Here is a 55,820-nt window from a genome sequence, read left to right as displayed (position 1 = left end):
ACGCAGTTCCATTACTGATGTCGGGAGAGATTGACGTCGCTTTCGCAAGGCTGGAAGGCGAAGTTGGCAATGGAATTAAGACCATGCCTCTAGCCGAGGACCGATTGGCAGTGGCTTTACCCGTGACCCATCCATTGGCAAAGTCAGCGCGCGTTCGTTTGGCATCACTTGCGGAAGAAGATTTCGTGATGTTTTCGCGGGAGGTGAGCCCGGTATATTTTGATTGCCTAACGGCTGCCTGCCGCGCAAGTGGCTTTGCCCCAAGAATATTACATGAAGTTCGGACCGTATCATCACAAACTGCATTTGTGGGGTGTGGCCAGGGAATTGCGCTGATTCCCCATGCTATGAAGAAAATTGCTCCGCAAAACGTGGTTGTTCGCCCCCTGAAGGAGGTAGTCAACGTTATTACGATGGCTGTTGCCTGGGATGGAACGCGAGAGAATCTTATGGTGAAGAAGGTTATTGAAGCCTTGTCTCCAGTGAAGAAAGGGCGAAATTAAAAGTGCTGACAACTCAAATCCGTAAAGAAAATCTATACGCAATTGCTATATGAAGTTTAAGAAAATACGAATTTACATATGAAATCATACGGCGGAAAGTACGAGAAGACAGATTTAACCACTCATAAATTTCTCGCCCGCCATGAGCCTCACATCTTTCACTATTCATCCTGCTGCACAGGTCGCGAGTCCTGCAACTATCTCCGCTCTGGAAAAGACTGTTGTTTCGCACCTTAGCGATAACTTGCAGCGTATGTCCGGAATTTACGCCTTGAGGCGCATCCATCGTGGGAAGAAATTGGTCGGTACGGCTTTTACCGTCAAAGTCCGCCCAGGAGACAACCTCCTCATTTACAAGGCTTTGACATTGCTCCAGCCAGGCCACGTATTGGTCGTAGATGGTAGCGGACATGAAACCAACGCGTTGGTGGGCGAGTTAATCATGCTGTACGCACAGCAGCGAGGCTGCGCAGGTTTCGTTCTGGACGCGGCGGTTCGGGATACCAATGCGTTCTACGAAGCTGATTTTCCTTGTTACGCACGGGCGGTAAGCCACCGAGGTCCCTATAAAAATGGTCCCGGAGCAATCAATGTTCCAGTTTCGATTGACGGACAATTGGTCAATCCTGGTGACTTGATTGTTGGCGATGAAGACGGCATTGTCACATTCCCTGCTGAGGCCGCAGATGCGCTCATTTCAGCAGCTCAAAAAACTCTCGAGCACGAAGAAAAAATCAAAGCTGAGATATCGAATGGAAAGGTTGAGCAGGATTGGCTCCACAAAGTTCTTTCTCCATTTGGGCTGTAAATTGAAGCGGTCCATGACGCATAAAGACGTGTTGGCGTTGAGTGGGCCGATTCTGAGCATGCTCTGAATCTTCTGAGATGGCTGTTAACCGAAAAATTGGTATTGCATCGGTTGTTCTGTTGGCGGCCGCCCAGATTCTCATTTGGGGAGGAACATTCTTTCTCCTGGCAGTCTTGGCAACGCCAATCTTATTGGACACGGGTTGGTCGAGAGCTGCTGTCTTTGGCGCGCTCTCCTTAAGTATTTTTGTCTCTGGACTATTAGCCCCAGCAGTGGGGAGAAGAGTAGCAAGTCACGGCGGACGAGGGATGTTGATTGCCTCTGGGTTCATCTCAGGCGCTGGGCTATTGATGGTGGCATCGGCTCACAATCTCGTTGTGTTCTATCTTGGTTGGCTCGACTTGGGTGTCGCTATGGCCTTGGGCCTATATGACGCGTTGTATGCGACTCTCGGACGGAGTTTTCAGCAAAACGCCAAAGGTGCTATTACCAGTATCACTCTGTTTTCAGGCCTTTGTACCAGCATCGTATGGCCAGGTATTGCCTGGCTCATCGAATGGCTTGGCTGGCGAGGCGCTTGCCAGGTATATGCCCTCATTTTGCTCGTGACGGTTGGTCCTATCTATTTTTTTGCGCTTCCAAGAGAAGGCTTTGAAAATGTCAGCGCAAAGGCCAATGACGAAAAGAGTGTGTCGATTGGGAAGGGATTGTTTGTACAGATTGCCGCAATCTTCACTATTGCAGCAATCATCATGGCGGCGATGTCCATACTGCTCGTGTCGATATTGCATGAGCAGGGATATTCTCTCCCTGTAGCTATCGCGTTAGCCGGGTTACTTGGTCCCAGCCAAGTTGCGGTTCGAATCTTGGATTTGGCCATTAAGGCCGTGCATCCGAAGTGGATGACTCTGGCCTCCGTAGGAAGTGTTCTCGCAGGAATTCTCCTCATTCTCGCCATTCCCGATATTGCCTTTCTAGGTGTTGTTATTTACGGCGCTGGAAATGGGTTGCGGTCAATTGTCCGAGGAACACTTCCCTTAGCGATAACTTCGTCCGCCGATTATCCGGTGTTGCTCGGACGGCTCGCGCGTCCGGCATTGATTGGTCAAGCGGCTAGTCCGCTCGTTTCGGGATGGTTATATGAACATTACGGTGCGCACCAAAGCCTTTTGGTCTTAGCCGCACTTTCGGCAATCAATACCATTCTCTGCTTTGTTCTAATTCGTGGGCTTTCGCGTCCCCGTACTGCTGAGCCTTCTGCCCATTGATGGGATTGAAACATTTGCAAATTCGAAAATATCGAATTTGATGCTTGCAAAAACATTTATAAAAATTGTATGCTTGTCTGCATGCGTTGTGTATACACGGAAGTATGCACAAATTTTGTGGAACATCATAGGAGACGGTCGTGAATCTCAGTTTTTCTCTTCCCGGAGGGGAAGTTATTGGCGTCAAGGTCACCCAGGTTCTGAATGGCGGCTTTTCAGGCCGCACAAGGGAGAAAGTCCAAGCGCACATCGATGAGTTGGCGCATTTGGGCGTCGCCCCTCCAAAAGTCATTCCCATCATGGTCCCTATCTCTCCATATTTGGCTCAGCAGACTGGCCAGGTATGGGTGCCGCATGACCGCACTTCTGGAGAAGTGGAGTGGGGCTTGGTGGTCGCTGACGACGGGCAGGTACTCTTGACTCTGGCTTGCGACCATACCGACCGTGCCCTGGAAGTCCACGGCATTGCTTGGTCGAAAAACGCCTCTCCAGACGTTCTGTCGGATTCTGCGTGGAAGTTAAGCGAGGTCGAAGACCACGTTGACCAGCTCCAGCTTCGAGCATGGGTGACGAATGACGGCATCGAGTCCGAAATCCAATCCGCGTCGCTGGAGGAGCTTCTGCCACCTTCACATTGGGTAGAGCTATTGCGCCAGCGCGGGCTCTTGAACCCTGGAACCGTGCTGATATCTGGTACCGTGAATATGCATGAGGGTGTTAATCAGTTCGCGAGCCGCTGGCGCGCGGAATTGTATGACCCGGTCCTGAACCGCACCCTGACGCTTTGCTATGACGTGAAGCGTCTGCCCGAGCCAATCATCTAACGAATGATGTGAGCCCCCAGGGCGAGATGCTCTGGGTTGCGCATTACCCTGTCCATGAGTGTCAATGCAATGAACGCCTCAATTAAATCGGCCACGCAAGTTGCTGCAGCCGGCTTTGCCAAAGTATTGGTTCATCCGGCTGGAAGCTTTGGCTTGCTGTTGGACGCGGCGCAAAGGGAATTTAGCCAGATTACGCAAGAAAAAATCTGGGTACTGGCAAAACTTCTGAAAGAAGATGGGGTGCTGCCTGGCGTGCGTGAGACCGTACCCGGCATCAACAATCTTCTTGTGGTCTTTGAGCCGACCAACTTCTTCCCGATAGATGCGACCGAACATCTACTTTCTCTCTGGGCGAACTTGGAGGTCGAGCAGAGAACAGGGCTAGATATTGAAATCCCGGTGACATACGGAGGGGAGTATGGAGAGGACCTTGCTGAGCTAGCTGGAGAAGCAGGCCTACAGATTGCAGATTACGTGAAATTGCATAGTTCTGCGACATATTCTGTTGCGTGTATTGGCGCGTATCCGGGCTTTGCATTCATGACAGGCCTACCACCACAGTTGGCGAAACCACGTCGGAAGACACCACGCCTGAAAGTGTCCGAAGGTGCGGTCATTATCGGTGGGCAGCAAGCAGGCGTGTTGCCATGTACGGCTCCATCAGGCTGGCACTTACTCGGCACGACGGACGTGAAAGTATTTGATGCGACCAACCCGACACCATGCTTATTCGCCGCTGGCGACCGAGTCCATTTCCGTATCAGGAGCATTGAAAAATGATTGAAATTCTAACGTCAGGTGCTCCGAATGTTGTTCAAGATTCTGGCCGCGCAGGCTTCCTGGACATAGGTGTAGGAAGAAGTGGCGCAATGGATGCGAAGGCATTCGTCATTGCCAATGCCTTGGTCGGTAATCCACTTGGTGCCGCTGTCATTGAAATAAATCTGTTCCCATTTAAGGTGCGCTTTCAGAAGGGGACAGTATTCGCCTGTACGGGAACGGATAGTCGAGTTCTGCTTGACGGGAAAGCCCAGTCTCCCTGGTGGGCGCGGCGTGCAGAGGCTGGCCAGGTGCTAACAATCGAACAGCCCAAAAATACCGCTCGAGCATATCTGGCAGTCGGTGGTGGCATTGATGTGCCTGAAATTATGGGGTCGCGTGCGACAGACCTGAAAAGTGGATTCGGTGGCAGCGCGGGAAAAGGCTTGCGGCGAGGCGAAATACTTGCGTGCGGCCAGGTTCAATACAACAAGCTAGGAACGGCTGGTGTAGGTGTCCTTCCCGACGGACTTTCCGATTTTTGGCAAGAGCTTGCAACACGAAGAATTCGCTTGCGGGCTATTCCCGCCGCTGAGTATGGCCTGTTTGATACGGCAGCTCGTGAGGCCTTCGTCTCAACCGACTACAAAATCACCCCTGACGCCAACAGACAAGGCTATCGACTTAGCGGTGAGGCACTGCACTTGAGAGAACCTGTCGAGCTTTTCTCGCACGGTATTGTTCCCGGCACAGTGCAGGTGCCTCCCTCTGGGCAGCCAATTATTCAACTTGCTGAAGCAAATACATGTGGTGGATACCCAAAGATTGCGACAGTGATTGATGCGGACTTATGGCGCCTAGCCCAAGCACCTATTGGTATTGCGGTGCATTTTGAGCTCATTAGCCAAAGTGATGCAATTGACCTTACGACCGCTCAAATAAAAGAAGTCGCCTCATTGCAATCGTCCTTAGAGTTGCTATCCGGACGCAGCTGACATTCAACCAATTTTAAAGATACGAGGTTCAAAATGGCTACATCGACTGACACACTTTGCATTGACTTGAATTCGGATATGGGTGAGGGATTCGGCGCATATCGAATGGGCGACGATGAGGCGATTCTTAAAATCGTTAGCTCCGCGAACATTGCCTGTGGTATGCATGCCGGCGACCCTGAAATCATGGCCAAGACGTTCAAATTGGCAAAGGAGCGTGGTGTCGCTGTCGGGGCTCATCCAGGATTCCCAGACCTGTGGGGTTTCGGTCGACGCATCATTCCTCTTACACCTGGCGAAATCGAGCGCGTTGTTGCTTATCAGATTGGCGCAGCTCAGGCGCTTTCTACTTATGCAGGGCACCCCATCACCTACGTGAAGCCACATGGTGCGCTGGGCAACCTTACTCAGACAGATGTGGAAGTGTCGTCGGCCATCGCGAGAGCAATTAAAGCTGTCGCCCCTTCGTTGAAAATCTTGACGTTCGTTAATGGCGCTTTGGAGCGCATCGCAGGTGAAATGGGGATGCAAACTTGCGCAGAGGTATTTGCTGACCGCGCGTACACAGATGAAGGGCATCTAGTTCATCGTAAGGTGCCTGGCGCCGTTCTGCATGATGTAAATGAGGCCGCGGCACGGATGCTGCGGATGGTTCAGGCCGGAGGTATCGAAACTATCTCGGGCAAGCTTATTCCCGCCAAAATCGAATCAATTTGCGTGCATAGCGATACGCCAGGCGCTATCGAAATGGCCGCAGAGGTTCGCCGTCGACTCGAAACTGCAGGCGTAACCATTAAAGCATTCGCCGGGGTGTGAGATGGCCATGGACATCAAGTACGTATCTGGCTTGGTCGATATTCTTGAGCGCTCATCTTTGGCGGAGTTGGAGTACCTGGACCAGGGCATGCATATTCGGCTCAGTAAGAGCTTGAATCCAGGTGCTGGCCACGCTGAAGTTCGAGCACAAGAAGTGCCGGTGGCACCATTCTCATCGGACGCGACGCCAAATGATTCACCGCAACCGACTCCTCAGGAAGAATCTTTACCAAGGAATATGGAGGAAATTCTATCTCCCTTGGCTGGTGTCTTTTATCGCGCACCGTCTCCTAAAGACGCTCCGTTCGTCAGCGTTGGCGACCATGTGAAGGAGGGGCAACAACTGGGAATTATTGAGGCAATGAAGATGCTCAATCCAGTTGAAGCCGAATTTTCAGGCCGTATCGTGAAAATTCTGGTCGAGGACGCCGCAAATGTTGAGGGGCAAGCTGTACTTTTCGAAATTGAGAAAAGTGGGGGCGAGTCTTGAAGAAAGTTCTAATTGCCAATCGCGGTGAAATTGCTCTACGCATCTTGAGAGCCTGTAAGAAGCTAGGCCTGGCCACAGTGGCGGTTCATTCAGATGTGGATGCAGGTCTTCGCCACGTATCACTTGCTGATGAATCAGTCTGCATCGGACCAGGCCCCGCAGCACAAAGCTATTTGAACCAAGCAGAAATTCTGTTGGCTGCCAAGCTAACTGGTGCCGATACTATCCATCCTGGATATGGATTCTTGTCCGAGAACGCCAATTTCGCGCAGGCGGTAGAGGAAGCTGGACTAATTTTCATTGGCCCTCCTTCGTCTGCTATCCGAAGAATGGGTGACAAGGTAAGCGCTAAAAAGGCGATGCTTCATGCAAATGTGCCTTGTGTCCCAGGTTCAGGGGACGCGCTCAGTGGAAATGGAAAAGAAGCTGAAGACTTGGCCGAAGCCATTGGATATCCCGTCATCATCAAAGCGTCTGGAGGAGGGGGCGGTCGAGGAATGCGCGTGGTTCGTTCGAAAGCGGAGCTTGCTAGCGGCATAGCCATGACCCAAGAGGAGGCTGGAAGAGCTTTTGGCAATCCGGAAGTCTATCTCGAGAAGTTCTTGGAGCATCCGCGCCATATCGAAATTCAAGTGTTGGCCGACTCCCATGGAAATGCTGTTTGGCTCGGTGAGCGAGACTGCTCTATGCAAAGGCGCCACCAAAAGGTGATTGAAGAATCGCCGGCGCCAGGAGTGCCACGAGTCGCCATTGAGAAAGTCGGCGAGCTTTGCGCCAAGGCCTGTGTGGAGATTGGCTATCGAGGTGCTGGAACGTTCGAGTTCCTCTATGAAAACGGTGAATTTTTCTTCATCGAAATGAACACTCGTGTACAAGTCGAGCACCCTGTCACTGAGTTGGTGACGGGTGTAGATATCGTCGCAGAGCAGTTAAAAATTGCACGTGGAGAGACGCTTTCTTTTACTCAGAAAGATATCCAGTTCACTGGGCATGCGATTGAGTGCCGAATCAACGCTGAGAATCCAGAAAATTTCAGGCCATCCCCAGGCATGGTTTCCAAGTGGATTGCTCCAGGTGGCCCGGGCATCCGTGTTGAATCCCATCTTTACTCTGGATATACCGTTCCATCTTCGTACGATTCGTTAGTGGCGAAGCTCCTTGCGCACGGTGACACCAGAGATGAGGCCATCGCACGTATGCAGGTGGCATTGGACGAAGTGCACCTCGAAGGCATCGAGTCAAATGTTCCCTTGCATCAGAGATTGATGAAGGATGGTGGATTTGTCGATGGCGGATTTGACATTCACTATCTTGAACGGCGTTTGCAAACTTTGGAGCAGAGCAAATGATTTCCCTGGTCGAAGTTGAATATCTAATCAAGAAAATTGAGCGCAGCTCAATTCGAACCTGCGAAGTTTCAAGTGGAAGCTCTAAGCTCATTTTGAAAGCTCAGGTCGGTGGTACATCCAATGAGCCATTGGGGAAAAAAACCTCAAAAGAGCATAAGGCAACGAGCCCTGCTGTCATCAAGGCGCCTCACGCTGGCGTTTTCTATGCTCGTCATCCATTGCATCCGGCAGACTCAGATGATGCCGACACCGTGGCAACGGAGGTCGCTGGATATTTGCGGATTGGCTCTGCACTGAGTGCGGTAACAAAGAGCTCGGCGGTGACACTGGGGAATCAGCTGGTGCCAGACGGAACCCGTGTGGGATTCGGTACGCCGCTTTATGAAATCGACGAATAGAGCGGACCATGGCGCGAATTTTGAATGATTTGCTACAGAAGAATCGAGAATGGGCCTCCGGCGTTCAGTCCCGAGACCCTCAGTTCTTTAGCTCTCTTTCGCAACAGCAAGCTCCAAAATACTTATGGATTGGGTGCGCGGATAGCCGCGTGCCGGCCAATGAGCTGGTTGGTTTACGGCCGGGAGAGCTTTTTGTGCAGAGAAACGTCGCGAACATGGTCGCACATTCTGACCTCAACTGCCTCTCTGTTCTCCAGTATGCGATAGACCACCTGGCGGTGGAGCATGTCATTGTCGTTGGGCATATTGGTTGCGGCGGTGTATTCGCCGCATTAAAGGACTTGAAGATTGGCTTAGCCGGTAACTGGGTTCGACATGTTCGTGACGTCATCGACCGCCATGGAGAATGGATCGACACATTGCCCGTTAATCGCCAATGGCCGGCAGCCTGCGAGCTAAATGTGCTTGACCAGGCACTGAATGTCACCAATACCAGCGTTGTTGTCGAGGCGTGGGAGCGAAAGCAGTCCGTCACCGTGCATGCCTGGATTTACGACCTCGGTAACGGAATATTGCAGGATTTGCAGTTTAGCGCGGACAGCAGCGCTGTTGTGCGCAATACCTACCAAAAGGCATTGCAAGGATTGAAGAATCGATATCTCCAAGAAGCATCACTGCCGTAATTATTCGCCTTCAGATTTTCTTTAGACCTTCAGCGGTTTTCAAAATATGACCACTCAGGGCCGCTATGGCTGCACTCAAATCATGAGCTTTAAGTGCATCCAGAATGGCCTGATGTTCGGCCATAACCTCTTGCTGCCGGTCTTGGGTCGACAACAGAAGCCTAACGCCCATTCGAATCTGACGAGTGCGCAGGTCCGAATAAATCTTCGTCATCAGAGAGTTGCCAGCGCCCCGCACAAGCGCCAAGTGAAATTCAGTATCCCAACGATTGAACTCTCGCTCGGCGCCATGACCGGTTACCCGAGCTTGGTGCTCAAGCGCTATTTGCATAGCTTCAATTGGGACGCGATTGTTTGCAATTACGTCATGAGCGGCTTTGGTTTCAATCATCTCCCTGAATTCCAGAACCTCTTCAATTTCTTGATATTTGACAGGAGGAATGTAAGCGCCATGACGAGGTACCAATTCGATTAGGCCTTCTGCACTGAGTAACAGAAAGGCTTCGCGAACTGGGGTGCGAGAAATATTACCAATCCGATTCGCGACATCTTCTTCAGTAATGAATGTGCCTTGTGTGCTCGGGTCTGGGAGCAACTCTTCACGCATGAAGTTATAGGCGCGGACCCGGCTGGATTGTGTGGTTTCTTTTTGCATACAGTGAGTATACATCATTCGGCGCTCCCCAGAATGGGATTTCCAGTGACCGGTTTCCTGGTCGCACAGATTAAGTGCAAAGGAGGTAAAAACCGAAAAAATATCGCCCCGTTTTAAGGCTTGTGACACGATTTTTGCACCGTCGCGAGTCATACAATATCTATGTAAGTGTTTGATTAAAAAAGAGATTGACGATGTGGAAATTGCGCGTATAAAGTGTGTATGCGTATTACATACGTCTGTGTATACAAATAGGAGATTCGAATGCAACAGGGGACGGCGGTACAAAAAAAGGCTGCAGGAGCAAGAGCCTTTATTGGCTCAGCGACTGGTACTAGCCTTGAGTGGTATGACTTTGCAATTTATTCAACAGCTTCCGCGCTTATCTTTGGAAAGGTGTTCTTCCCGTCGTCAGACCCGATGTCCAGCACATTGCTCGCATTTGCAACCTACGGGGTCGGTTATGCCGCACGCCCTATTGGGGGATTAGTATTTGGACGCCTTGGCGACATCATTGGCCGTAAGAACGTTCTGGTATGGACTCTTCTTCTGATTGGTATCGCAACGCTCGGTGTGGGCTTGATTCCAGGGTATGCGTCCATCGGATTGTGGGCACCGGCGATTCTGGTATTTCTGCGTCTTTGCCAAGGAGTAGGTGTTGGCGGGGAATGGGCCGGCGCGGTCTTGATTTCCAGCGAGCATGGTGACGCGAAAAATAGTGGCTTGCGTGGCTCTGCCGCACAAATAGGCCCTCCGGTCGGTAATCTCTTGGCAAACGGGGTTTTGGCCCTTCTGGCCGGATTCTTGACGACAGAAGAATTCCAGGATTGGGGGTGGCGAATCGCCTTCCTGCTTTCTGCCGCCCTGATTGCGTTTGGTCTGTGGATTCGCCTTAAAGTAGAAGAGACACCAGTGTTTGAAGAGCTTAGGGATAAAGGCGAGGTGACCAAGGCGCCGCTCACCGAGGTCTTCAAGTACGAGTTGCGCTCATTGGTTGCTGCGACATTGGTTCGAATCTGCCCAGACGTGATGTACGGTATGTCGACGGTTTTCATCTTGACCTACGCAACGAAACAGCAGGGGCTGACACCAGGTCAAGCAATGACAAGCGTGGTGATTGGTTCCGCAGTGCAGACACTCATGGTCCCGGGAGCAGCGTATCTTTCGGACCGGCTCAATCGTCGCAAGGTGTATGCATTCGGCGCGGTCTGCTCAATGCTTTGGCCGTTCATCTTCTTCCCTTTGATGGGGAATGTCGGTTACGGCGGCGTGATTGCAGCTGTAATCGCAGGTCTCTTCTGTAACTCAATGATGTATGGACCGCAGGCGGCATTGGTGTCTGAGCAGTTCAGCCCCAAGCGTCGATATGCCGGTAGTTCCCTGGCTTATACCTTCGGCGGACTCTTGGGTGGTGCAATTGCTCCCTTCACATTCACTTACCTCTTAGGGAAATACGGCACCTGGCAGCCAATCGCCTACTACATCGTTGGTGTCGCAGTCGTTACTCTCCTGGGAGTTCGTCTGGCTAAGAATCCTGACCATTGGAGCGGCGAAGGGGCTACCGCGGGGAAGACGAAGCCTGAGCAAGGCCCGGTACGTGATGGAATTGCGCGAGTATGACGAGGCTCTAATCTAAGCGTAGTTCGAACTTGGATGATGACGGCCGAAGATGCAGGGTCGGCCGTCAATCCAATGGAGGAATAATGGAACATCAAATCTGGCAAGCCTCAATGTCTGTCGACGAGCCGATGTCTAATAGCTACCACAAAGATTTTGCAATGGCCTACCGGAATATGATGGCGCTCAATGTGATTTTTCTGGCAGTGGTGTTGGCAATTCTTTTTTGAATTCGCTCATTTAAAAATCTATAGGTTCTATTCTGAGTTTCGCCTTGCTATCTTAAGGCGCTTCCACGTAGCTCTGATATGGTCGTCCATCAGAGCTCGCGCAAGATTTGCATTTTTTCTCTCAATGGCACGAGTGATGCTAATGTGGTCGTTTACGCTCGTCGATAGCTCCTCGTCTGTGTAGTACAGGAATGAGCCAGTCACTCGGCGCACGTCAATGAGAGTCGCGACGAAGTGAGAGAGGCGTGGAGAGCGAGCCGCGCTGACAATAATTTGATGAAAGCGTCGATTAACGTCTTGGATGTCGGTAAGAAAATTCTCATGTTTACTTTGGATCAATAAGGACATTTTCGAATTGAGCGCCTCAAGCTCTTTTACGTGTTCATCGTCACGTCGCTCTGCCGCCAGTGCCGCGGCATGTGATTCCAAATGCGCTCTTAAATCAAAGACTTCGTCATTGTCTGAGTCCGTCCACGGTGCGACTAGAACTCCTCTGTTCGGGGCGGATAAAAGCATTCCATCATCTTCGAGTCGCTGAAATGCAGCGCGAATGGGCGACCGGCTAATCCCAAGCTCTTCGGAAAGTGTGAGTTCTTTCAGGCGAGTGCCGGGAGGGTACTCGCCGAGAGAAATCCGTCTTCTGAGAAGAGCGTAGACTTCCTCGGCAGACCCGCGTCGATTCAAGGCATTAGCAGTAGTCATGTGCGGACTTTTCTTTTGGTGTATCTGCCCGGTTGCTCCAGTCACTCCAGCTGCCAGCATAGAGGAGTGGAGAGCCGAAGCCTGCCAACTCCATGGCCAATATGTTGGGAGTGGCGCTAACGCCGCTGCCACAGTAGTGGATTACAACTTTGGTATCTGTATTCATTAGTTGTGAAAACTCGGCCTGGAGGACGTTTGGTGACTTAAACGTGCCATTATCGAGGAAATTCGACACAAACGGTCTGTTGACGGCGCCCGGTATGTGGCCTCCAACGCTGTCTATCGGTTCAAAAGCGCCTGCATAGCGAGCGGGCGCACGAGCGTCAATCAATAGAGTGTCGGGCGCATTTAACTTGGAAAGTACCTGGTCGGCATCGACTAATGACAGAAGTCCTTTGCGGACCGAGAAATTCCCCGTCGCCGGCCTGGGAATGGCCGACGTTGTCGTACCACCATTTTCTTGCCAGGCTTTCAGTCCTCCATCGAGGACCGCGACGTTTGAATGCCCCAGCCACTTGAGCATCCACCAAAGTCGAACGCAAAAATTCTGCATGTTCCGGTCATAAACCACGACTAGCGAATCGTTTGAAACTCCTTTGGTACGGAGCCATTGAGCAAAGTCTTCTGGCTTTGGCAGCGGATGGCGACCGCCTGATACTCCCTCTTTGTCATGTGCGCTCAAATCAAGATGCATATCCGCGAAGAGGGCCCCAGGAATATGTTCCTCTTCATATTGCAGCCGACCTTTCCCATGGTCGGAAAGGTCGAACGTACAGTCAAAGATTGACAGTGGGGCGCCCGTACCTTGAAGGTGGAGCAGTTCAGTCGAGTTGATAAGTGGAGATGTTGGCATGGAAATCATTTGAAGTTACGGGATTGTATATTTTTTGTTTTTATGATTTTGATGTCAACGGCGAAAATATACTAAATATATGCAAAATGGGTAGTTCAATAAAATACAATAAAAAACAATAATGCCGTCTTCCATCAGTCATTAAAGGAAGAAATCATGGCAGCTAATCGTCTCGGCGCTCGTATCTCGCCCGATTTTGAGCGTGTCTCAAAACAAATCATTGAGGTCGCTCGTGGCATTCCTGCAGCGGTCATCGGCGATGTGTCACATCGTCTGTTCAGCTTTCGCGCTGGTTTCCAAAACTACTCCAAGAAGGCTTTGACCCTGGCAGGCCCGGCGTTCACCGTGAAGGTGCGCCCTGGGGACAACCTCTTCCTGCATAAAGCGCTGGACATAGCACAGCCCGGAGACATCATCGTTTGCGACGCTGGCGGGGCCTTGGAGAACGCAATTATTGGCGAAATGATGGGGCGCTATGCAGAGTCCCGCGGCATCGCCGGCATCATCATCGATGGTGCCACCCGAGATGCGGCTGGCTTGGCAACGCTGCCAATCCCTGTGTACGCCCGTGGATTGACGCCGAATGGCCCTTGGAAGTCAGGTCCTGGCCAAATCGGCTATCCAGTGGCTGCAGGTGGCGTGGTGGTGAACGCCGGTGACCTAGTCGTTGCAGATGAAGATGGAGTCATTGTGTTGCCCAAGGCCGATGCTGAGGCAATCATCGAAATCGCCAAGAAGCATGTGCATACCGAAGAAAAATGGGCCGAGCAGATTCGCAATAAAGAATGGCCGCGTGGCTGGGTGGACGACGCTATCGCGCAAATCGGCTGATTATCGACCACCTTTGACCTGAATGAAACGACGGAGCCGTGGCTGACGCGGCGGAGCTGTCGCGAGAGTAGGAGCGAACATGAACAAGAAAATCACCCTTGCAGTGAAGCGAGCCTTGCTGGGTAGCGTTTTTCTGGGGGCCACATCATTGACCCATGCTGAAGCGCCCGCAACATATCCGACAAAGGCGATTCGTCTGGTCGTACCTCAGTCGCCAGGCTCCGTCGCTGATGTCATGGCGCGGGTATTGAGTAAGCCGCTTGGTGCTCTGCTGAGACAGACCATTGTGGTCGAGAATCGCCCCGGTGGAAGTGGTGCTATCGCCGCTCAAGCTGTGGCTAGGGCCGAACCTGATGGCTATACCATCCTGGTAGGCTCTATCAGCACGAACGGCGGCTTGCTTTCGTCGATTGATTCATCACTGCCATATGACGACCTGAAGGATTTTGAGCCCATTACTCAAATCAATGATGCACCGTTGGTCATAATCACCAGCACTCAATCGGGTCTCAACTCGTTGGCCGATGTAGCGGCGCGCGCCAGGAAAGAGTCAGGAGTCCTGACTTATGGTTCCGGAGGAAACTCTAGTGGCTCTCGCTTTGTGGTCGAGTTGCTCCGCCTAGACGGTAAGTTGAACATGCGCCATATCCCATATCGTGCGCCAGCTGAAGCGGTGAGGGCGGTGGTCTCTAACGAAGCCACCATAGGTGCTCCGGCGTTGCCTGGAGCGCAGGCTCTTATCGAGGCTGGACGTCTGAAGGCACTTGCCGTGACCGCGGACCGACGTTCCCCGTTACTCCCGAACGTACCAACTACTGTCGAATTGGGCTATCCATCAGCCGTGCTTTACAACTGGACCGGTCTGTTCGCCCCGGCCCACACCCCAAAGCCCATCATCGAGAAATTGAATGCGGCTGCGCGGAAAGCACTGACTGACCCCGACGTTGTGAAGGTAATCCATGATTCCGGCGCCAGTGTCGTATCCCAAAGCCCAGACGAATTCCACAAGTTCGTGGAGTCCGAGGTGCGCAAATGGCACAAGGCTGTCAAAGACACAGGTATTCAGCAGTAATCAGAATCGACGCTCGCAGGAAATCGTTATGACCACCAATAAGAAAATGCTGAGGCTGAATGCCTTCCTTTTAAACACTGGCCACCATATCGCCGCTTGGAGGCATCCGAATGTACCGGCCAATAGGGCCTTGGACTTCAGCTATTACCGCGAAATCGCCGGCATCGCTGAAGCAGCGAAATTCGATGCGCTATTCCTCGCAGACCACATCGGTATCAACCAAGCCAGTGGCGAAGACATCGAGGTGCAACAACGGTCTGCGCGAGCTGTGTTCTTTGAGCCTCTTACCCTGCTCTCTGCATTGGCGGTCGTAACCAAGCATATCGGGCTGATTGCCACCGCCTCGACCAGCTATCACGAGCCATACAACCTTGCTCGAAAGTTCGCATCACTTGACCATCTGAGTAAGGGTAGGGCAGGTTGGAATGTCGTGACTTCAGCCTCAAACACAGAAGCCTATAACTTCGGACTGGCGCGCCAAACGCCTCATGCCCTTCGTTACGAGCAGGCAGAAGAATACGTTCACGTGGTTAAGGGCCTTTGGGAAAGCTGGGAGGATGATGCATTTCTCATCGATAAGCAGAGTGGGCGTTACTTTGATCCATCAAAGCTCCATGCGCTCAATCACAAGGGAAAACACTTCCAAGTAGCTGGACCTTTGAATATCGCTAGAACGCCGCAAGGGCATCCTATCGTCGTTCAAGCGGGCTCCTCCGAGCCTGGACAAGAATTGGCCGCAAAGACCGCGGAGGTAGTGTTCACTGCGCAGCAAAACTACGATACAGCCCATGCGTTCTATAAAAGCTTGAAGTCTCGCATGCCGAAGTACGGTCGGAATCCAGACGAATTGAAGATTATGCCGGGGATGTTCGTCGTCGTTGGCGAAAGCCAGGCGCACGCTCAGGAGAAGTTGGAGGAGCTGCAGGCATTGCTCCCACCTGAAGTGGGTGTGGGTCTACTCTCATCCCAGATGGGCAGTATCGACCTAAAGCCCTATCCGATTGATGGCCTGTTCCCGAAAAACCTCAAGGAACCAGAAGGACACAAGGCACGCTTCCAGTTGCTGTCTCAAACAGCATACCGTGATGGGCTGACTATTCGCCAGCTCTATGAACGTACGGCACCAGCACGAGGCCATTGGACGGTGGTCGGTACTGCGGAGCAGGTTGCTGACCAGATGCAGGAATGGCTTGAAGGAGAGGCAGCAGATGGCTTCAACGTCATGGCGCCATCATTCCCTGGTGGTCTGCAAGACTTCGCGAAGCACGTCATCCCCGAATTGCAGCGTCGCGGCATCTTCCGTCAGGAGTACGAGGGAGCAACTTTGCGCGACCGCTTAGGTCTTAAGAGACCCGAGTCAATTCATGTCGGTGCCCGTCAAGAGCAGAACAGCTAAAGGGACAGCGATGAAAGAGGGTCAACAAAGATTCTTTACCGGAATTCTCTTTGCAGGTGTCGGGCTACTGTTCGGCATCGGAGCATGGCGCCATTACCCCCTTGGTACTTCTGCAAGCATGGGGCCGGCCTACTTCCCGGTGCTATTGAGTTCGGTTCTGGTAGCCATTGGATTACTGGTGTTGTTGCAGGCGGACTGGCCTCAACGCCCTTTTTTCAATTTTGACGTTGAAAAGGCGAGAAATCTGCGCCCGTTGATTTACGTGTTGGCATCGAACTTTCTCTTTGCGATTCTACTGAAGGGGGTGTCAAGCATCGGTATCACAGAGCAAGGACTGGTTCCGGCGGTCTTCGCCGCCACATTCGTCGCAAGCATGGCTAGCAATGAGCATCGCACCAAGCCAGCACTCATTCTGGCTGGCGTTCTTTCGGCGTTCTTCTACATAGTCTTCGTACTGGCGATGGGCATGCCGATTGCAGCATGGCCCAACTATTTTTCGAGCTGACATAGGTGCACAAATGGAATTTCTGGATAACTTATCCCTCGGGTTCAGCGTTGCGCTGACCGTGCACAACGTGTTGTATGCCTTTGTAGGTTGCCTGCTGGGTACACTGATTGGTGTGCTGCCTGGTGTAGGACCTGTGGCCACGATTGCGATGCTGCTGCCGATGACTTACAGCCTTTCGCCGGTCTCGGCGCTGATTATGTTGGCTGGAATTTATTACGGTGCCCAATATGGCGGTTCGACTACCGCAATTTTAGTGAATCTTCCTGGCGAGTCATCTTCAGTTGTTACGACGCTAGACGGTCACCAAATGGCGAAAAAGGGGCGTGCAGGGCCAGCCCTGGCTGCTGCTGGTATTGGGTCGTTTGTTGCCGGTACGGTTGGCACTCTGGTGATTGCGGTCTTCGCTCGACCGCTGACAGAGCTTGCATTTAAATTTGGGACTGCTGAATACTTTTCGTTGATGGTACTTGGCCTAGTTGGTGCCGTTGTCTTGGCCTCGGGAGAGCTACTCCGAGCAATTGGAATGATTATGGTCGGAATGTTAATAGGCACCGTTGGCATGGATGTTACATCCGGTGTTACCCGATTCTCTCTGGGAGTTCCGGAGCTGGCTGACGGGATTGACTTTGTCGTGGTCGCGATGGGAGTTTTCGGTTTCGGAGAGATTGTTTCCAATCTCTGCACTGACAGCGGCTATCGTGGCCTACAAAGTGCGAAGGTGGAGGGCGTAATGCCCACTCGACAGGATTTGCGTGAGATGGCACCGGCGGTGCTTCGGGGCACAACAATTGGTTCGATTTTAGGGGTCCTTCCCGGAGGAGGTGCGCTTCTAGCAGCATTCGCCGCCTACACATGGGAAAAGAAGGTCAAGCTCAAGGCCGGAGAACTGCCTCTGGGACATGGCAATATCCGCGGCGTCGCCGGGCCGGAGTCAGCAAATAATGCTAGTGCTCAGACCTCCTTTATTCCATTGTTGACGCTTGGCATTCCACCAAATGCCGTGATGGCCCTAATGGTGGGCGCGCTGACCATTCATAGTATTCAACCGGGGCCGGAGGTAATGCGTACCAATCCCGACTTATTTTGGGGTCTGATAGCCTCGATGTGGGTAGGAAATGTGATGCTCATTATCCTCAATCTACCTCTTGTCGGCATTTGGGTCCGATTAGTAGCAGTGCCATATCGTTGGCTCTTCCCAGCAATCGTCATGTTCTGCGCTTTCGGTGTTTACACGACCAACAATAGTGTGTTTGACGTTTGGCTTCTTGGATTATTTGGATTGTTTGGCTTCGTAATGAACCGCTTAGCATTGGAGGCAACACCACTTCTTCTTGGAGTGATATTGGGGCCACTAATGGAGGAATACCTTCTGCGAACCCTTATGTTGTCGAACGGGAGCTGGAGTGTGCTGGTAACTCGACCAATTTCGGCAAGCTTGCTCGCGGCTGCCGCGATACTTGTATTCGCTACAGTTTTGCCAAATGTTCGCAAAAGTAGAGATGTCGTCTTCACGGAGGCTTCCTAGAAATCACATGCACAAATTTGATGCCAATGATCTGCCTGCTTGAACGTGTCAGTGACGCGGCGGTAGCTGATCCTGCTTCATCAGCTTCAATACAGATAGCTTGAACTTCACATCGTACTTCGCCATGAACTGCACCCCAAAGGTTGGATTTATGTCCAACTTTTGGGGTGCAGTTCACTACAGCGGTATTTTTTCGCTTGAGCGCTACTGACATCCGCATGAATGTCAGTCTGCTACAGGATTCCCAGTTCCGGGTATGGCTGGTTTTTCTCGACTCGTTCGTAGCCAAGAGCGGTCAGGTCAATGGATTGGAATTTTCCATGAATAACTAGCTCAGCAATGGCCCGGCCGGCAGCTGGGGCATGCATCATGCCATGGCCCGAAAAGCCCGCTACCGTATGCAGGTTAGGCAACCTAGAGTTCCATGAACCGATGACCGGATTTCCGTCCAGCTCGTTGACTTCGTAGAGGCCAGACCAGGTGCGATGGCATTTAGCTGCTTCGAACGCTGGGAAGCGATGTGCGACAGCCGGCCAGACAACATTTTCGAAATAGTCGTGGTCGATGTCAAAATTGAATCCGCGAGTCACAGAGCCATCAACTAGGCCGCCGGAGAAACCCTTGCCTTCGGAGCGGAATGCCAAACGGGCGGTGTCCTTCACGTATGGCAGCTGCTCCACTGGGCTGCCGGCCGTGAAGTAGTGTTCGAAGCGACGCACCGGCGAGATTGGTAGATTCATGCCAAACATCTGAGCGACCTGGCCGGACCAGGCGCCGGTGGCATTGACAAAGTGTGTGGCGTTGATGACTGAGCCGCTTTCCAGAGTTATCGATTTGGCCTGGTTTTGAGTGACTTCAGCGCTAACCACCTTGCCATCGATATAGGTTGCGCCAAGTTCAACAGCCTTCCGACGGAAGCCCCACAGCAGGCCATTGGGGTCACACCAGCCGTCTTCGGGGGTATGAGCTCCGGCGCCCAGGTCATCGACGTACATCGAAGGGAATTTGTCCTTCAGTTCGCTGGGAGTCAGTAGGTCGACGACGCAGCCCTGCGACTTTTGGAAAGCAACGTTACGCTCCAAGGCCTTGGTTGCATCTGGGGGAACGATAAACAGGTAGCCACCCTGGACCCAATCTACTGGGGCGGGCCGTCCCTTGGCTGTCATTAGGTTCTCGAAATTCTTGATGAAATCGATGCTGAATAGCGACATCGCGATATTCTCAGCTGCCGTGAATTGGACACGGCAACCTCCCGATGAGCGTAGCGCTGAGGCAAACTCGTATGTCGAATCGGGTTCGATAACGCAAATCGATAGGGATGCGTGTTCCTTGAGTAGAAAATAAGCAGTGCTGGAGCCGACGACGCCGCCTCCGATGACGGCGACGTCAAAATTTCGAGCAGTGGTCATGATTGTCTTTGATTTGGTTAAGTCCATTCTTTTTTAAAACGTACGCGCGGGATTGCCTGAGTCGATGATTCCATAGAGCTCAACGGGGAGTGTTTTCCACTGATGATGACGCCCTCTGGGGCTTTTCGGTGGCAGCCAGGGCGGTCAGCAGAATTCCGTCCATGGCGAAGGCAGTCGCACGATCCGTTTCCACCACCAAGAACGCTTCCGCATGGTCGCGTGTCGACAAAACGGTCATGCCAAAGCTTCGCTCGGTATTGATGGCGGTGCTTTGCTTGAGGTTGACGGTGCCAGCTGTGGAGATGACGACTTTTCCTCTCAAGTCGTTGATTTTCTTAATGTTAGACGACTTCTTCGAAAGAATAATGGATACGGCGGAATTTGTCATTGCAGCGCGGGGGATGTTCCGCTACGACCATGGCTTCGTCTGTTAAAGAGGCAAGATCGTAGATAGGCGCTGATTAAAGCTGCTTTCCCACTAATGAAATCAAATTGAAGGACCGAAATTAAGGCATCTTAATAGGAACCTCTATTTCGGGTTGACTGCGGTCAAGAAAGGCTGCTTCTGAGCATTCACTATAGTCTTCCGCTTATAGGAATTAGCTAATCGAGAATTAATAAAAACGGAATTTACATATGGATTAGAAGGCGCGATAGTAAGTGAGACGTTGTTCCTTCCGTGTCCATACCTAAGTACCTATATGAACTCTGAACTATCTCACTCATCCTTAGAAACTGTAATCGAGGGGGTGGAATTAAGGTTATCTATACTCAAACGCCAAGGTAAAAAAGATCCCGTAGTTTTTCTTCATGGATTTGGGTCAACAAAGGAAGATTTTGCTGATTTTGTGCTTCAACGGGAATTTGATGGACATCCATTTTTAGCGATTGATGCGCCCGGTTGTGGAGAGACCTGGTGTTCTGATCTCTCGCGTGTAGATATTGACTTTCAGGTGAAAGCTGCGCTTGCAGCTACTGAATACCTAGGCTTCAATAGATACCATTTAGTTGGGCACTCAATGGGTGGCTTAGGCGGTCTTCTTTTGAGTCACCGTTACCCAGAGCGTGTTTTGAGTTTCGTAAATATCAAAGGAAATCTTGCATCAGAAGACTGCTTCCTTAGTAGGCAGATACTCGATTATCCAGTGGATGACATACGCCGATTCTTTGATGATTTTATTGAAAGGGCGCGGCTATCTTCGCAGTACGGCAGCGCTCTATACTCATCAAGCTTGCGAGCAAAGGTTCAGCCAGAGGCGATTAGAGGCATCTTCAGCAGTATGGTCGAGTTATCTGATCGGGGAGATTTGCTCCGCAAATTCATAGATTTGAAGTGCAAGAAAATGTTCATGTACGGGGAGCAGTACAGAACATTGAGCTACCTCAAGCTCTTACAAAACGAAGAGCTAGAACTGCTAGAAATCCCTCATTGCGGACATTTTCCTATGTATTCCGCTCCGCAAACGATGTGGATGGCGATCTCTAAGTTGCAGAAGATGAATTGATTCATTAGTAGCACTTGTTCATATCGCGTGCGGTGAAGTAGTAGTTGTTGATTTGCATTGAAAACTGACCCACTTATGGAGTGAACCCCTCGGGCTGGACCAAGGTTGGTCGAGAAACTAAGCCGCTTTCCGAACAAGTTGTGCTTCGAACTGGTTAGGTGATTGATAGCCCAGCACCGAGTGCATACGCCGTTCGTTGTAAATCTCTTCGATGAAGTATGGCAGTCTCGCTGCCACGTCGTCGAATTTCTCATATCCGGCCAGATAAACCTCTTCGACCTTAAGCGTCTTCTACTCTGCAACCGTCGACGCAGCAGCATCTTCTGCATCCAGCTCACCGCGATCAAACTGCCATAACCACATCTGCATGAGATTAGCCGACAAGTTATGAGTCTTGAGCGCCTCGCGTCGCCCAATCTTGCCGCTGCGGATATCGCTGCAGATCTGTATCTTGAATTGCGGGCTGTGCCGCCGATATGGACCTCGTGATGCCATGATGTCGCTCCTCCTGAGAAGGCTCGACAAGCGTATCAATTCATCTCCGGGCCTTGGTCCAGCCCGAGGGGTTCACTCCAAAAGTGGGTCAGTTTTCGATGCAACTCAACACTGCCGGATTTTTCTCGTTAAAATGCTAACCTAACTACTGAATTAAACGTTAAGTTCGAAAAGATGGCCGGAAAGTGGGGCCCGTTTCAGTGTTTCTAACGGAACCGGATGGCGTGCGGTGGTGATGAAGAGCCGATCGAGATTCTCACCACCCAAGCACAGCCCGGTCGGGTAGGGAACGGGAAGTGCCACGGAACGGTCGCAGCTGCCATCCTCGCGCAGGTGGATCACGTTCCAACCGTCGCGCAGGGCTGCCCACAGTCCACCCTCATTGTCAAATTCGAGAGCCGTGATCGACCCCGAGGCCTTGGGAACGCTGGCCAACCGCTTTAGCGACGACACGCCGGGGCGCAGGATGAAAATCGCGCCTGATTCGGGTGCGGTGGCATAGAGTTGCTTGTTCCAGGAGTTCCAGCGTATACACGTCACAGGTTCGGGAATCGACCAGGCTACCTTGAAGTTGCCACCCGCATCGAGCTGTCCGATCAGTGCGCCATTGACCGATTCGACGGCCACCCAGATGTCTTCACCTTCGCCTGCTTCCAACGAAACAATTTCCAGGTTGCGCCATTCCCAGTGCGGATGCACACCATGATCGTCGACCCGCAGGGCACCGTTCTGATGCGTCAACAGGAGATGGTCCTGGCGCGGCAACATGCCCGTGACCGGTTGCTCCAAGTGCAGGATTTCCTCCGAGCCGCCGGGGTGATACGTGCGCAGTGTCGGTCCCAGAGCATCGATCCACACCAGTCGGTTACGTCGTGTGCACCAGCGCGGGCTGGCGCCATACAAGGCCATAGTGCTGGCTTCGGCCACGCGGCAGCCATCGGCTGGCAAGGTCTTCAGAGGGCTCAGGCGACTGCCGATGTAGCGGGCAGATTCGGCGATCTGTGGTCCCAGTAGTTCCAGCCGCGTACGACTGAGGCGAAACGCTGGACCGGCCACGCTGATGGCACCGCGTACTACGCCATCCTGGTCGATCACTGCCGCGCCCACGCAGCGCACGCCGGAGACGATTTCCTCATCATCGATGGCGTAGCCGCGCATGCGAATGGCTTGCAGCTCGGTTGACAGGGCGCGCCGGTCTGACAGCGTCATGGGCGTAAACTTGCGCATGCTGACATTTTTCATCACGGCGTCGCGGGAGGTGCCGTCCATGGCGGCCAGCACGGCCTTACCTTGGCTGGTGGCGTAGACACTCTTGCGAAAGCCGACGGCGGTATTGGAGCGTAGACTATGGCCACCGTCGAAACGCTCCAGTGAAACGATATTGCTGCCCTCCAGCGCACCCACATAGGCGGTCTCGTTAGTCAGGTCGCGCAATTCACGCAATTCGTCGCCAGCGGCCATGACCAGTTCGGGCATGGTGTAGACCTGCTTGGCGAAGTCCAGGCAGCGTGATCCTAGGCAATACACTTTCTTGACCGGATCATGGCGCACCAGTCCGCGCAGCACCAGTGTGGCCAGAAGCCGATAGGTGGTGGTGCGGGGCAGGCCAACGGCCGCCGAGATCTCCATGTGGCTCAGTCCACCCGGGCGCAAACCGATGGCATCGAGGACATCGATTGCCTTTTCTAGGGCGCCAGTGCCGTCGCCTGGGTTGTTAGCCATCTTTTACCGCCTGTCTCAGATTTTGGAATATGTACGTCCGGGTGGGGCCGGCGTCGCTTTGTCGATGCTTTCATTTTGCAGACGGCGCCTTAGAATTACCAAACCTCGAAAGAAGGGGATTGCCCGGCTGTTCCAATATGTGGAACGCAGTATAAGCCCGGCGTGCGCTCGCGTTCAGCCCGATCGTTGCGCGGTGCAGCAATCTATGACAAGCCCAGAGACCAGTGCAGGAAATCGACGTGCCACTACATCCCCATTTGGAAACCATGATTGCAGAGCGCCGGCAAGCTGCGGCAGGCGCCGTGGCTCCTGCGCGTTCAGCCCAGGCGGCCCGCGCCGGCATTGCCGCGCGTCGCCAGTCCTGGGGCGCCGGCCCCGCAGTGGGTGAGATCAGCGAGCTGACGTTGCCCAGTCGCGGCGGGCCTATGACGGTGCGTCGCTATCGCCCGGAAGGTGGCGCGCGCGGCCGGCTCTTGTGGCTGCATGGCGGTGGCTGGGTGGCCGGCAGTCTGGTCGACTATGATCCCTTTGTCCGCGCCATCTGCCAGGCCACCCGCTGCGAGGTGCTGGTGCCGGACTACCGGCTGGCACCCGAATATCCCTTCCCGGCGGCGTTGGAAGACGGCGAAGATGTACTGGCCTGGCTCACGAGGCTCACCGATGGTCTGCCGCTGCTGATCGGCGGCGACAGTGCCGGCGGCAACCTCGCCGCCGTGTTGGCCCAGCAGGCCAGGGGACGGGTGGTTTTACTGGGCCAGTTGCTACTCAGTCCGGTGACCGATTGCGATACCGAGACAGAAAGCTACCGCGAGAGCGGAAGCGGCTATCTCCTCGATACCGCCGAGATGCAATGGCTCTGGCAGCAGTATGTCCCGAATGGGACGCTCGAGTCGCCGCGCGTCTCACCGCTGCGTGCGCGCTCGCTAGCCGGCGTGGCGCCGGCCTGGGTTGTCGGCGCGCAATATGATGTGCTGCGTGACGATGCACGTCGCTATGCCCGCAAGCTGGGTTGGCATGGCGTCCGTCATCGTTACAGCGAATACGCGGGCATGACACACAATTTCGGTCCCATGATGAACATACTAGAACCGGCCCGCCAGCTCCTGCAGGAGATGGATGAGGTGGTCGGTAGGATGATTGCCGGGACGTCGCTGTGAGCCGCTCAGTCAGATTTGGTGTTTGAGGAGAAGAAATGAAGATCAATGCAATCGACGTCATCGAATTGGTAATTCCCTTCGATGATGGCGGACGCGGCATGGGCATCACGCCAGGTCGCTGGGACTCGGTGGATTCGGTACTGATCCGCATCGAGACCGATACCGGACTGGTAGGCTGGGGCGACTGCTTCTCCTACGTCTGCCGTACGGCCACTGCGGCAGCCGCGCGCGACATGATCCGGCCCATGCTGCTGGGCCGCGAGCTCGATGCTACCCCGGAGAAGCTCAACCACGAATTGCAAAAGCGGCTGCACATCTTCGGTCGCTATGGCGTGACGCTATTTGCCATCTCTGGCTTTGATATTGCGCTCTGGGATATCGCTGCACAGCATGCTGGCAAGCCCCTGCATGCGCTGCTGGGCCAAGCGTGGCGCGATCAGGTGGAAGCCTACGCCAGCCTGGTGCGCTATGCCGATGTCGAGTTGGTGCAGCATTTCTGCAGGCAGGCCGTGCAGCAGGGCTACCGCAATATCAAGCTGCATGAGATTGACCCGGAGGTCATCCGCGCCGCGCGCCGGGCCAGCGGTCCCGAGGTGGGTATCTCGGTGGACGTGAACTGTGCCTGGGATGCCGAACAGGCGCGCGAACGCCTCGCCGTGATGCGTGAGATCGACGCGGCCTGGCTGGAGGAACCCGTGTTTCCGCCAGAAGACTTCGAGACCTTGGCGGCGCTCAATGCCGAGTTTGCGCTGGGCGCGGGCGAGAACGCCTGCACCCGCCACGAGTTCAGGAAGATGATGCAAGCCGGGGCCGTACGTTATCCCCAGCCGTCGGTGATCAAGGTCGGTGGCGTGAGCGAATTCATGGCCGTGGCACACGAGGCGCAAGAACATGGTCTGTCGGTCATGCCGCACTCGCCGTATTTCGGTCCCGGCTATTTTGCCACCCTGCATCTTGCTGCCGTGCTACATGGCGCACCGCTGTTCGAACACCTGTATGTCACGCTGGAAGGCGACCTGGCGCAGGGCGGCACGCCGCTGCCAGTCGATGGCCGTGTCACTATTCCGCAAACACCTGGCCTGGGCTTCATCCCTGACCCGGCCATCCTGCAACGTTACCGTATCGCCTGAGAGGATTGTTCATGAAAACCATCGCCATTACCGGCGCCGCCGGCAGTGTCGGCACCGGGCTGCGCGCCCCGCTGCTCGCCCTGGGTTATCGCCTGCTGCTGTTGGACATCCGCGAAATCGCCGACTGTCGCGAGCACGAACAGGCCCGGGTGGTCGACTGCACCGACAAGGACAAGCTGATCGAGGCCTTCAAGGGCGTGGATGGCATTGTCCATCTGTCGGCCTGCACCACTGACGCGGCCTGGGACCAGCAGGTCAAGCTCTCCGTGGAAGGCTGCATCGCCGTCTTCGAGGCCGCCCGCGAAGCGGGTGTACCGCGCATTGCCTATGCCAGTTCCAACCACGTGGTGGGCCTGCATCCGCGCGTGCGAGACATCGATAACCAGGTGCAGATGCGTCCCGATGGCCGCTATGGCGTAGGCAAGGCCTTCGGCGAACTGATGTCCTCGCTGTATGCGTACAAGTTCGGCCTGAAGATCCTGGCCATCCGTATCGGCAATGCCAACGACAAGCCCATCGACCGTCGTCGCCTGGGCAATTGGATCTGGTGGAAGGATCTGGCGCAGCTCATTTCCATCGGCATGGAGCGCGAAGACCTGATCTACGAAGTGGTCTATGGCGTCTCCGACACCACGCGCCGCCAGTTCGACAACAGTCGCGCCTATGCACTGGGCTACCGGCCGGAAGGGCGGCCAGATGAGCATGTCGATGAGGTATATGCCATCGATCCGCCACCGGTCCCGGGCTCGGAGGCCGCACTGGCCCTGCGCGAGACCACCTTCGGTGGCGACTTCTCGCAGTGGGAGTTCGTGGGCAGCCCACAGCGCCTGTATTGAGGCGGGAAACCGGGATGTTGTAACCGGTGCTGCCTGCCATCCCCATGATGGCAAGCACCTTTGATGCGAGGGCTTGCCCTCGTTTTTTTCCTGTTGCTGTCGGGATGAAAAAGGGGCTGCCGTCTTGTGACGGCAGCCCCTGCAGCACGAGCAAGATCGATCAGGCCGCGGCGATGGCCTTCACCAGTGCCGGCGGCAGGTCGGTGCCGTGGGCACGCTTGTAGGCGGCGTTGATGAAGCCATTGGCGGTGTTGGTGGCGATCCACTTGTCCACCCAGGCCTTGAGCGCATCGTCGCCGCGTCGCATGCCCATGCCGTGCAGGCTGGTACGCAGCACGACCTTGGTCTCCATCTGGCGCGCCGGCTGACGCTCATTGATCTTGTCGGTCAGGGTGGAGGATTGAGCTACCAGATCGATCTGGCCGCTCAGGATCGAGGTCATGGTGGTCGATTCATCCTCGAAACGCACGATCTCCACACCAGCCGGGGCGGTGGCGGTGAGGTCAGTGTCCGAGATGGTGCCGCGCGCCACGGCCACCTTCTTGCCCACCAGGTCATTGAGACTCTTGACCTGCAAGGCCTTGGGGCCGGCCACGGTGTTGGTGGTGCCGTCATAAGGATGGGAAAAGCCGATGACCTTGGCGCGCTCGGGCGTAATAGTCATGGCTGCCACCACCAGATCAGCCTTGTTGGTGATGAGCAGCGGCACCCGGTTGGCGCCGTTGGTGGGAATGATCTCCATGGCCACGCCCAGGTCCTTGACCAGCTGGCGGGCGATCTCGTACTCGCAGCCGGCCCACTCCAGCTTGTCGTTCTTGTAGGACCAGGGCGGTACGTTGGGGTCGAGCGCGACGCGGATCTTGCCGCGCTTGCGCACGTCGTCCAATGTATCGGCCATGGCCAGAGGCGCCAGCGTGCCGGCGGCGGCCAGTGCGGCCGAGTGGATAAGGAAATCGCGACGTGACAACATGATGTCTCCCTGATGGATGTTGTGGTGGGTGAAGCAGATAGGGGCCGGGCGTAGTTCAGGCCAGCACGAAGTCGCGCAGCTCCGGCGTGGCAGGCGCGTCCAGGATGGCGGCCGGGCCGCTCTCGTGGACCATGCCGTTGCGCATGTAGATCACCTGGCTGGCAACCTTGCGGGCGAAGGCCATCTCGTGCGTTACCAGGACCATGGTCATGCCTTCGGCGGCCAGCTCTTCCATCACGCGCAGTACTTCGCCGGTCAGTTGCGGGTCTAGTGCCGAGGTGACTTCATCGAAGAGCATCAGCTTGGGTTCCATGGCCAGGCTGCGGGCAATGGCCACGCGCTGCTGCTGGCCGCCGGAGAGCTGCTGCGGGTAGGCATCGAGCTTGGCACCCAGGCCGACCTTGGCGAGCACGCCCTGGGCGATCTCGTTGGCTTGCGTCGCCTTCATGCGCTTGACCGACTTGAGCGCCAGGGTCACGTTCTGTTGCACCGTCAGGTGCGGGAACAGGTTGTAGCTCTGGAAGACGATGCCCACATCGCGGCGCAACGCCTTGCGGTCCACGTGGGGCGCATGCAGTGCATGGTCGCACACGGACAACTGGCCGGCGTCGATGCTTTCCAGCCAGCCCATGCAACGCAGGGTGGTGCTCTTGCCGGAACCGCTCTGGCCGATGATGGCGACGACTTCGCCGCGATGGATCTGCATGTCCACGCCGGCCAGCACCTGGTTGGTGCCGAAGGCCTTGCGCACGCCTTGCATCTTAACGACTGCTGACATTGAGTTTCCTTTCCAGTGCACGTGCCTGCATCGACAGGGGATAGCAGACCGCGAAATACAAGAGTCCTGCCAGGCCGAAATAGATGAACGGCTGGAAGGTAGCGTTGTTGATGACCTTGGCGTTGTAGCTGAGCTCGGCAAAGCCCACCACCAGCGAGGCCGTTGAAGTGTTCTTGACGATCTGCACCATGAAGCCCACCGTGGGCGGCATGGCCAGGCGCAGTCCTTGCGGCAGGATCACCTGGCGCATGCGCTGCCAGCGCGACAGACCCAGGCATTCGGCCGCTTCCCACTGGGCACGCGGGACCGATTGCAGACAGCCGCGCCAGATATCGGCCAGATAGGCGCTGGCATAGATGGACATGGCCAGGGTCGCGGCCGACAGGGGCGCCACCGCATCCATGCCCAGCAGGTCGGGACCGAAGAAGCACAGTCCCATGAGTACCAGCAACGGTGTGCCCTGCACCAACTGGATGTAGAGCGAGGCGGCGCCGCGCACGACTGCGTTGGCGGAGATGCGTGCCAGGCAGAGAACGAATCCCAATGCGCCACCGCAGGCGAAGGTCAGTACCGAGAGCAGGACCGTGCCAAGCAGGCCTTGCAATAGCGACGTGAGGAGGATCGAATTCATGATGATGTGCTTCTCCTCAGGCATTGCCCAGCTTGCGCCGGCGCGGGAACAGCAGCATGCCCAGGAGCGCAAAGCCGATCTTGAGCAACAGCGCCAGCGCCAGGTAGATCGCCCCCAGCACCACGAAGACCTCGAAGTTCCGATAGGTCAGGCTTTGTACACGATTGGAGACCCCAAACAGTTCTTCCACCCCCACGGCGGAGAGGATGCTTGACCCCAGCATCAGCAAGACATACTGGCTGACCAGTGCCGGATAGACCTTTTCCATGGCCGGCTGCAGGATCACGTGCAGGTAGATTTGCCAGCGCGACAGGCCCAGGCAATCGGCTGCTTCGATCTGGCCCGGATGGATGGCATCCATGCCGGCGCGCATGATCTCGCTGGTGTATGCACTGATATTGACCACCAAGGCAATGGTGGCACCCATCAGGATCGGTACCCGTACACCGCTGCTGGCCAGGCCGAAGATGAGGAAGTAGGCCTGGATCAGCAGGGGCGTATTGCGGATCACCTCGACATAGGCGCCCAGCAGCTTGCGCAGCCAGGCCGGGCCATTGCCACGCCCGATGGCGCACAGGGTGCCGCCGATGAATCCGAGCAGGATGGCCAGCAGGATCATCTGCACCGTCACCCACGCACCGCGCAGGAAGATAGGCCATTGTTCCATTACTGTCTGGAAATCGAATTGATAGCTCATGGCGCCTCTCCACGTTGCGGCGGCGGGTTCGACCCGTCGCCGGACGTAGCACGCCATGCTGCGGCGGGGGCAGTCATGTGAGTCTCCGGATTGAAATGATTGTTGGATGTCGAGCGATTCTAGGGAGCGCAAGCTTGTCCGGCCAGTGGCCCGGGACAGTGACTGCACCTCACTATTCCAATGGGTGGGACCCGGCGTGCAACAGGGGAGGCGGGACGTGGAGGATGAGCGGCTTCGTTCCAGTGAGTGGGATGAGGACGGTTTTTGCGTCGGCAGGACGGTTCCCGGCTCGCAATTGCTTCACTACTATCGACCTTGCATACCGGTTGCCACGACCTCCATGTCGCTGCACCGGTCAACGATTCCAAGGAAACCCCATGACCCAGCCCACCCACGAGACACAACAGCGCTATGCGGCCCTGATCCGCCGTTACTTCGATGCCTGCAACGCCGCCGACTACCAGGCGCTGGTATCCTGCTTCACCCCGGATGCGGTGCATTACTTTCCCTCCGGCTTGCCCGAGATCCCCTGGCGCAGCGCCGATACCATCGCCCTCAAATGGGTCTGGTGCGTGGAAAACCTGGGATCGCAATGGACCATCGAGAAGATCCTGGTCAGCCACGACAGCCATGAAGCCGTGATCGAGTGGACCCACTGGAAGGGCAAGCTGGGCACGGCCCTGCGCGGCGATGAATGGTATATCTTCGACCAGGACAGCGGGCTGATCAAGGAAATCCGTGCCTTCTACGCCTCGCCGGCCGACAAGGAAGTGGCCATCAACCAGTTGGTCGATTTCGACTACGCCGGTCGCGGTTATCACCTGGGGCCGGCCAAGCAGGGGGCCAAGTGATGATGCGCCATGTGGTGATGTTCCGCCGCCTGGCGGCGGTGGAGAAGGATATGGCCCGCCAGGCGGAACTGGCCGAGCGCATGCGCGTGCTGGTCGGGGAGATCGACTTCATCCGCGACTGGAAGGTCTCAGCCAACGTGCTGGATCGCTCGATCTGCTGGGACTACCTGCTGGAGTCGTCCTTCGATGACGCCGATGCCGTGCAGCGCTACCTGGTACATCCGGCACATGTGGCCCTGATCCAGGACCTGAAACAGTATTTCGAGTGGGCAGCGGTAGACTACGTCCAATCCTGATCGGTGACCTCGCATTCATGGCGACGCACATCACGCATTATTTATCCAGACCGGCCGGCGCGACGCCAGGCTGGCTTTAGTTCAGCCGCACCCCCTGGTGGGCAGGCGGCCATGCCGGCGGCTCGATTCGCCCGGCAACGGAGACAGACATGAAGACAAGCAAATATCGCTGGGCGATCCTGGCCCTGCTGACCCTGGCGATGATGATCAACTACATGGATCGTGCCGCGCTGTCGGTGGCGATTCCCTTCATCACCAAGGACTTCCACCTCACTGCCGCCGAGAAGGGGCTGATATTCAGCTGCTTCTTCATCGGCTATGCGGCCTTCAATTTCATTGGCGGTTATCTATCGGACCGTTTCGGCCCCAAGAGCGTGTTCACCTGGTCCATGGTGATCTGGTCGCTGCTGTGCGGCGCGACCGCCGGGGTGTTCAACTTCTGGTCGCTGCTGGCGGCACGGGTGTTGTTCGGGCTGGGGGAAGGACCGGTCTCGGCCATTTCCAACAAGACCATCAATAACTGGTTCCCGGTGCGCGAGCGCGCTCGCGCCATCGGCATCAACCAGGCCGGCGGTCCCATCGGTGGTGCATTAGCCGGTCCCGTGGTGGGCCTGTTGGCACTGTGGCTGGGCTGGCGCACGGCCTTCGTCATCATTGCCCTACTGGGCCTGCTGTGGGCGCTGGTGTGGCATCGCATGTCGCGTGACCTGCCTGCCCAGAGCGAGCATGTGAGCCCGGCCGAGTTGCAGCTGATCAATGCAGAGCGTCAGAGCGTAGCCGCAACGTCCGATGCAGAGAAGGCCAACCTGTTGACCATCATCACCCAGCGTGAAGTGCTGGTCACCGGTGGCGCGCTGTTCTGCTACAACTACATCCTGTTCTTCTTCATGACCTGGTTCCCCAGCTACCTGATCGACGCACGCGGCGTGAGCCTGAAGGAGATGAGTTTCTTCTCGGCGCTGCCCTGGCTGATGGGCGCGCTCGGCTTCCTGTGCGGCGGCTGGCTTATCGACACGCTCTATCGCATCACCGGCAAGCTGCTGTTCTCGCGCAAGGTGGTGCTGGTGTGCAGCCTGCTGACCTCGTCGTTGTGTATCGGCGTGGTCGGTCTCATCGACGACACCATGCAGATCGTGGCGGTGATGACCCTGGCCATCGGCGCCTTGATGCTCGCCGGTCCCGGCTTCTGGGCCTTGATCCAAGACAGCGTGGCACCTTCGTGCATGGGGACCGCAGGCGGCTTCATGCATATGCTCTCCAACCTGTCGGGCATCATCGCCCCGGCGGCGACGGGCTTCATCATCCAGAGCGCCAAGACCTATACCGGTGGCTTTGTCCTGGCAGCAGTACTGGGACTGGTGGGCGCGCTGGTCATCGTGATCTTTATCCACCAGCGGCCTCCATCGGCCATGCCGGTGGTCAAGCCGGCCTGATTCCTTCCGGGCGGTTCTTTCCTCGCATTACGTCTTGATGCCGGCGCGTGGCGCCGGCAGCTGGCGCACGGCCGTGCGCAGCGGCTGGTGCCTGCCCGTCGCCTGCGCACGACCACCCTCGGGAGTCCGGTATGGGGCCGGCCTCCCCACATTCACAATCACAACAAGGGAGATGGCATGAAACGTTACATCATTGGAGCATCAATGGCAGGCATGGCCGCACTGGGCACGGGCATAGCCCAGGCACAGTCGTCGGTGACGATCTATGGCTTGCTCGACACCGGCTTTACCCACGAGTCGGGCGGTGCCGGTGGTTCCATCAACAAGATCTCCAGCGGCATCTTCAACGGCTCGCGCATCGGCTTCAAGGGGGCGGAAGACCTGGGTGGCGGGCTCTCGGCGGTATTCCTGCTGGAGAGCGGGTTCCAGGTCGATACCGGTGCCATGGGGCAGGGCGGATTGCTGTTCGGCCGCCAGTCCTATGTCGGTCTCAATGGCGACTTCGGCAGCGTGCGCGTGGGTCGTCAGTACACCCCCTTCGATGTACTGGCCGGTACCTCCGATCCCTTCTTTGCAGGATCGGCTGCGCGCATGACCAACCTGTTCGGCGAGAACTATGTGGGTGGCATCAACGGCTACTACAACAACCGCATCAACAATAGCGTGACCTGGAGTTCACCGGTCTTCGGCGGCTACTCGGGAGACGTCGGCTATGGCTTTGGCGAGACCGCCGGCAACATGGCCGCCGCCCGCTACGTGGGTGCCTCCTTCGGTTATGCCTCGGGACCGCTCTACCTGCGTGTAGCGCACCAGAACATCAACACCGTCAACGACGATGGCGCGGCCAAGAACACCGGCTTTGGTGCCTACTACGATTTCGGCGTGCTGCGCCTGCATGGGGCTGCGGCCATCAACAAGAGCACCGCTGCCGGCGTGACCACGGTGGACAGCCGCGACCTGATGGTGGGTGCGGTGATCCCGGCAGGTATCGGACGGGTGATGGTGTCCTACGTCAGGAAGCGCGACCGGCTGGCCGCCGCCCAGCACGCCAGCCAGGTTGGCCTGGGTTACATCTACCCGATGTCCAAGCGCACCGACCTGTTTGCCGCCTATGGCCGTATCAACAACAGCAACGGCGCCAGCTACAAGGTGGGTAATGCCATCGAGGTCGGTTCGGGCAACCAGGCCTGGAACCTGGGCATCCAGCACCGCTTCTGAGATGGACACGCGGATCCTGGAAAACGCCAGCCTGCGCGCCGAATTCCTGCCGGAGTTCGGTGGCCGCATGGCGCGCCTGCTGTTCAAGGGCCCACCGGGGGGCCAGCGCGAGGTGTTGCAGCCCTATGTACAGACCAGCTTCGATGCGCTGGCCTGGCCCAAGTGCGGCATGTATCCGCTGGCGCCCTATTCCAACCGTATCCGCGATGCACGCCTGCCCTTCGCGGGGCAGGTGCATGTGCTGCCGCCGCATCCGGCGGCCTCGCCGCATACCCTGCATGGCTGCGCCCATACACTGGCCTGGCGGGTGAGTGCGCAAGACCCCCGCCTGCTGGAGATGGACGTGCACTACACCGGGCCGCACTGGCCCTGGCCCTTGTATTGCCGGCAGCGTGTGGTCATCGGAGACGGCTGGCTGGAATGCACCCTGGAGGTTCGCAATCTGAATGCTACGCGCAGCATGCCCGTCGGTGGCGGCCTGCATCCTTTCCTCAGCGCAGATGGACTGCGTGAGATGTGCTTTGTCGCCGGACGACGCTGGCAGCATGATGCGCAATGCCTGCCCGATGGGCTGAGCACACCGCTGCTGGGAGGGCAACGCTGGTCGCCGTCCATGGCCGATGAGGCGGAGCAGCTGGGCTATTTCTCGCAATGGGATGGCCAGATGCAATTGCAATACGACCAGGGAATACTGCAGCTGTCGGCCGGCCAGGGGCTGTCGCATCTGGTGATGTTCATCCCGCGTGGCGCGCCCTATGTCTGTGTGGAGCCGGTATCGCATCTGGCCAATGCCTTTGCCATGCCGCAGCTGGATCCTCGTGACAGTGGCGTGGCGCTGGCAGCACCCGGCCAGTCGGTGCGCTACACCATGCGCCTGGCCTGGCAGCCGAACTGAGGCGGAGCCAGGTGCAGGTGCGCGGGCATCGTCAGGCGCTTTCGCGTGGTACCACCGTAAAACCGAGGTCGACGGTACTGGCCGACGGATCACCGGCCAACCGGCGCAGCAGCAATTCGGCCGCCACTTCACCCATACGGCGGCGCGGCACGCTCACCGTGGTCAGGCGGGGCCAGCACGCTCCTGCCACCGGGAGGTCGCCGAAACCCATCACCGCCATCTGTTGTGGCACCTTCAGGCGCAACCGCTGACATTCGAACAACAAGGCTGCGGCCAGCAGATCGTTGTTGCAGAACACGGCCGTCATCGCCGGCGCGTGGCGGCGCAAGTCGGCCAGCTGGGCGGCAGCGGTATCGGCACCGGCCGGCGGCGGCGCCAGCGAGACCACCACCTGTCCTCCCACGGCAGAAAAGGCGCGGCGAAAACCCTTGAGCCGCAGGCGCGAGCGACGCTCGTCGGCACCGATGAATCCCACCACACGGTGCCCCTGGCCGGCCAGGTAGACGCCGGCCTTGTGACCGGCATCGGCGTTGGAGAAACCGACCTGCATGTCGATCGCCGCCGAGGAGAAATCCCAGGTCTGTACCACCGGCAGGACGGCACGACGCAGCTTGTCGGCCACGTCCTCGTTGGTGATCCCCATGAGTGCCATGCCATCCACACGCCGGCCGAGGAAGGTATCGACGATACGTATCTCGTCGGCGGCGCAATAGTTGGTCTGCGCCAACAGGACCTGATAGCCGCGCGCATTCAGGGCCAGGCTCATGGCCTCGATGGTTTCCGAGAACACCAGGTTGGAGAGGGTGGGCACCATGGCTGCGATGGTGCGTGAGCGGTTCGAGGCCAGGCCGCCGGCCAGCTGGTTGGGCACGTAGCCGAGCGTGTCGATGGCGGCGCGCACGGCGGCCAGCGTGGCCGGTGCCACCTTGTCAGGCTGATTCACGGCGCGCGAGACCGTCACCAGCGAGACGCCGGCGATGCGGGCCACGTCGCTCATGCGCATGGGGCCGTCGGGCGGGGTGATGGCGGAAGCTTTCATGGCGGGGCTGTTCTGTGGGTTCATCAAGACAAGGCTTGCCATCATAACGCGGCACTTGTCGGCAACGTTCCAGAGCGTGGGAAATACCCGTCCGTGCGTGGCGCGATGGCGTGGGCAACGCCTTGCGCCAGGGTGAGCGGGGATTGATGATGAAAGCGCTTTCATCGGCGCCACAACAGGTGTGGTGCCGCTCCGGTTTCTTTCTCCCGTCTCATTTTCAAGGAATAGCATGTCCGTCGAATCCAATATCGTCTCCTACGCCAAGGTTGCCGCCGATGCCCGTACCGCCGCCGAGTCTGGCGACCGCATCGAGTGGGTCAAGGTCTCGCTGATCTATCTGCCACTGGCAACGCCGGTCTCCGATGCCAAGGTGCTGACCGGGCGCCAGAAGCCGCTCACCGAGATCGCCTTCATCTTTGCCGAGATCCGCACCCGTGACGGTCATGAGGGGATCGGTTTCGGCTACTCCAAGCGTGCCGGTGGTCCGGGCATGTATGCCCATGCCAAGGAGATCGCTCCCAACCTGCTGGGTGAGGATCCCAGCGACATCTCCCGGATCTTTACCAAGCTGTTGTGGGCCGGCGCCTCCATGGGGCGCAGCGGCCTGACCACGCAGGCCATCGCGCCATTCGACATTGCCCTGTGGGATCTCAAGGCCAAGCGTGCCGGCTTGCCGCTGGCCAAGCTGCTGGGGGCGCATCGTGATTCGGTGCAGTGCTACAACACCTCGGGTGGCTATTTGCATACACCGCTGGAGCAGGTGCTCAAGAACGTGGCGATCTCGCGCGAGAGTGGTATCGGCGGCATCAAGCTCAAGGTCGGCCAGCCGGACCTGGCCATCGATATCGGCCGCGTGGGCGAGGTCCGCAAGCTCCTGGGCGAGGGCTTCCCCCTGATGGTCGATGCCAACCAGCAATGGGACCGACAGCAGGCCACGCGCGCCTGCCGCGCCCTCGAACAGTTCGACCTGACCTGGATCGAGGAACCGCTGGACGCCTACGACTTCGAGGGCCATGCGCAACTGGCCAATCGTTTCGACACCGCCATCGCCACTGGCGAGATGCTCACCAGCGCGGGTGAGCATGCACAGCTGATCCTGGCCGAAGGCAGTGACTTCATCCAGCCCGATGCGCCGCGCGTGGGGGGGATCACGCCTTTCCTGGAGATCATGGCGCTGGGCGCGCTCAAGGGACGCAAGCTGGCGCCTCACTTCGCCATGGAAATCCACCTGCACCTGGCCGCCGCCTATCCGATCGAGCCTTGGCTGGAGCACTTCGAATGGCTGGGCCCGATGTTCAACGAGCAGATGCAGCTCAAGAACGGCCGCATGTACGTGTCGGATCGCCCTGGCCTGGGCTTCTCCCTGTCCGAGCAGGCGTTGCACTGGCGCGCTGACGCCGCCGAGTTCGGCAAGGCGCCCTGAGGCGTTGAACCGCGTTGGCGCGGCCCGCCGGCAGGCAGGGCCGCGCATCCCAGGACCATAACAATCAAGGAGACCCACGATGCCACGTACGCGGCAGCGCTATTTCATCCTGGCTTTGATCACCATCGTGCTGGCCTTCAGTACCGGAGACCGGGCCACGCTTTCCATCGCAGGATCGGGCATGTCCCGGGAACTGGGGCTGGACCCGGTACAGATGGGCTGGCTGTTCTCGGCCTTTGCCTGGGCCTATGTGATGGCCCATATTCCTGCCGGCTGGCTGGTGGACCGTTTCGGTGTCAGGCTCACCGTCATGGCCGGGCTGCTTGCCTGGTCGCTGTGTACCATGTTCATGGGGGCGGCAGCGTGGTTCGTGCAGGTATTCGCGGCATTGCTGGTGCTGCGCTTCCTGCTGGGGACCTTCGAGGCGCCGGTCGGGCCGGCGTCGGCGCGAGTGATCGCTGCGTGGTTTCCGGCCACCGAGCGTGGCCTGGCGGGGGCGATCTTCAATAGCGCCCAGTACGTCTCGCTGGCACTGTTCACGCCGCTAATGGGCTGGCTGGACCATCGCTTTGGCTGGGAGCACGTGTTTTCCGTCATGGGCGCGCTGGGCCTGCTGCTGGCCGTGCTGTGGTGGTTTGCCTATGCGCCGCCGTCGACGCACAAGCGTATCAATGCCGAGGAACTGGACTACATCCGCCAGGGCGGCGGCCTGGTGGAGCTGGGTGCTTCCCACGCCGTACGCGGCATACCGCCGGCGCCACCACCGCCGACGCTGGCCAGCGTGCTCGGGCTCCTGCGCAGCCGCATGCTGGCAGGCATCTTCCTGTCGCAATACTGCATCTCGGCCATCACCTGGTTCTTCGTTTCGTGGTTCCCGACCTATCTGGTCAAGGATCGGGGCATGAGCATTCTCACCGCCGGGGTGGTCGCGTCAATCCCGGCCCTGTGCGGATTCTTCGGCGGCGTGGCCTCCGGCTATGTGAGCGACCATTTGTACCGCCGCACCGGCTCGCTGACCATCGCCCGCAAGATTCCCATCATCTGCGGCATGCTGCTTACCTCAGCCATGATCGGCTGCAACTTCGTCACGGCCGACTGGATGGTGATCGCCCTGATGTCGCTGGCCTTCATGGGCAAGGGCTGTGGCTCGCTGGGCTGGGCGGTGGTGGCCGATACCGCGCCCAGGAGCATGATCGGACTGACCGGCGGTGTCTTCAATGCCATCGGGAATACCGCCGGCATCACCACGCCCCTGATCATCGGCCTGATCCTGGGACGCACCGGTTCGTTCTACTGGGCACTGGTGTTTGTCGGATGCCATGGCCTGGTCGCGGTCCTGAGTTACTTGTTCGTGGTGGGTCGCATCGAGCGCTTCGATCCGGGTCTGCCCGCCGATGCGGCCACGGCAGCGGCACGGCCAGATCTCATGCCGCAGGGCCGTACCGATCATCCATGACGAAACCCGCAATCCCAGTTACTGGAACAGCCGGTCCAAGTCGCCAGCACTGCCTGTTGTGGCTGGCGACCCTGATTCACTAAGATTTTACCCATCCGGTCCTGGCAGGGCGCCACAGTTGCCTGCCTCGCCCAGACCATTTGCCTGCTCATTCAATGGAACGTCCCACTATGAACGCCATCACTCCGCCGCCGCTGGACAGCATCCCCCAACTGGCTCCCGCTCCCCATGTGTCCGATTCGGTGCTGGAGCGCCTGGCCAAGGTCACCAGCGGTTCGCTGACCACCCAGCTCTACATCAAGGGCATCCGCCAGCCGGTACTGCACGGCTTGACGCCGGTGAACAAGAACATCAAGCCCTTCGCCGGCCGTGCCTACACCATGCGTTTCATCCCGGCACGCGAGGATGTCGACAACTACGCCAACCTGACCGTCAAGCCTGATGCCAACAACCTGCAATGGGTGGGCGTGGAGCAGATCGAACCTGGTCATGTGCTGGTCATCGACAGCAATCGCGACGGCCGTGCCGCGTCGATGGGCAACATGCTGATCACCCGCATGATGAAGCGCGGTGCCCGCGCCGTCATTACCGATGGCAGCTTCCGCGACGGCACCGAACTGTCGCAGATGGATTTCCCGATCTGGAGCACCGGCATCACCGCCACCACACGCCTGTCCTATCACCATGTGGCCGATCTGAATGTCCCCATCGGTTGCGCAGGCGTGGCCATCTATCCGGGCGACGTGATCCATGGCGATGGCGACAACATCACTGTCATCCCGGCCCACATGGCAGAAGAAATGGCCGATCTGTGCGAGAAACGAGACGACATCGAAGCCTACCTGGCCCTGCGTGTGCAAGCCGGTGAGCCGCTGTGGGGCCTGTATCCACCCAGCGAGGAAACCCGTGCCCAGTTCCGTGCCTGGGTCGAGGCTGGCCGTCCGGCCGTGAAGTAATCTCCGCTATGCCGGCGTCGTGCCGCCGTCGAGGCAGCATGCGCCGGTTTTTTATTCCTGCAAAGAGAACACCATGGCCATCACTGGCGATATGCTGATCGGTCTGTCTACGGTGCGCGGCACCGAGGGACAGCAACACTCCATCAATCCGGCCACCAACCAGGCCATCCCCATCCCGGCCTTCGGACTGGGTGGCAAGGACGAAGTCGAGCGTGCCGCCACATTGGCGGCACAAGCCTTCGATCCGTATCGCGCGCTGCCGCTGGAAACGCGTGCCCGCTTCCTCGAAGAGATCGCCGAGCAGATCCTGGCGCTGGGTGATGCCCTGATCGACCGGGCACACCAGGAATCGGGCCTGCCGCTGGCACGCCTCCAAGGCGAGCGCGGCCGTACCGTCGGCCAGTTGCGCCTGTTTGCCGCGGTGGTACGCGAAGGCGCCTTCCAGGGCGTGGTGATCGACCAGGCCCAGCCCGAGCGCCAGCCCCTGCCGCGCGCCGACATCCGCCTGCGCAAGATCGGCCTGGGCCCGGTGGCCGTCTTCGGCGCCAGCAATTTCCCGCTGGCGTTCTCGGTGGCCGGCGGTGATACCGCCGCTGCATTGGCGGCGGGTTGCCCGGTCATCGTCAAGGCGCATGGCGCGCATCTGGGCACCTCCGAACTGGTTGGTCGCGCCATCCAGCAGGCGGCACGCAAGCTGGAACTTCCGGACGGCGTGTTTTCATTGCTGGTGGGCGCCGGGCGTCAACTGGGCGAGGCCCTGGTAGCGCATCCCGAGATCAAGGCTGTCGGTTTCACCGGCTCGCGCCAGGGTGGCCTAGCACTGGTGAAGATCGCCAACGCCCGTCCCGAGCCGATTCCGGTCTATGCGGAGATGGCCAGCATCAATCCGGTATATCTGTTCCCGGCAGCACTGGCGGCCCGTGCCGAGGCCATTGGACGCGGTTTTGCTGCGTCGCTGACGATGGGCGCCGGTCAGTTCTGTACCAATCCCGGACTGGTAGTTGCGCAGGACGGCCGCAACCTGGAACGCTTCCTCGCGGCAGCCGCGCAAGCCCTTGGCGAGGCGGCGGCGCAGACCATGCTCACCCCCGGCATCCATGATGCCTATTGCCAGGGCGTGTCACGCCTTGAAGGCCTGGCGGGTGTCGCCCGCGTGGTACAGGGCCGGCCCGCGCTGGGTGAGCATGCTCACAACGCCGCGCAGGCCGCCTTGTACGTGACCGAGGCGCGCCATTTCCTGACCCAGCCGCATCTGCGCGAGGAAATCTTCGGCCCCGCTTCGCTGGTAGTCCGAGTGGCCAATGTGGAAGAGATGATAGCGCTCACGCAGCAACTGGAAGGGCAGCTGACGGCCACTCTGCAGATTGATGAGGATGACCATCTCGCCGCTGGCCGCCTGTTGCCGATCCTGGAGAGAAAGGTCGGACGCATCGTGGCCAATGGCTTCCCCACCGGCGTCGAGGTATGCCATGCAATGGTGCATGGCGGACCGTTCCCGTCGACCTCCAATCCCATGTTCACTTCCGTGGGGTCGACGGCCATCGAGCGCTTCTTGCGACCTGTCGCCTACCAAGACCTGCCAGACGGTTTGCATCCGGCGGCCATCCGCGAGGCCAATCCGCAGCGACTAAGACGCCGTGTAGACGGCGTAGCGGACGCTTGATCTATATAGGGATTCAATTCTATCGATAGCGATCATTGCAAGGCCCCATAGGTTAGAGGGCGTTGCCGGAGTAGGTAGCCCCATGAATCCGTACAACATAGCGTGGAGAGGGAGGTAGTTCGCGGCAATGATCCAATAGCTTATAAGGGATCTTCTCTCGCCCGTCATGCTGGCGCGTCCGCGCCAGCATGACGGGTCCAGAGTGGCAAATACAACCGTTTTGACGGATATATTTCTACCTAAGGTGTTAGATTCCCATCAGCGGTAAAAATAGATCAGGTCAATTCGCGCTCAAAATTTCGCGGCCCGCGGGGTGCAGCTGGTGCAGCGTTTGCGGTGACATAGAGTGCAATGACCAAGCAAACTGTATAGATGCTGGCAGAAAGCCATCCGACCGCTCTGAAGTTGCTGCCGCGCACGAGAAGTGCTGCCATTACTGGTCCTAGCCCCTGACCGATGAAGACGGCGGCATTGGCCAGACTCGTGAGGCGCCCGGTCGGATCCAGTTCTGCAGACAAGGCGAACAGGTATGTCAATCCGAAGAACCACACCGCCATCACCAGCGCCGCTGCCCCTGCGTAGACCAGTTGTGTCTGACCGTAGACGATAGCTAGGGAGGCTATGATGGAGCCAGCGAAACCGATCACCTGCGCTGAGAGATGTCCCAAGCGCTTACCAAGCGCACCGGCAACGGCTGCTCCAGCCGCTCCCGCCAGCGCGCTTAGTCCCAGAATGGCGCCAATCGCTGGGCCAGGCAGGCCAATGGAGACGCCGATACGCTCCTGATACACCCACAGCACGCCATGCCCGGCAAAGAGCAAGCCGAACAAGACCAGCAGCAAGCTGGTGCGCAGCGTGAGCGGCGATGCCACCAGCGGCTCAGCGCTGCGTGCAGCCAAACGCGCCTGGCGCGGGATCAGGCCGGTCATGGCCAGGGCCGGCAGTACCATCAGGGGGAAGCTCAGGAACACCGAGCCGACGCCGGCCGCCGAGATCAGCAAGGGCGCCGCGCCAATCGAGACCGCTCCCCACAGTAGCAGCATGATGTTGGTGGCCGCATAGGTGCGGTCCTTGTTGCTGCGTTGCGCGCTGGTGGCATACACCACCGTTTGCGCCACGCCGCCGCCGAAACCGGCCAGCGCGCGCGAGGCGCACAGCAGCCAGTAAGTGCCGTGCAAGGCACTGAGCGCACTGCCGCCGGCCAGCAGCAACAAACCGCCCTGGCACAGCCGGCGCCGGTCCCAGTGATTGACCACCAGCGCCGAACTGCCGCAGCCGATGGCCATGGCGATCAATTCAGCCCCAAACAGCATGCCCATCTGCTGCAGGTTCAATCCCCAATGATCGACCAGCGCGCCGCCCAACACCGGTTGCATCTGCAGCGTGCCCACGCCGATCATCATCAGAAATCCCAACAGGCCCAGCGTCTTGCCGCTGTCGACATTGTGGCTTGCCTCTGTCTTGTATTGCTGGCTCATCATGTTCTCCTGTAGTGGCCGGACTCAGAACTCGTAGGCGTAACGCGCCTGCAAAACCAGGCTGTTGCGGGTGCGGTTGCGCACGTGGCTTTCGGTGTAGCTGTTGATCCACAAGGCATCGCGCTTGTCACCGCGATGGATGGTGAACATTGCGCCAAGACCCACACCCAGCACTTGCTCGCGCGAATCGGCCATGTCCGTGCCATTGGTCTTGCTGTCGGTGAGCTGCTTGAAGTAGTAGCTGTTTACGCCCAGCCGCACATCGCGCATCACTTCATAGGAAGTGGTCAGATTGATCCAGGCTGCCTGCCCGGACTGGGTGTCGCGCACGGCCTGGCCCTGGTAGGCAAGCGGGGCGCTGCCGGCCGGCCGGGTGTTCTTGAAGTTATAGAGATAGTGCAGGCGCCAGCTGATTTCCCAGCGCGGCGTAGGCAGCAGCGTCGCCGCCCAGTAGGGATTGATCGAGTAATAGCCGGACCCCTGGTTGAGGTCGTTGTTGCGGTTGTAGTGGCCCGTGGGCAGCAGGAAGGAGAATTCCAAGCGCTGCGAGTAGATCGGCCCGGCCGCACCCATCACGGGATCGAATTGCAGCGAAGGGCCGATGGTCAGGTCACCGATGCTGGTGCCGCCACCGGCCAGGGTGGCACCTGGCTGGCCAAAGCTCCCATCCAGGGATACCACGGGCAGGATCGCGTTCATGCCCAGCGAGGCATTGCCGATGCGAATGGGCGAGGTATAGGAGAGATGGTTGATCAGGGTCAGCGCATTGATGCGGGGATCCTTGAAGGCGGCCGAATCACGTCCGCTGCCATCCTTGATGGCGGTGCCGTTGGCATACTGCAGCGCAGGCAGGTAGACCCAACCCGGTTCGGTGCGCGAAAAACCATCCATGAAACTGGTTTCGCCCAGGTTCAGTCCCGGCGGCTGCGATACCGCCGGGGCAATACCGCTGACCTGCGCCAGTGCATGGTCTGCACAGAGTGCCAGGCTGGTGCCGAACAGGAAGATGGGGATGAGATGACGGAAAGCGCGCTGCTTTCCCGATAGCACTTGCATAGTTGTCTCCGGTATGAGGCGATCTGCGGATCGCTGTATTGTTATGGTGAAACCTGAAGCCGCTGTACTTGACCTATCAGGGCGGTGCTGTCAAGCGGTCTGATCAAGTTCGGGACAAGTGTAGAAGCAATGCCGCAGTGGCTCTTTTGCGTGAGCGACACGCTCTTTGTTGAAAGCGACCTGTGCAATGGCGAAGTCGCGGCAACCAAAGAAAACGCTACGCAGAAAAACGAACGGCCCGCCAAAGCGGGCCGATTCATTCCGGCGAAGCGACATAAAGTCGTTCAACAGCGCGCAGCCACCCTGCACTCGCGCGGACTCAGGCCATAGGCCTGCTTGAACGCATGGCTGAAGTGCGCCGCATTGCTGAAGCCCCAGCGGAAGGCGATTTCGGTGATGGTGCAGCCAGCCTGTTCGCTGTCCTGCAGATCCTTCAGGCTCTGCGCCAGTCGCCGTTGCCAAAGATACTGGGCGACCGTCATGCCGGTCTCGTCGCTGAACATGCGATGGATCTGTCGGCTGGAATAACCAAATGCCTCGGCAATGCGCGGCACCGTGAGGTGCTCGTCGCCCAGGTGCTCATCGATGAACTGCATGATGCGCTGACGCAGCCCCATGGCGGCGCTGACCGGATGGTCATTGCTGGCTTCCAAGGCCGATGCTACCAGTTGCAGGATGCTGTTGGCGACCACATTGCCCGTGCGCAAGGGCATGGTATGGCATTCGCGGAAAGCACTGCTGATCTGTTCACGCACCATGCGTTCAATCCCGGTGCAGCCGAAACTGCGCGCAGCAAATTGTCCGAAGGCAGCTTGCAGGGGTGGTTCAGCCGAGCGTGGATGCAGCAGGACCAGATGCTCGCCCGCTTCTTCGCTGGCAATGGAAAAGGCGCGCGCCGTGTCGTATAGACTCCAGTCACCAGGACGCAGCACATCTTGCCGCTGGCCTTGGCGAAACACGCTGGTACCGCGAGTCTGCAGGACGATCATGGCCGTGCCCGACGCATCCTGCGTCTTGGCTGGCTGGCGCACATAGCGGCAAGCGTCGCTGCGCACCCGGCAGAGGTTGGCATCGCCCAGGTCACCATATTCGATGCAGCCACGAAAGCCCAGCGTGTTGCCTGGACTGAAGCTGATGCCCGAGTCAGTCAAGTCATCCGGATTACGCGCGACATAGGTGCTGAGCCAGGTTTTCCAGACCTTGTTGCGCTCGGCTTGTGCAATGTCGTCGGTGACGACGACGGCCAGTCTTGCCATGCTGATCTCCTTTGTTATTGTCGATGACGCTGCTGATCTGTGCATCGCTCTTCTTGTCGCCTGCGGCCTCGCCGGGCTGCAGGTCATTTTGGCTCAGGCGTTTGCGCGTCTGGCCTCATCCTCACCGCTGCCCGGCATGCCGGCGGCGATATCCCGGCTGCCGGTGGCCAGCACGCTGGCCAGGATGGGAATGTGCTCCTGCCCGGCACTGCCCGGCAGCACGAAGCTGAGGCTGCCGATGGGCTGTCGTGCTTCGCCCAGCAGTGCCACGGCGATACCGATGCGGTCCGGATCGATCTCGCCGAAGGACACCGCATAACCGGTCTTGCGCAGTTGCGACTGCTGGCTGCGGAACTGTTCCCAGGAGTCGGCCATGCCGCTGCTGCGCAACTCTTCCTGATGGCGTTCGTAGAGCCGCTTCAAGCGGCGCGTCGGTTCATGCGCCAGGATGATGCGCGAGGTCGCGCCGCGCAACAGCGGCATCGGCCGGCCGCGCTCGTAGCTGATCAGCGATTGTGGCCCCCTGGTATGCACTTGGTGGATGCACAGCACGGTATCGGCAAAGGCACGGCACAGCAGCACCACCGAGCCGTCCGGTGCATAACCGGCCAGGCGGTTCATCACCGGGCGCGCGCTCAGCAGCAGCGGATCGGTCAGCTGGATCTGGCGATCCAGCTGCAGGATGGCCGGGCCCAGGATGTAGTAGCCGCCACCGCTGGAGGCGACCAGGCCGACCTCTTCCAGCGCCAGCACATAGCGGTAGGCGGTACTCATGGACACCTCCAGTGTGCGGGCTATCTGCTCCACGGTCCAGGCTGGCATCTCCAGCGTGAACAGGCGCAGTACGCTCAGCGATCGGTCGGTTGCCATGGGTTTCCTGTCGGTCTTGCCGGGCCTGCGCTCAGGTCCGGATCCAGGCGCGGCCCCACGAATTGAGGGTGTATTCATTGTGGGGCCAGACGCCGGGCGTGGCGTCGATGGCGACGCGATCGAGCTCGGCCGAAATTTCCAGGCGGTTGCCATCCGGATCGGTGACCATGAAGAACAGGTTGTTGCCTGGTCCATGACGACCCGGCCCGAAGAAGATCGGAATCCTCAAGCGCGCGAAGCGATCGCCCCAGTCGCGAATGTTATTCCATTCATCGGTCTCGTAGCAATGATGATCCCATTCGTTGCGCGATCCGCGGAAGAAGGCCAGCGAATGATGCTCGTCATCCGAGCGCAGGAAGACCACCATGACGCGCCCGCTCTCTTCATCGACGCCCTCGTCGGAGACGGTGAAGCCCACCTGTTCGACGTAGAAACGCACCACTTCATCGAGCTGGGTGGTCTGGAACACGGCGTGCTGCAGGCGCGCCGGCATGGCATCGGCCTGGCGCGGTGCGCGTGCCAGGCCGTAGACGGTCAGGCGGTCTTGCGGATCGGCGATGCTGAAGGCGCCGGCTTGCAGCAGGGGATCGTCGATGCCTTGCATGGCCACGCCATTGCGCGCCAGCCGGCTGGCCAGCGCGTCCAGGGCGGCGGCGTCGCGCAGGACATAGGCGGGATACAGCAGGCCGGCCGGTCCGGCCGAAATCACGGCGGCACGGCTGCCGCCGCGCAAGACGTGGCGGTCCTTTTCAAGCCTGGCTTGCAGGTCCATGTTCTGGCTGTAGAAGCGCGCCAGCGCATCCGGATCTGGGCTGGTGATGTGCAGGTGGTGCAGCTGGGCCGGGCTGTGTGATTGCATGCTCATGTCGGGATTCCTCATTCGGTTCAGGCGGTGGGACGGGCCAGGGCGCTTGTGTCGGCAATGCCATCTGCACGGGCGGGGATGGCGGCCGGGGCCGAGCGCAGGCCGAAGCTGTCCATGCAGGCCTGGGCGAAGCCAGCTTCCTGGGCAACGGTAAAACTGCCTGCGACGTAGCGGTCCGGACGGACCAGCACGATGGATTGCCCCAAGGACTTAAAGAAGGCCAGGGCCTGGTCCTCCGCGTCCACACACTGGAGCACGCCCGCGATATCGGTGGGCGCAGCGGCCTGGCGCGGCAGAATGGCGATGCGGCGCACACCGAGGGCCTCCCACAGGGGTGCCTGCAAACCGGCCAGCCACTGCGCCGCTTGCGCACCGAAGGCCAGCAAGGCATAGCGTGGACCCACCACATCATCGAGCCGCACGATGCTGCCGTCTGCCGCCCGCAGCCTCGGCTGCGGGCTCATGGTGCCGACTAGCGCCTGGGCACCCGCCTTGCCCTGGCCGATCAGCAGGCCACGGTGATAGCGCGGCTTGGGCTTGAATTTCATCTGCAGGAAGTAGTCGCGCAGCAGCGGCACATGCGCCACCAGCCGGAAGAAACCGCTGATGGCGGCGGCATGCCAGCGGCTGCGCGGCGCCATCACTTCACCCAGGTTCAGGGCCAGCTTGATGAGTGCCCAGGCATGCGGACGGCGCTCGGCTTCATAGGAATCCAGAGCGGTATCGGGCAGACGCCCGGCGATCACCTCGGCCAGTTTCCAGCCCAGGTTGTGGGCATCGCGAATGCCGCTGTTCATGCCCTGGCCCGCATAGGGCGGCGTCAGGTGGGCGGCGTCGCCGGCCAGGAAGACGTTGCCGATGCGCCAGCGTTCGGCCATGCGGGCGTGGAAGGTATAGACCACCTTGCGCACGATGGTGGTGGGCTTGTCGCCCCGGAAGGGCCGCAGGAATTCGCGGATCCGCTCGTCCTGGAGCATAGCATCGGCATCTTCATGCGGATGAATCATCACCTCGAAACGGCGCGTGCGATGCGGCCCCGGCACTTCCACGATGGGCCGGCCGGCATCGCAATAGACGCGGGTCTGCCAGAAGGGATCGTCATCGTTCTCGGTATCGAGCACGATCCAGCGCGACTTGAAGGTGGTGCCCGACATGGGGATGTCGAGCAGGGTGCGCACCGGACTGCGGCCACCGTCGCAGGCCACCAGATAGCGCGCGCTGACCTTCAGTGGCTGGCCGGCGTCGTCGCGGATCAGTGCCTCTACCTGCCCGTCAGTTTGCAGGAAGGATGCCAGCTCGTGCCCGAAGCGCATGTCCAGCGCAGTGAAACGCTGCGCACCCTCGCGCAGCGTGGCCTCGAAGAGCGGCTGGCGGAAAGCGTTGCGGCGCGGGAAACCATACTCGCTGCGGGTCGGTTCGACCTTGCCGAAACAGTGGCCGCCGGGGCGGGTGAAATAATGAACGCCGTATCCCAGCACCACGTCCTTCAGGACCGGCTGGTCCAGTCCGATGAACTGCATGGTGCGCAGGGATTCATCATCGATGGAGACCGCGCGCGGCTCGGCCACGGTCGAGGGCTTGCGGTCGATGATGAGAGTGCGGATGCCGGCTTGGCCCAGGATGTTGGCCAGCGTCAGGCCAGTCGGGCCAGCCCCGACGATGAGGATATCGACGCTGCGCGTCTGTTGGTCTGTCATGGGTGTCTCTCTCTTCCAAGGCGTCCTGCCCGCTGCAATCTCATCGCCGCGCGGGCAGAAAGCGGTCTGCTGCTCAGGCTTCCTGCTCGACCGGATTGACCAGCTTGCCCAGGCCGGAGATCTCGACTTCGACCACATCGCCGGGCTTCATCCACAGCGGGGGTTCACGGAAGGCGCCCACGCCACCGGTGGTACCGGTGATGATGACGTCGCCCGGATTGAGCTCGGTGAAGGTGCTGCAGTATTCGATAAGCGCCGGGATGGAGAAGATCAGGTCATCGGTGCGCGCCTCCTGCACGACGGTGCCGTTGAGCCGGGTCACCAGGCTCAGTTGCGAGGGATCACCCACCTCATCGGGCGTGACCAGCCAGGGGCCGAAGCCACCGGTCTGCGGGAAGTTCTTGCCGGGGATGAACTGGATGGTGTGCCTTTGCCAGTCGCGCACACTGCCATCGTTGTAGCAGGCGTAACCGGCCACATAGTCAAGGGCGTCGGCGGCCTTGACGTGACGTGCCTTGCGTCCGATGACCACGGCCAGCTCCCCTTCGAAATCGAGCTTTTCCGATGCATGTGGACGGACGATGGGCTGCAGGTGGCCGGTCTGCGAATCGGCAAAGCGGGCGAAGATCATCGGGTGCTTGGGCAGTTCGCGCCCGGTTTCCTTGACGTGCGACAGGTAGTTGATGCCCACGCACAGGATCTTTTCAGGATTGGGAATGACCGGAAGGAATTGCACTTGCGCGATCGCCAGCGCGCGTCCCTCTTCGGCATCCTGCTGCGCGCGCGCTGCACCGCCCTGGGCCAGGTACTGCTTCAGGCTGCCGGCACCGGCATGACCCAGATCGATCAGCTGCTCACCCGCGACGAGGCCGAAACTGTCCTTGCCCTGATGGCGAAAACTCGCGAATTTCATGACATCTCCTTTGTTGTTCGAGGACCTGATCTTAATCCCGTCAACGCGAAGAAGTAAACACAATTCTCAAAATAAGATAATATTTGTCGTAGTTACATATCAAAACATCCAAATAAGAGATTTGTGATTGATGTTATTCACCATGCGGCCCGGCACCGTCCGCATCCCCGAACAAGCGCGCGATAATCTGCCGCAACCATCGGAGGCCGGGATCGTTGGCGTAGCGCCCATGCCAGTGCTGCATGACGCGGTAAGGTTCCAGCCGGAAGGGCAACTCCACCAGCCGCACCGGATTGTGGTGGGAAACGATGCGGCCGAAGCGTTCCGGCACCAGGGCCAGGTAATCAGAATCGATGATGCTGGAGACCACACCCAGGTAGTTGGGAATGCGCAGGCCCACCTTGCGCTGGATGCCCAGCTCTTCCTCGATCTTGCGGTCGATCATGTGATGGCCGGTGCCCTGGGTGGAGATGACCAGATGCCGCTCCCGCTCGAAGTCGCGCAGCGACATGCGCCCCCTGCGGATGCGCGGATGATCGCGGCTGACCATGCAGATGAAGCGTTCGGTGAACAAGGCTTGTTGGTAGAAACCGGCATCAAGACCGCTGATGTAGCCCAGCGCCAGGTCGATCTGGCCCGATTCCAGATCCTTGCCGGTGCGCTCGGACACGTAGCTGAGTTCCATGCGGATGGCCGGTGCGGCTTGCTTCAGGTGCGCCAGGAGCCGGGGAATGATGACGCGCTGGCCGATGTCGGTGATGCACAGGCGGACCAGCCGGTCCGAACGCGCCGGGTCGAAGCTCACGCGGTGTTGCAAGGTCGAGGTCAGGGTACTGAGCGCCAGCCGCATCGGCCCCACGATCTGCTCGGCCAGCGGGGTCGGCAGCATGCCGCCGGAGGTGCGCGAAAACAGCGGATCGCCATAGTGTTCGCGCAGCTTGGCCAGCGCCATGCTGACTGCCGGCTGCCCCAGGTCCAGGCTGGCAGCGGCCTGGGAAATGCTCTGGGTCTTGTAGATTTCGAGAAAGATGCGCAGCTGCCGGAGGTCGAGATTGTCCATGGCATTTATCAATATTGCTGATGAAAAGTATCAGCATGGGCGTATTGATTGATAAAAGTCAAACTCCTAGACTGCCTCGCGATAGCCGCCGCTTTTGCGGCAGGCCGTCGGCCGCCTGCGCCGCTGCCCTCCCAGGGAGCGCAGCGCACGCCAGGACAACAATGACAATCACGACAAGAAGAGGAAGAGACACATGCAATCCGCTACCCCCATCCAGGTCAGCGAGGTCATCGACGCGCGCCCTGTCGGCATGGTGCAATGGAGCGCCATCGGTACCTGCATCCTGATCGCCGTGCTGGACGGCTTCGATACCCAGACCATCGGCATGCTGGCCCCGGCCATGTCGCGCGAACTGGGCATACCGATGGCCAGCTTCGGCCCCATCTTCAGCGCCGGCCTGCTGGGCATGCTGGTGGGCGCGATGATCCTGGGCCCGCTGGCCGACCGCTTCGGCCGCAAGACCATGGTGATCGCCTCCACCCTGGCCTTTGGCAGCATGTCGCTGCTGACCGCGCTGGCGGCCAGCCATGATGATCTGCTACTGTTGCGATTTCTGACCGGCATCGGCCTGGGAGGTGCACTGCCCAATGCGCTGGCACTGGCTTCCGAGTATTCACCGCGGCGCCATGCACGCGTGATCGTCGCCACCCTGATGTGCGGCATGCCGCTGGGGGCGGTACTGGGCGGCATCGTCACGTCGCTGCTGCTGCCTTCGCATGGTTGGCACGCGGTGTTCATCGTCGGCGGCGCGCTGCCCATCGCGGTGGCGCTGTTTGCGCTGGTGTTCATGCCCGAGTCGGCGCGCTTCCTGCTGGTGCGCGGCAAACATCGCGCCCGCCTGCAGGCACTGATGCGTCGCATCGCCCCGGAACTGGGCGCCGACCAGGACCTGGTGACACCGCCGCCGCAGGCGCCGGGCGTGCCCGTGGCCGAGCTGTTTCGCCATGGCCGCTGGAAGGACACGGTATTGCTGTGGATCCCCTACTTCATGAACCTGGTGGTGCTGTATTTCATCGTCAGCTGGATGCCGGCCGTGCTCATGGGCGCGCATCATCCGGTGAGTGTGGGTATTACCGCCATCTCCTGCTTCAGTGCCGGCGGTGTCCTTGGCAGCCTGTTGCAAGGCTGGCTGATGAATGCGCTGGGCGTGCGCCGCACTCTGGTACTGGAACTGGCGCTGTATGCCTTGCTGGCCCTGGGGCTGGCCAACTGGCCGCAATCTGAATGGAACGTGATCGTCGCCAGTAGCTTGATGGGCGTGGTGATTCAGGGTGCACAGGCGGGATTGAACGTGCTGGCCACCGAGATCTATCCGACCACCATGCGCGCCACCGGGGTCGGATTCGCACTGGGCATCGGCCGCATCGGCTCGATCTGCGGACCGCTGGCGGGCAGCCTGACGCTGGGATGGCAGATGGACGTGAAGCACATTTTCCTGATGGGCATCACGCCGGCGGTGGTCGCCGCACTGGCCATCGTTTTCAATCGCCGCGCGGAGACGCCTTGCACCGACTGAAGGACAGAGGCAGACGAGCGATGGAAATAGCGGCGAACAGGTGCGAACCTGTCCGCCGCTTCGCTATGGGGCCTTAGTCAGCAGACCAATTGCCATGCAATGACATGCGCATGCGCAACGGGATCTGTACCCGCGCCACCGGCCCGGCTGACAGATCGCGCGTTTCCAGGATCACCAGCTCGGTCGTGCCGCTACGCAAGTCATTGAGCAGGCTCAGCAAGAAGCCGTCGCCTTCGGGCGCATCGGCGCTGCGCGGCGCGAAGACCGGTTCCTGGAAGCAGTGCGCATCGCCGGCATACCAGGTGCGGGTCTCGCCGGTGCGCACGTTGACGTGGGCCAGTTGGTTGAAGAACTGGAACGGCGGTGCGCCCAGCGTAGCGGCATCGAATGGCAGTGTTGGGTCGAAGGCCAGCATGAAGCCATGCTGGTAGGGACGGCCGCTGTAGCGTTCGTCGCAGCGTGGAAACTCGCAGGGAAACGTGGTCAGCGGTTCGGGTAGAACCTGCTTGCTATTGGAATCGAGATCGAAGGTCCAGCGCACCAGGGCAGATTTGAGCGTCTCGGGGGAGGGCACGAATCCATCAGCCTGCGGGAAGAAGTAAAAGACGTTCCCGCTGGCGACGGGCATGTCTAGGATTAGCTTGCGGCCCAGCTCATAGGCATTGAGGGTATGACCCTGGAAGCTGTCCGCTGGGCCATAGAACCAACGTACGTCGCTGGGCTTGCCGGCGCGCGGCAGGATACCGAACAGCTGCGGCAGATCGGGTTGCCATTGGAAGTGCTGGCCGCCACGCTTCATCCTCTCCACTTCCACGGTCAGCGGAATGATAGGGAAGATCACGTAATTTTCCGTCACCGCGAAATCGTGGATCATGGCCGTGTAAGGAGCCTGGAACCAAGTCTCGCGGGTGAGCCTTCCGGTCGCATCTATCTCGTAATACACGATGTCGGGGGTACCCTCACCCTTGGCCTCGTAGCCGAAGCAAAGCATGCTTCCGGTCTGAGGGCAGAGCTTGGGATGGGCGGTGAAGGTCGCCGATTTCACTTGTCCGTGGAAATCCCAGACCCCTAGGGTGTCGAGTGTCACCGGGTCCATGGCATAGGGCAGACTGTCCTCTTTCATCGCCAGCAGAACGCCGGCATGTTTGATCACGGTGGTATTGGCAGTGGTGTTGTCGCGGGCCGCCTCGGGTGCGTTGGTATAGATGTTGCGATAGATGCCATTGAGCGAGCGTCCGGCCTGGCGCTGTGCCCTAAGCCGCTCGGTCTGGACGTAGCGGCGGGTCAGGCTCACCTGCCCGTGGCCAAAGCGAAAGGCGCTGACAATGCCGTCGCCGTTGAAGAAGATGTCGTGGCCCAGCATCGGTGGATAGGCTGGATCGGGCGCGACCTGGTAGAAGCAGCCCTGAAGCTGCGCGGGAAGTTGGCCGACGACTTCTAGCGCTTGCACGCTGGCTTCGACTCGGCTGGGGCGATACATCCCCTGAAACTCAGGGGTGGCGGGATACTGTATAGACATGATCTGGCTTCCTTGTGGAGAGGGGAGGACTTCAGTGCTGCGGGGACTGGATGCTGATCCAGTGTTCCATGGTCATCTCGGCGAGAATCCAATCGCTGTTGAAGCGACCGATGCCGCTGTTTTTCTCGCCGCCGAACATGTTGTTGGGATCGTCGCAAGGGGAGATGGCATTGACGTGCGTCATGCCCGCCTCGATGCCTTGTGCGAAGCGCAAGCCGCGCGCTTCATCGCGGGTAAAGACGCAGCTCGACAGGCCATATTCGGTCTGGTTGGCCAGCCGCAGCGCCTCAGCCTCATCGGCGGCCCTGATCAGCGGCGCGATGGGGGCAAACTGCTCGGCCTGGGCCAGCGGCGAATCATTTGCCACGTCCACGAAGACCTGTGGTGGCAGTACCAGCCCGTGCGCCTGGCCGGCCAGCACCTGGCGTTGACCGGAGTTGCGGGCGGCCTCCAGACGTCCCAGCGCCGCGTCCAGCTGACGCTGGTTGATCAGCGGGCCGATCAGCGTATCGGGATCATGAGGATTGCCGCATTTGAGCGCCTTGGCCTTCTCGACGAAGGCGTCGACGAAGCGTGAATAGAGGCTTGCGTCGACGATGATGCGATTGCTGCTCATGCAGATCTGGCCCTGGTGCAGGAAGCGCCCAAGAATGGCACCATCGACCGCACGCTCCAGATCGGCATCGTCCAGCACCACGCAGGGCGCGTTGCCGCCCAGTTCCAATCCGACGCGCTTTATTGTAGGCCCGGTCATGGCCAGCGCACCGATGTGACGGCCGACCCGGGTAGAGCCGGTAAAGGAAATGAACTTTGGAGTGGGGTGCAGCGTGAAGGCATCGCCGATCTCGCTGACTGCGCCGATGACGACGTTGAGCAGCCCGGGCGGCAAGCCGGCCTCTTCATAGATCTTGGCCAGCAGCAGGCCACCTGTGACCGGCGTTTCGTCGGCCGGCTTGACCACTACCGCATTGCCCACGGCCAATGCCGGTGCAATAGAACGGTTCGACAGTTGCATCGGCCAGTTCCAGGGGCTGATGACGCCGACCACGCCCAGTGGCCGTCGATAGACCCGGCTTTCGCGGCCAGGGATATCGATGGGCAGGATGCGGCCGTGTACACGCCCCGGCAAGGCAGTGGCGGCGAGCATGACGGACTTGACCGAGGCCCACTCGATCTCGGCCTTGATACGGGTGCTGCCGGATTCGCGGATCAGCCAGTCGACGATCTCGGCGTGGCGCTGGTCCATGATGGCCGCCGCACGCAGGAACAGGGCTGCGCGCTCCGACGGCAAGGCCGCCGCCCACGCCTGCTGCGCCTGGGCGGCGGCGGCATAGGCGGCGTCGAGGTCGGCCAGGGACGCCTGGCGGATCTCGGTCAGCAGTTGCCCGGTATAGGGATCATGGTCCTGCAAAAGGCTGGCGGCAGTGCCGTCGCGCCACTGCCCGCCAATGTACTGGCCGGTAAAGTCTTGGTAGAGCGGGAATGTCTGCTGGTCTTTCACGGTGGTCTCCTTCATTGTCATGCGCCGGGGTGGCGAAAGAGCCCGCGCCGGACCGTTGCCGTGCGCGAACCGGATAGCGCGGGCAGCCAGGATGGATCAGGCTACCGCTTAATAATGAACGGTATCGTTCATTTAAAAAGATGGTAGCACAGCCCGTGATAAAATGTACGCATACGTTCATATATAAAAAAAGGATCTAAAGCGATGCGGGTCAAGACCGTGGAACAGCGCAATGAATTCATCGATGCCGCAGGCCACCTGTTCATCCAGCAGGGCTATGCCGCCGTGACCATGGAGGCCATTGCGGCGGCGGCGGGCAAATCCAAGGTAACGCTGTACAACTATTTTTCGAACAAGGAAGAATTATTCGAGGCATTTGTCGTGCAGGCAGGTGACGGGGCGTTGGAAGAGCTGGCCAAGGCATACAAGGAAGCGGACAGTGTCCAGACCATCTTGGAACGCCTAGGGCTGGCGTTGCTAATGCTTGTGTCTCGGCCGGATGTGATCGCACTGGATCGACTTATCATCGGAGAGGCCGCGCGCTATCCGGAACTGGCACGCATATTTTTCAAAAATGGTCCCAAGCGCACAGTTGCCGCCATCAAAAATGTGATGGCGCAATGTATGGAAAGCGGTAAGATCGACGCCCGTAACTCGGAGCTGGCCGCCTTGCATTTCAAGGGAATATGCGCCGCCGACCTCATCGAAAATCTGATGTGGGGAACTGCTGTTTCACCTACAAAAAGACAGCTAGAGAAAATTTCAAAAGAAGCGGTGAGAATATTTCTAAATGGATACGCAAATAGATCTTCAAACTAAAGGTGTTTGATCAAACACTGCCCAACTTGAAGAACGGGGAGAACTTGTGCATATTTCAGTGATGCTTGACTGTTGATTTGCTCGCAGAATTGACCCTCGCCATCTGACCCACTTTCCACTGCCTTCCGAAGGCAGCTACGCGGTCATACGACCCTCATATCCCAGCTCTTTCAGGTCCAGGAACATCTGTTTCAGGGTTCTTCTTTGCTTCCGTGATTTGACTGCCGCAGCGCTCAGCCAGGCGGAAAATCTAGGCGCGAATTCATCGAGCGAGCTCTGTGATTGCCTGGTGGGATAGGACGGCTCGATCGCCTCGGACCGAATATAGCGACGAACAGTGTTTCGGGAAATGTCTAGCCTACGGGCTATTTCCCTGATCGAAACGCGGTCTCTGATGTACCAGCGCCGAATAATTCCAAGTAGGGCCA

Annotated in this window: 56 protein-coding genes (1 of these 56 running past the window's edge); 33 read left to right on the top strand and 23 right to left on the bottom strand. The window is 58.5% G+C overall.

Translation table 11 applies throughout. The features are described 5' to 3' along the window. The 11 genes from JOD78_RS27710 to can form a co-directional block, all read left to right on the top strand. Positions 1-503: the 3' portion of a LysR family transcriptional regulator gene (locus tag JOD78_RS27710; protein ID WP_209570167.1), read on the top strand. It extends 403 nt beyond the left edge of the window; the window shows 503 of its 906 coding nt (coding positions 404-906); its start codon lies beyond the left edge, outside the window; the stop codon is at positions 501-503. A gap of 142 nt (positions 504-645) precedes the next feature. Then, complete coding sequence (locus JOD78_RS27705) at positions 646-1,311, top strand: RraA family protein (RefSeq protein ID WP_209570166.1); 666 nt, start codon at positions 646-648, stop codon at positions 1,309-1,311. Positions 1,312-1,388: 77 nt separating this feature from the next. After that, positions 1,389-2,579 (top strand): MFS transporter, encoded by a 1,191-nt coding sequence (locus JOD78_RS27700; protein WP_209570163.1) that lies wholly within the window; start codon positions 1,389-1,391, stop codon positions 2,577-2,579. Positions 2,580-2,719: 140 nt separating this feature from the next. Continuing rightward, on the top strand, positions 2,720-3,403 hold the full coding sequence (locus tag JOD78_RS27695) for a DUF2848 domain-containing protein (RefSeq protein ID WP_209570161.1): 684 nt from the start codon (positions 2,720-2,722) through the stop codon (positions 3,401-3,403). A gap of 69 nt (positions 3,404-3,472) precedes the next feature. Next, positions 3,473-4,183, top strand: coding sequence for a 5-oxoprolinase subunit PxpB (gene pxpB, locus JOD78_RS27690; protein WP_209570159.1), 711 nt, complete (start codon positions 3,473-3,475; stop codon positions 4,181-4,183). Next, the gene (locus tag JOD78_RS27685) at positions 4,180-5,157 is read left to right on the top strand and encodes a biotin-dependent carboxyltransferase family protein (RefSeq protein WP_209570157.1); all 978 of its coding nucleotides are present in this window, start codon (positions 4,180-4,182) and stop codon (positions 5,155-5,157) included. Before pxpB ends, JOD78_RS27685 begins: the two co-directional genes overlap by 4 nt. A gap of 33 nt (positions 5,158-5,190) precedes the next feature. Further along, the gene (locus JOD78_RS27680; protein ID WP_209570156.1) at positions 5,191-5,973 is read left to right on the top strand and encodes a 5-oxoprolinase subunit PxpA; all 783 of its coding nucleotides are present in this window, start codon (positions 5,191-5,193) and stop codon (positions 5,971-5,973) included. A 7-nt stretch (positions 5,974-5,980) separates the two neighbouring features. Further along, complete coding sequence (accB, locus tag JOD78_RS27675; protein ID WP_209570155.1) at positions 5,981-6,463, top strand: acetyl-CoA carboxylase biotin carboxyl carrier protein; 483 nt, start codon at positions 5,981-5,983, stop codon at positions 6,461-6,463. Beyond that, positions 6,460-7,812 (top strand): acetyl-CoA carboxylase biotin carboxylase subunit, encoded by a 1,353-nt coding sequence (gene accC / locus JOD78_RS27670; RefSeq protein ID WP_209570153.1) that lies wholly within the window; start codon positions 6,460-6,462, stop codon positions 7,810-7,812. Before accB ends, accC begins: the two co-directional genes overlap by 4 nt. Then, positions 7,809-8,210 (top strand): hypothetical protein, encoded by a 402-nt coding sequence (locus JOD78_RS27665; protein ID WP_209570151.1) that lies wholly within the window; start codon positions 7,809-7,811, stop codon positions 8,208-8,210. Before accC ends, JOD78_RS27665 begins: the two co-directional genes overlap by 4 nt. Before the next feature lie 8 nt (positions 8,211-8,218). Next, on the top strand, positions 8,219-8,893 hold the full coding sequence (gene can, locus JOD78_RS27660) for a carbonate dehydratase (protein WP_209570149.1): 675 nt from the start codon (positions 8,219-8,221) through the stop codon (positions 8,891-8,893). Between the two features lie 10 nt (positions 8,894-8,903). Here can and JOD78_RS27655 read toward each other — a convergent pair whose 3' ends face one another. Beyond that, entirely contained in the window at positions 8,904-9,701 is a 798-nt protein-coding gene (locus tag JOD78_RS27655; protein ID WP_209570147.1) for a GntR family transcriptional regulator, read from the bottom strand. A 111-nt stretch (positions 9,702-9,812) separates the two neighbouring features. On the opposite strand from JOD78_RS27655, the gene JOD78_RS27650 reads away from it, so the two are divergent. Beyond that, on the top strand, positions 9,813-11,168 hold the full coding sequence (locus JOD78_RS27650; RefSeq protein ID WP_209570145.1) for an MFS transporter: 1,356 nt from the start codon (positions 9,813-9,815) through the stop codon (positions 11,166-11,168). An 83-nt stretch (positions 11,169-11,251) separates the two neighbouring features. Further along, positions 11,252-11,395 carry a hypothetical protein gene (locus JOD78_RS27645; RefSeq protein WP_209570143.1) on the top strand — a complete coding sequence of 48 codons (144 nt, stop codon included), beginning with the start codon at positions 11,252-11,254 and terminating at the stop codon, positions 11,393-11,395. Between the two features lie 27 nt (positions 11,396-11,422). Here the strand turns inward: JOD78_RS27645 and JOD78_RS27640 are convergent, their stop codons facing one another. Further along, positions 11,423-12,097 (bottom strand): GntR family transcriptional regulator, encoded by a 675-nt coding sequence (locus JOD78_RS27640; protein ID WP_209570140.1) that lies wholly within the window; start codon positions 12,095-12,097, stop codon positions 11,423-11,425. Then, positions 12,084-12,950 carry a sulfurtransferase gene (locus JOD78_RS27635; RefSeq protein WP_209570138.1) on the bottom strand — a complete coding sequence of 289 codons (867 nt, stop codon included), beginning with the start codon at positions 12,948-12,950 and terminating at the stop codon, positions 12,084-12,086. The genes JOD78_RS27640 and JOD78_RS27635 overlap by 14 nt, the downstream gene beginning before the upstream one ends. Positions 12,951-13,106: 156 nt before the next feature. Here JOD78_RS27635 and JOD78_RS27630 point away from each other — a divergent pair, with 156 nt between their 5' ends. The 5 genes from JOD78_RS27630 to JOD78_RS27610 all read left to right on the top strand — a co-directional run bounded on the left by JOD78_RS27630 (position 13,107) and on the right by JOD78_RS27610 (position 18,282). Beyond that, positions 13,107-13,781, top strand: coding sequence for an RraA family protein (locus JOD78_RS27630; RefSeq protein ID WP_209570136.1), 675 nt, complete (start codon positions 13,107-13,109; stop codon positions 13,779-13,781). 79 nt (positions 13,782-13,860) lie between these two features. After that, positions 13,861-14,853, top strand: coding sequence for a tripartite tricarboxylate transporter substrate-binding protein (locus JOD78_RS27625; RefSeq protein WP_209570133.1), 993 nt, complete (start codon positions 13,861-13,863; stop codon positions 14,851-14,853). Between the two features lie 28 nt (positions 14,854-14,881). Further along, positions 14,882-16,249: an LLM class flavin-dependent oxidoreductase gene (locus tag JOD78_RS27620; protein ID WP_209570132.1), complete on the top strand. Its 1,368-nt coding sequence runs from the start codon at positions 14,882-14,884 to the stop codon at positions 16,247-16,249. Further along, positions 16,218-16,754 carry a tripartite tricarboxylate transporter TctB family protein gene (locus JOD78_RS27615; RefSeq protein WP_209570130.1) on the top strand — a complete coding sequence of 179 codons (537 nt, stop codon included), beginning with the start codon at positions 16,218-16,220 and terminating at the stop codon, positions 16,752-16,754. Before JOD78_RS27620 ends, JOD78_RS27615 begins: the two co-directional genes overlap by 32 nt. Before the next feature lie 13 nt (positions 16,755-16,767). Further along, a complete protein-coding gene (locus JOD78_RS27610) occupies positions 16,768-18,282 on the top strand; it encodes a tripartite tricarboxylate transporter permease (protein WP_209570128.1) in 1,515 nt (504 codons plus the stop codon). Positions 18,283-18,515: 233 nt separating this feature from the next. Here the strand turns inward: JOD78_RS27610 and JOD78_RS27605 are convergent, their stop codons facing one another. Together JOD78_RS27605 and JOD78_RS27600 are read right to left on the bottom strand one after the other, a co-directional pair. After that, positions 18,516-19,691 carry an FAD-binding oxidoreductase gene (locus tag JOD78_RS27605; protein ID WP_209570126.1) on the bottom strand — a complete coding sequence of 392 codons (1,176 nt, stop codon included), beginning with the start codon at positions 19,689-19,691 and terminating at the stop codon, positions 18,516-18,518. 79 nt (positions 19,692-19,770) lie between these two features. Next, a complete protein-coding gene (locus tag JOD78_RS27600; RefSeq protein ID WP_209570124.1) occupies positions 19,771-20,079 on the bottom strand; it encodes a transporter substrate-binding domain-containing protein in 309 nt (102 codons plus the stop codon). A gap of 313 nt (positions 20,080-20,392) precedes the next feature. Here JOD78_RS27600 and JOD78_RS27595 point away from each other — a divergent pair, with 313 nt between their 5' ends. After that, the gene (locus tag JOD78_RS27595; RefSeq protein WP_209570122.1) at positions 20,393-21,196 is read left to right on the top strand and encodes an alpha/beta hydrolase; all 804 of its coding nucleotides are present in this window, start codon (positions 20,393-20,395) and stop codon (positions 21,194-21,196) included. Between the two features lie 291 nt (positions 21,197-21,487). On the opposite strand, the gene JOD78_RS27585 is transcribed toward JOD78_RS27595, so the two are convergent. Beyond that, positions 21,488-21,691 carry a hypothetical protein gene (locus JOD78_RS27585; protein WP_245202326.1) on the bottom strand — a complete coding sequence of 68 codons (204 nt, stop codon included), beginning with the start codon at positions 21,689-21,691 and terminating at the stop codon, positions 21,488-21,490. Between the two features lie 153 nt (positions 21,692-21,844). Then, positions 21,845-23,413 (bottom strand): IclR family transcriptional regulator C-terminal domain-containing protein, encoded by a 1,569-nt coding sequence (locus JOD78_RS27580; protein ID WP_209570121.1) that lies wholly within the window; start codon positions 23,411-23,413, stop codon positions 21,845-21,847. Between the two features lie 239 nt (positions 23,414-23,652). Here JOD78_RS27580 and JOD78_RS27575 point away from each other — a divergent pair, with 239 nt between their 5' ends. Genes JOD78_RS27575 through JOD78_RS27565 form a run of 3 tightly spaced genes read left to right on the top strand, consistent with a single transcriptional unit; the run spans position 23,653 to position 26,536 of the window. Further along, complete coding sequence (locus JOD78_RS27575; protein WP_209570120.1) at positions 23,653-24,570, top strand: alpha/beta hydrolase; 918 nt, start codon at positions 23,653-23,655, stop codon at positions 24,568-24,570. A gap of 35 nt (positions 24,571-24,605) precedes the next feature. Then, positions 24,606-25,700, top strand: coding sequence for a mandelate racemase/muconate lactonizing enzyme family protein (locus tag JOD78_RS27570; protein WP_209570119.1), 1,095 nt, complete (start codon positions 24,606-24,608; stop codon positions 25,698-25,700). An 11-nt stretch (positions 25,701-25,711) separates the two neighbouring features. Beyond that, a complete protein-coding gene (locus JOD78_RS27565; RefSeq protein ID WP_209570118.1) occupies positions 25,712-26,536 on the top strand; it encodes an NAD(P)-dependent oxidoreductase in 825 nt (274 codons plus the stop codon). Positions 26,537-26,696: 160 nt separating this feature from the next. Here JOD78_RS27565 and JOD78_RS27560 read toward each other — a convergent pair whose 3' ends face one another. From JOD78_RS27560 to JOD78_RS27545, 4 genes are read right to left on the bottom strand one after another with little or no spacing between them, the layout of a single operon-like run. Continuing rightward, positions 26,697-27,506 carry a transporter substrate-binding domain-containing protein gene (locus JOD78_RS27560; RefSeq protein ID WP_209570117.1) on the bottom strand — a complete coding sequence of 270 codons (810 nt, stop codon included), beginning with the start codon at positions 27,504-27,506 and terminating at the stop codon, positions 26,697-26,699. A 55-nt stretch (positions 27,507-27,561) separates the two neighbouring features. Further along, positions 27,562-28,284: an amino acid ABC transporter ATP-binding protein gene (locus tag JOD78_RS27555; RefSeq protein ID WP_209570116.1), complete on the bottom strand. Its 723-nt coding sequence runs from the start codon at positions 28,282-28,284 to the stop codon at positions 27,562-27,564. Beyond that, the gene (locus JOD78_RS27550; protein ID WP_209570115.1) at positions 28,268-28,915 is read right to left on the bottom strand and encodes an amino acid ABC transporter permease; all 648 of its coding nucleotides are present in this window, start codon (positions 28,913-28,915) and stop codon (positions 28,268-28,270) included. Before JOD78_RS27550 ends, JOD78_RS27555 begins: the two co-directional genes overlap by 17 nt. A gap of 16 nt (positions 28,916-28,931) precedes the next feature. Beyond that, positions 28,932-29,612 carry an amino acid ABC transporter permease gene (locus tag JOD78_RS27545; protein WP_209570113.1) on the bottom strand — a complete coding sequence of 227 codons (681 nt, stop codon included), beginning with the start codon at positions 29,610-29,612 and terminating at the stop codon, positions 28,932-28,934. Between the two features lie 377 nt (positions 29,613-29,989). On the opposite strand from JOD78_RS27545, the gene JOD78_RS27540 reads away from it, so the two are divergent. The 5 genes from JOD78_RS27540 to JOD78_RS27520 all read left to right on the top strand — a co-directional run bounded on the left by JOD78_RS27540 (position 29,990) and on the right by JOD78_RS27520 (position 34,305). Continuing rightward, positions 29,990-30,463 carry a nuclear transport factor 2 family protein gene (locus JOD78_RS27540; protein ID WP_209570111.1) on the top strand — a complete coding sequence of 158 codons (474 nt, stop codon included), beginning with the start codon at positions 29,990-29,992 and terminating at the stop codon, positions 30,461-30,463. After that, positions 30,463-30,759 (top strand): Dabb family protein, encoded by a 297-nt coding sequence (locus tag JOD78_RS27535; protein WP_209570193.1) that lies wholly within the window; start codon positions 30,463-30,465, stop codon positions 30,757-30,759. The genes JOD78_RS27540 and JOD78_RS27535 overlap by 1 nt, the downstream gene beginning before the upstream one ends. A gap of 149 nt (positions 30,760-30,908) precedes the next feature. Beyond that, on the top strand, positions 30,909-32,192 hold the full coding sequence (locus JOD78_RS27530) for an MFS transporter (RefSeq protein ID WP_209570108.1): 1,284 nt from the start codon (positions 30,909-30,911) through the stop codon (positions 32,190-32,192). 177 nt (positions 32,193-32,369) lie between these two features. After that, positions 32,370-33,410 carry a porin gene (locus JOD78_RS27525; protein ID WP_209570106.1) on the top strand — a complete coding sequence of 347 codons (1,041 nt, stop codon included), beginning with the start codon at positions 32,370-32,372 and terminating at the stop codon, positions 33,408-33,410. Position 33,411: 1 nt separating this feature from the next. Continuing rightward, positions 33,412-34,305, top strand: coding sequence for a hypothetical protein (locus JOD78_RS27520; RefSeq protein WP_209570104.1), 894 nt, complete (start codon positions 33,412-33,414; stop codon positions 34,303-34,305). Positions 34,306-34,336: 31 nt separating this feature from the next. On the opposite strand, the gene JOD78_RS27515 is transcribed toward JOD78_RS27520, so the two are convergent. Continuing rightward, the gene (locus JOD78_RS27515) at positions 34,337-35,344 is read right to left on the bottom strand and encodes a LacI family DNA-binding transcriptional regulator (RefSeq protein ID WP_209570102.1); all 1,008 of its coding nucleotides are present in this window, start codon (positions 35,342-35,344) and stop codon (positions 34,337-34,339) included. 229 nt (positions 35,345-35,573) lie between these two features. Here JOD78_RS27515 and JOD78_RS27510 point away from each other — a divergent pair, with 229 nt between their 5' ends. The 4 genes from JOD78_RS27510 to JOD78_RS27495 all read left to right on the top strand — a co-directional run bounded on the left by JOD78_RS27510 (position 35,574) and on the right by JOD78_RS27495 (position 40,842). After that, positions 35,574-36,767, top strand: coding sequence for a mandelate racemase/muconate lactonizing enzyme family protein (locus tag JOD78_RS27510; protein ID WP_209570100.1), 1,194 nt, complete (start codon positions 35,574-35,576; stop codon positions 36,765-36,767). 79 nt (positions 36,768-36,846) lie between these two features. Then, complete coding sequence (locus tag JOD78_RS27505) at positions 36,847-38,223, top strand: MFS transporter (protein ID WP_209570098.1); 1,377 nt, start codon at positions 36,847-36,849, stop codon at positions 38,221-38,223. A 170-nt stretch (positions 38,224-38,393) separates the two neighbouring features. Next, the gene (locus JOD78_RS27500) at positions 38,394-39,179 is read left to right on the top strand and encodes a ribonuclease activity regulator RraA (RefSeq protein WP_209570096.1); all 786 of its coding nucleotides are present in this window, start codon (positions 38,394-38,396) and stop codon (positions 39,177-39,179) included. 73 nt (positions 39,180-39,252) lie between these two features. Then, a complete protein-coding gene (locus JOD78_RS27495) occupies positions 39,253-40,842 on the top strand; it encodes an aldehyde dehydrogenase (NADP(+)) (protein ID WP_209570094.1) in 1,590 nt (529 codons plus the stop codon). A 275-nt stretch (positions 40,843-41,117) separates the two neighbouring features. Here the strand turns inward: JOD78_RS27495 and JOD78_RS27490 are convergent, their stop codons facing one another. The 8 genes from JOD78_RS27490 to JOD78_RS27455 all read right to left on the bottom strand — a co-directional run bounded on the left by JOD78_RS27490 (position 41,118) and on the right by JOD78_RS27455 (position 50,037). Then, positions 41,118-42,323, bottom strand: a complete 1,206-nt coding sequence (locus JOD78_RS27490; protein ID WP_209570092.1) for an MFS transporter — start codon at positions 42,321-42,323, stop codon at positions 41,118-41,120. A 21-nt stretch (positions 42,324-42,344) separates the two neighbouring features. Then, complete coding sequence (locus JOD78_RS27485; RefSeq protein WP_209570090.1) at positions 42,345-43,376, bottom strand: transporter; 1,032 nt, start codon at positions 43,374-43,376, stop codon at positions 42,345-42,347. Positions 43,377-43,660: 284 nt separating this feature from the next. Then, positions 43,661-44,632, bottom strand: a complete 972-nt coding sequence (locus tag JOD78_RS27480) for a helix-turn-helix domain-containing protein (protein WP_209570088.1) — start codon at positions 44,630-44,632, stop codon at positions 43,661-43,663. A 93-nt stretch (positions 44,633-44,725) separates the two neighbouring features. Next, complete coding sequence (locus tag JOD78_RS27475; RefSeq protein WP_209570086.1) at positions 44,726-45,502, bottom strand: helix-turn-helix domain-containing protein; 777 nt, start codon at positions 45,500-45,502, stop codon at positions 44,726-44,728. 31 nt (positions 45,503-45,533) lie between these two features. Then, positions 45,534-46,367: a VOC family protein gene (locus JOD78_RS27470; RefSeq protein WP_209570084.1), complete on the bottom strand. Its 834-nt coding sequence runs from the start codon at positions 46,365-46,367 to the stop codon at positions 45,534-45,536. Between the two features lie 20 nt (positions 46,368-46,387). Next, positions 46,388-48,064, bottom strand: coding sequence for a bifunctional 3-(3-hydroxy-phenyl)propionate/3-hydroxycinnamic acid hydroxylase (locus tag JOD78_RS27465; RefSeq protein ID WP_209570082.1), 1,677 nt, complete (start codon positions 48,062-48,064; stop codon positions 46,388-46,390). A gap of 73 nt (positions 48,065-48,137) precedes the next feature. Then, positions 48,138-48,977: a fumarylacetoacetate hydrolase family protein gene (locus tag JOD78_RS27460; RefSeq protein ID WP_209570080.1), complete on the bottom strand. Its 840-nt coding sequence runs from the start codon at positions 48,975-48,977 to the stop codon at positions 48,138-48,140. A gap of 133 nt (positions 48,978-49,110) precedes the next feature. Continuing rightward, on the bottom strand, positions 49,111-50,037 hold the full coding sequence (locus JOD78_RS27455; protein ID WP_209570078.1) for a LysR family transcriptional regulator: 927 nt from the start codon (positions 50,035-50,037) through the stop codon (positions 49,111-49,113). Positions 50,038-50,230: 193 nt separating this feature from the next. Between JOD78_RS27455 and JOD78_RS27450 the strand changes: the two genes are divergently transcribed. Next, positions 50,231-51,553: an MFS transporter gene (locus JOD78_RS27450; protein ID WP_209570076.1), complete on the top strand. Its 1,323-nt coding sequence runs from the start codon at positions 50,231-50,233 to the stop codon at positions 51,551-51,553. A 73-nt stretch (positions 51,554-51,626) separates the two neighbouring features. Here JOD78_RS27450 and JOD78_RS27445 read toward each other — a convergent pair whose 3' ends face one another. Continuing rightward, entirely contained in the window at positions 51,627-53,072 is a 1,446-nt protein-coding gene (locus JOD78_RS27445; RefSeq protein ID WP_209570074.1) for a carotenoid oxygenase family protein, read from the bottom strand. A gap of 31 nt (positions 53,073-53,103) precedes the next feature. Further along, on the bottom strand, positions 53,104-54,573 hold the full coding sequence (locus tag JOD78_RS27440; RefSeq protein WP_209570073.1) for an aldehyde dehydrogenase family protein: 1,470 nt from the start codon (positions 54,571-54,573) through the stop codon (positions 53,104-53,106). 204 nt (positions 54,574-54,777) lie between these two features. Between JOD78_RS27440 and JOD78_RS27435 the strand changes: the two genes are divergently transcribed. Beyond that, the gene (locus JOD78_RS27435) at positions 54,778-55,392 is read left to right on the top strand and encodes a TetR/AcrR family transcriptional regulator (protein WP_209570072.1); all 615 of its coding nucleotides are present in this window, start codon (positions 54,778-54,780) and stop codon (positions 55,390-55,392) included. Between the two features lie 135 nt (positions 55,393-55,527). Here the strand turns inward: JOD78_RS27435 and JOD78_RS27430 are convergent, their stop codons facing one another. Next, the gene (locus tag JOD78_RS27430; RefSeq protein ID WP_348534287.1) at positions 55,528-55,761 is read right to left on the bottom strand and encodes a hypothetical protein; all 234 of its coding nucleotides are present in this window, start codon (positions 55,759-55,761) and stop codon (positions 55,528-55,530) included. Positions 55,762-55,820: the final 59 nt, after the last annotated feature.

Origin of the sequence: Herbaspirillum sp. 1130 (assembly GCF_017833835.1) — a bacterium.
Lineage (GTDB): Bacteria > Pseudomonadota > Gammaproteobacteria > Burkholderiales > Burkholderiaceae_D > Herbaspirillum > Herbaspirillum huttiense.
The sequence above is the reverse complement of the archived record's forward strand: the minus strand, read 5'-3'. Positions and strand labels throughout refer to the sequence as shown.

What these genes read in the sequence shown, in the direction of transcription:
- JOD78_RS27705 (WP_209570166.1), top strand. Translation starts at nt 646, where the DNA reads ATGAGCCTCACATCTTTCACTATTCATCCTGCTGCACAGGTCGCGAGT.
- JOD78_RS27700 (WP_209570163.1), top strand. Translation starts at nt 1,389, where the DNA reads ATGGCTGTTAACCGAAAAATTGGTATTGCATCGGTTGTTCTGTTGGCG.
- pxpB (WP_209570159.1), top strand. Translation starts at nt 3,473, where the DNA reads ATGAACGCCTCAATTAAATCGGCCACGCAAGTTGCTGCAGCCGGCTTT.
- JOD78_RS27685 (WP_209570157.1), top strand. Translation starts at nt 4,180, where the DNA reads ATGATTGAAATTCTAACGTCAGGTGCTCCGAATGTTGTTCAAGATTCT.
- JOD78_RS27680 (WP_209570156.1), top strand. Translation starts at nt 5,191, where the DNA reads ATGGCTACATCGACTGACACACTTTGCATTGACTTGAATTCGGATATG.
- accB (WP_209570155.1), top strand. Translation starts at nt 5,981, where the DNA reads ATGGACATCAAGTACGTATCTGGCTTGGTCGATATTCTTGAGCGCTCA.
- JOD78_RS27665 (WP_209570151.1), top strand. Translation starts at nt 7,809, where the DNA reads ATGATTTCCCTGGTCGAAGTTGAATATCTAATCAAGAAAATTGAGCGC.
- can (WP_209570149.1), top strand. Translation starts at nt 8,219, where the DNA reads ATGGCGCGAATTTTGAATGATTTGCTACAGAAGAATCGAGAATGGGCC.
- JOD78_RS27655 (WP_209570147.1), bottom strand. Translation starts at nt 9,701, where the DNA reads ATGACTCGCGACGGTGCAAAAATCGTGTCACAAGCCTTAAAACGGGGC.
- JOD78_RS27650 (WP_209570145.1), top strand. Translation starts at nt 9,813, where the DNA reads ATGCAACAGGGGACGGCGGTACAAAAAAAGGCTGCAGGAGCAAGAGCC.
- JOD78_RS27645 (WP_209570143.1), top strand. Translation starts at nt 11,252, where the DNA reads ATGGAACATCAAATCTGGCAAGCCTCAATGTCTGTCGACGAGCCGATG.
- JOD78_RS27640 (WP_209570140.1), bottom strand. Translation starts at nt 12,097, where the DNA reads ATGACTACTGCTAATGCCTTGAATCGACGCGGGTCTGCCGAGGAAGTC.
- JOD78_RS27635 (WP_209570138.1), bottom strand. Translation starts at nt 12,950, where the DNA reads ATGCCAACATCTCCACTTATCAACTCGACTGAACTGCTCCACCTTCAA.
- JOD78_RS27630 (WP_209570136.1), top strand. Translation starts at nt 13,107, where the DNA reads ATGGCAGCTAATCGTCTCGGCGCTCGTATCTCGCCCGATTTTGAGCGT.
- JOD78_RS27625 (WP_209570133.1), top strand. Translation starts at nt 13,861, where the DNA reads ATGAACAAGAAAATCACCCTTGCAGTGAAGCGAGCCTTGCTGGGTAGC.
- JOD78_RS27620 (WP_209570132.1), top strand. Translation starts at nt 14,882, where the DNA reads ATGACCACCAATAAGAAAATGCTGAGGCTGAATGCCTTCCTTTTAAAC.
- JOD78_RS27615 (WP_209570130.1), top strand. Translation starts at nt 16,218, where the DNA reads ATGTCGGTGCCCGTCAAGAGCAGAACAGCTAAAGGGACAGCGATGAAA.
- JOD78_RS27610 (WP_209570128.1), top strand. Translation starts at nt 16,768, where the DNA reads ATGGAATTTCTGGATAACTTATCCCTCGGGTTCAGCGTTGCGCTGACC.
- JOD78_RS27605 (WP_209570126.1), bottom strand. Translation starts at nt 19,691, where the DNA reads ATGACCACTGCTCGAAATTTTGACGTCGCCGTCATCGGAGGCGGCGTC.
- JOD78_RS27600 (WP_209570124.1), bottom strand. Translation starts at nt 20,079, where the DNA reads ATGACAAATTCCGCCGTATCCATTATTCTTTCGAAGAAGTCGTCTAAC.
- JOD78_RS27595 (WP_209570122.1), top strand. Translation starts at nt 20,393, where the DNA reads ATGAACTCTGAACTATCTCACTCATCCTTAGAAACTGTAATCGAGGGG.
- JOD78_RS27585 (WP_245202326.1), bottom strand. Translation starts at nt 21,691, where the DNA reads ATGGCATCACGAGGTCCATATCGGCGGCACAGCCCGCAATTCAAGATA.
- JOD78_RS27580 (WP_209570121.1), bottom strand. Translation starts at nt 23,413, where the DNA reads ATGGCTAACAACCCAGGCGACGGCACTGGCGCCCTAGAAAAGGCAATC.
- JOD78_RS27570 (WP_209570119.1), top strand. Translation starts at nt 24,606, where the DNA reads ATGAAGATCAATGCAATCGACGTCATCGAATTGGTAATTCCCTTCGAT.
- JOD78_RS27565 (WP_209570118.1), top strand. Translation starts at nt 25,712, where the DNA reads ATGAAAACCATCGCCATTACCGGCGCCGCCGGCAGTGTCGGCACCGGG.
- JOD78_RS27560 (WP_209570117.1), bottom strand. Translation starts at nt 27,506, where the DNA reads ATGTTGTCACGTCGCGATTTCCTTATCCACTCGGCCGCACTGGCCGCC.
- JOD78_RS27555 (WP_209570116.1), bottom strand. Translation starts at nt 28,284, where the DNA reads ATGTCAGCAGTCGTTAAGATGCAAGGCGTGCGCAAGGCCTTCGGCACC.
- JOD78_RS27550 (WP_209570115.1), bottom strand. Translation starts at nt 28,915, where the DNA reads ATGAATTCGATCCTCCTCACGTCGCTATTGCAAGGCCTGCTTGGCACG.
- JOD78_RS27545 (WP_209570113.1), bottom strand. Translation starts at nt 29,612, where the DNA reads ATGAGCTATCAATTCGATTTCCAGACAGTAATGGAACAATGGCCTATC.
- JOD78_RS27540 (WP_209570111.1), top strand. Translation starts at nt 29,990, where the DNA reads ATGACCCAGCCCACCCACGAGACACAACAGCGCTATGCGGCCCTGATC.
- JOD78_RS27535 (WP_209570193.1), top strand. Translation starts at nt 30,463, where the DNA reads ATGATGCGCCATGTGGTGATGTTCCGCCGCCTGGCGGCGGTGGAGAAG.
- JOD78_RS27530 (WP_209570108.1), top strand. Translation starts at nt 30,909, where the DNA reads ATGAAGACAAGCAAATATCGCTGGGCGATCCTGGCCCTGCTGACCCTG.
- JOD78_RS27525 (WP_209570106.1), top strand. Translation starts at nt 32,370, where the DNA reads ATGAAACGTTACATCATTGGAGCATCAATGGCAGGCATGGCCGCACTG.
- JOD78_RS27520 (WP_209570104.1), top strand. Translation starts at nt 33,412, where the DNA reads ATGGACACGCGGATCCTGGAAAACGCCAGCCTGCGCGCCGAATTCCTG.
- JOD78_RS27515 (WP_209570102.1), bottom strand. Translation starts at nt 35,344, where the DNA reads ATGAAAGCTTCCGCCATCACCCCGCCCGACGGCCCCATGCGCATGAGC.
- JOD78_RS27510 (WP_209570100.1), top strand. Translation starts at nt 35,574, where the DNA reads ATGTCCGTCGAATCCAATATCGTCTCCTACGCCAAGGTTGCCGCCGAT.
- JOD78_RS27505 (WP_209570098.1), top strand. Translation starts at nt 36,847, where the DNA reads ATGCCACGTACGCGGCAGCGCTATTTCATCCTGGCTTTGATCACCATC.
- JOD78_RS27500 (WP_209570096.1), top strand. Translation starts at nt 38,394, where the DNA reads ATGAACGCCATCACTCCGCCGCCGCTGGACAGCATCCCCCAACTGGCT.
- JOD78_RS27495 (WP_209570094.1), top strand. Translation starts at nt 39,253, where the DNA reads ATGGCCATCACTGGCGATATGCTGATCGGTCTGTCTACGGTGCGCGGC.
- JOD78_RS27490 (WP_209570092.1), bottom strand. Translation starts at nt 42,323, where the DNA reads ATGATGAGCCAGCAATACAAGACAGAGGCAAGCCACAATGTCGACAGC.
- JOD78_RS27485 (WP_209570090.1), bottom strand. Translation starts at nt 43,376, where the DNA reads ATGCAAGTGCTATCGGGAAAGCAGCGCGCTTTCCGTCATCTCATCCCC.
- JOD78_RS27480 (WP_209570088.1), bottom strand. Translation starts at nt 44,632, where the DNA reads ATGGCAAGACTGGCCGTCGTCGTCACCGACGACATTGCACAAGCCGAG.
- JOD78_RS27475 (WP_209570086.1), bottom strand. Translation starts at nt 45,502, where the DNA reads ATGGCAACCGACCGATCGCTGAGCGTACTGCGCCTGTTCACGCTGGAG.
- JOD78_RS27470 (WP_209570084.1), bottom strand. Translation starts at nt 46,367, where the DNA reads ATGAGCATGCAATCACACAGCCCGGCCCAGCTGCACCACCTGCACATC.
- JOD78_RS27465 (WP_209570082.1), bottom strand. Translation starts at nt 48,064, where the DNA reads ATGACAGACCAACAGACGCGCAGCGTCGATATCCTCATCGTCGGGGCT.
- JOD78_RS27460 (WP_209570080.1), bottom strand. Translation starts at nt 48,977, where the DNA reads ATGAAATTCGCGAGTTTTCGCCATCAGGGCAAGGACAGTTTCGGCCTC.
- JOD78_RS27455 (WP_209570078.1), bottom strand. Translation starts at nt 50,037, where the DNA reads ATGGACAATCTCGACCTCCGGCAGCTGCGCATCTTTCTCGAAATCTAC.
- JOD78_RS27450 (WP_209570076.1), top strand. Translation starts at nt 50,231, where the DNA reads ATGCAATCCGCTACCCCCATCCAGGTCAGCGAGGTCATCGACGCGCGC.
- JOD78_RS27445 (WP_209570074.1), bottom strand. Translation starts at nt 53,072, where the DNA reads ATGTCTATACAGTATCCCGCCACCCCTGAGTTTCAGGGGATGTATCGC.
- JOD78_RS27435 (WP_209570072.1), top strand. Translation starts at nt 54,778, where the DNA reads ATGCGGGTCAAGACCGTGGAACAGCGCAATGAATTCATCGATGCCGCA.